The 57671-nt window shown below is 58.2% G+C and carries 54 protein-coding genes and 2 pseudogenes (2 of these 56 only partly in view); 23 read left to right on the forward strand and 33 right to left on the reverse strand.

All coding sequences use genetic code 11. From position 1 onward, the window contains the following. The 9 genes from ACIK7D_RS23455 to ACIK7D_RS23495 form a co-directional block, all read right to left on the reverse strand. Positions 1–239, reverse strand: partial view of a DUF2218 domain-containing protein gene (locus tag ACIK7D_RS23455; protein WP_400157526.1) — the 5' portion only. 109 nt of this gene lie to the left of the window's left edge; the window shows 239 of its 348 coding nt (coding positions 1–239); its start codon is at positions 237–239; the stop codon falls past the left edge of the window. A 21-nt stretch (positions 240–260) separates the two neighbouring features. Further along, on the reverse strand, positions 261–926 hold the full coding sequence (locus ACIK7D_RS23460; protein ID WP_400157527.1) for an acyl-homoserine-lactone synthase: 666 nt from the start codon (positions 924–926) through the stop codon (positions 261–263). A 66-nt stretch (positions 927–992) separates the two neighbouring features. Beyond that, positions 993–1739, reverse strand: coding sequence for an autoinducer binding domain-containing protein (locus tag ACIK7D_RS23465; RefSeq protein ID WP_400157528.1), 747 nt, complete (start codon positions 1737–1739; stop codon positions 993–995). A 342-nt stretch (positions 1740–2081) separates the two neighbouring features. After that, on the reverse strand, positions 2082–4394 hold the full coding sequence (locus ACIK7D_RS23470) for a xanthine dehydrogenase family protein molybdopterin-binding subunit (RefSeq protein ID WP_400157529.1): 2313 nt from the start codon (positions 4392–4394) through the stop codon (positions 2082–2084). Further along, the gene (locus tag ACIK7D_RS23475; RefSeq protein ID WP_400157530.1) at positions 4391–5374 is read right to left on the reverse strand and encodes an FAD binding domain-containing protein; all 984 of its coding nucleotides are present in this window, start codon (positions 5372–5374) and stop codon (positions 4391–4393) included. Before ACIK7D_RS23475 ends, ACIK7D_RS23470 begins: the two co-directional genes overlap by 4 nt. Beyond that, a complete protein-coding gene (locus ACIK7D_RS23480; protein WP_400157531.1) occupies positions 5371–5874 on the reverse strand; it encodes a (2Fe-2S)-binding protein in 504 nt (167 codons plus the stop codon). The genes ACIK7D_RS23475 and ACIK7D_RS23480 overlap by 4 nt, the downstream gene beginning before the upstream one ends. An 82-nt stretch (positions 5875–5956) precedes the next feature. Then, positions 5957–6856: an SDR family oxidoreductase gene (locus tag ACIK7D_RS23485; protein WP_400157532.1), complete on the reverse strand. Its 900-nt coding sequence runs from the start codon at positions 6854–6856 to the stop codon at positions 5957–5959. 99 nt (positions 6857–6955) lie between these two features. Next, positions 6956–7963, reverse strand: a complete 1008-nt coding sequence (locus tag ACIK7D_RS23490) for an aldo/keto reductase (protein ID WP_400157533.1) — start codon at positions 7961–7963, stop codon at positions 6956–6958. Between the two features lie 72 nt (positions 7964–8035). After that, positions 8036–8995, reverse strand: a complete 960-nt coding sequence (locus tag ACIK7D_RS23495; RefSeq protein ID WP_400157534.1) for an alcohol dehydrogenase catalytic domain-containing protein — start codon at positions 8993–8995, stop codon at positions 8036–8038. Between the two features lie 115 nt (positions 8996–9110). Here ACIK7D_RS23495 and ACIK7D_RS23500 point away from each other — a divergent pair, with 115 nt between their 5' ends. Continuing rightward, positions 9111–9845, forward strand: a complete 735-nt coding sequence (locus tag ACIK7D_RS23500) for a CerR family C-terminal domain-containing protein (RefSeq protein WP_400157535.1) — start codon at positions 9111–9113, stop codon at positions 9843–9845. Between the two features lie 368 nt (positions 9846–10213). Next, on the forward strand, positions 10214–10651 hold the full coding sequence (locus ACIK7D_RS23505) for a hypothetical protein (RefSeq protein ID WP_400157536.1): 438 nt from the start codon (positions 10214–10216) through the stop codon (positions 10649–10651). Between the two features lie 279 nt (positions 10652–10930). Here ACIK7D_RS23505 and ACIK7D_RS23510 read toward each other — a convergent pair whose 3' ends face one another. The 3 genes from ACIK7D_RS23510 to ACIK7D_RS23520 form a co-directional block, all read right to left on the reverse strand. After that, on the reverse strand, positions 10931–11707 hold the full coding sequence (locus ACIK7D_RS23510) for a TorF family putative porin (protein WP_400157537.1): 777 nt from the start codon (positions 11705–11707) through the stop codon (positions 10931–10933). A gap of 170 nt (positions 11708–11877) precedes the next feature. Then, complete coding sequence (locus tag ACIK7D_RS23515; protein WP_400157538.1) at positions 11878–13365, reverse strand: N,N-dimethylformamidase beta subunit family domain-containing protein; 1488 nt, start codon at positions 13363–13365, stop codon at positions 11878–11880. Between the two features lie 169 nt (positions 13366–13534). After that, a complete protein-coding gene (locus tag ACIK7D_RS23520) occupies positions 13535–14953 on the reverse strand; it encodes an APC family permease (RefSeq protein WP_400157539.1) in 1419 nt (472 codons plus the stop codon). A 148-nt stretch (positions 14954–15101) separates the two neighbouring features. Between ACIK7D_RS23520 and ACIK7D_RS23525 the strand changes: the two genes are divergently transcribed. After that, positions 15102–15758, forward strand: a complete 657-nt coding sequence (locus ACIK7D_RS23525) for a TetR/AcrR family transcriptional regulator (protein ID WP_400157540.1) — start codon at positions 15102–15104, stop codon at positions 15756–15758. A 184-nt stretch (positions 15759–15942) separates the two neighbouring features. On the opposite strand, the gene ACIK7D_RS23530 is transcribed toward ACIK7D_RS23525, so the two are convergent. After that, positions 15943–18153, reverse strand: a complete 2211-nt coding sequence (locus ACIK7D_RS23530) for a molybdopterin cofactor-binding domain-containing protein (protein WP_400157541.1) — start codon at positions 18151–18153, stop codon at positions 15943–15945. Between the two features lie 3 nt (positions 18154–18156). Further along, a complete protein-coding gene (locus tag ACIK7D_RS23535; RefSeq protein WP_400157696.1) occupies positions 18157–18615 on the reverse strand; it encodes a (2Fe-2S)-binding protein in 459 nt (152 codons plus the stop codon). 348 nt (positions 18616–18963) lie between these two features. Here ACIK7D_RS23535 and ACIK7D_RS23540 point away from each other — a divergent pair, with 348 nt between their 5' ends. Further along, a complete protein-coding gene (locus ACIK7D_RS23540) occupies positions 18964–19335 on the forward strand; it encodes a c-type cytochrome (protein ID WP_400157542.1) in 372 nt (123 codons plus the stop codon). Positions 19336–19461: 126 nt separating this feature from the next. Here the strand turns inward: ACIK7D_RS23540 and ACIK7D_RS23545 are convergent, their stop codons facing one another. The 3 genes from ACIK7D_RS23545 to ACIK7D_RS23555 all read right to left on the reverse strand — a co-directional run bounded on the left by ACIK7D_RS23545 (position 19462) and on the right by ACIK7D_RS23555 (position 21576). Then, entirely contained in the window at positions 19462–20184 is a 723-nt protein-coding gene (locus tag ACIK7D_RS23545; protein ID WP_400157543.1) for a DsbA family oxidoreductase, read from the reverse strand. A 107-nt stretch (positions 20185–20291) separates the two neighbouring features. Beyond that, complete coding sequence (locus tag ACIK7D_RS23550) at positions 20292–20936, reverse strand: SDR family oxidoreductase (protein ID WP_400157544.1); 645 nt, start codon at positions 20934–20936, stop codon at positions 20292–20294. Positions 20937–20958: 22 nt separating this feature from the next. Beyond that, positions 20959–21576 (reverse strand): FMN-dependent NADH-azoreductase, encoded by a 618-nt coding sequence (locus ACIK7D_RS23555; protein WP_400157545.1) that lies wholly within the window; start codon positions 21574–21576, stop codon positions 20959–20961. Positions 21577–21668: 92 nt separating this feature from the next. Here ACIK7D_RS23555 and ACIK7D_RS23560 point away from each other — a divergent pair, with 92 nt between their 5' ends. Further along, positions 21669–22061 carry a winged helix-turn-helix transcriptional regulator gene (locus ACIK7D_RS23560; RefSeq protein ID WP_400157546.1) on the forward strand — a complete coding sequence of 131 codons (393 nt, stop codon included), beginning with the start codon at positions 21669–21671 and terminating at the stop codon, positions 22059–22061. A gap of 60 nt (positions 22062–22121) precedes the next feature. On the opposite strand, the gene ACIK7D_RS23565 is transcribed toward ACIK7D_RS23560, so the two are convergent. Continuing rightward, positions 22122–23003, reverse strand: a complete 882-nt coding sequence (locus tag ACIK7D_RS23565; protein WP_400157547.1) for an AraC family transcriptional regulator N-terminal domain-containing protein — start codon at positions 23001–23003, stop codon at positions 22122–22124. 134 nt (positions 23004–23137) lie between these two features. Between ACIK7D_RS23565 and ACIK7D_RS23570 the strand changes: the two genes are divergently transcribed. Together ACIK7D_RS23570 and ACIK7D_RS23575 are read left to right on the forward strand one after the other, a co-directional pair. Continuing rightward, positions 23138–24082 carry an aldo/keto reductase gene (locus ACIK7D_RS23570; protein ID WP_400157548.1) on the forward strand — a complete coding sequence of 315 codons (945 nt, stop codon included), beginning with the start codon at positions 23138–23140 and terminating at the stop codon, positions 24080–24082. Between the two features lie 202 nt (positions 24083–24284). Continuing rightward, positions 24285–25211: an XdhC family protein gene (locus tag ACIK7D_RS23575; protein WP_400157549.1), complete on the forward strand. Its 927-nt coding sequence runs from the start codon at positions 24285–24287 to the stop codon at positions 25209–25211. A gap of 89 nt (positions 25212–25300) precedes the next feature. Here ACIK7D_RS23575 and ACIK7D_RS23580 read toward each other — a convergent pair. The 7 genes and pseudogenes from ACIK7D_RS23580 to ACIK7D_RS23610 all read right to left on the reverse strand — a co-directional run. Then, positions 25301–26407, reverse strand: a pseudogene (locus tag ACIK7D_RS23580) (IS3 family transposase); the annotation flags it as partial. 17 nt (positions 26408–26424) lie between these two features. Beyond that, positions 26425–26847: pseudogene (locus tag ACIK7D_RS23585) on the reverse strand (IS5 family transposase); the annotation flags it as partial. Then, a complete protein-coding gene (locus ACIK7D_RS23590; RefSeq protein WP_400157550.1) occupies positions 26811–27179 on the reverse strand; it encodes a transposase in 369 nt (122 codons plus the stop codon). The gene ACIK7D_RS23590 and the pseudogene ACIK7D_RS23585, both read right to left, overlap by 37 nt. Positions 27180–27484: 305 nt before the next feature. After that, positions 27485–28960 carry an NAD-dependent succinate-semialdehyde dehydrogenase gene (locus ACIK7D_RS23595; RefSeq protein WP_400157697.1) on the reverse strand — a complete coding sequence of 492 codons (1476 nt, stop codon included), beginning with the start codon at positions 28958–28960 and terminating at the stop codon, positions 27485–27487. Between the two features lie 5 nt (positions 28961–28965). Beyond that, positions 28966–30246, reverse strand: coding sequence for a 4-aminobutyrate--2-oxoglutarate transaminase (locus ACIK7D_RS23600; protein WP_400157551.1), 1281 nt, complete (start codon positions 30244–30246; stop codon positions 28966–28968). Between the two features lie 54 nt (positions 30247–30300). Then, the gene (locus tag ACIK7D_RS23605; RefSeq protein WP_400157552.1) at positions 30301–30705 is read right to left on the reverse strand and encodes a YybH family protein; all 405 of its coding nucleotides are present in this window, start codon (positions 30703–30705) and stop codon (positions 30301–30303) included. A 7-nt stretch (positions 30706–30712) separates the two neighbouring features. Then, positions 30713–31339: a TetR/AcrR family transcriptional regulator gene (locus ACIK7D_RS23610; RefSeq protein ID WP_400157553.1), complete on the reverse strand. Its 627-nt coding sequence runs from the start codon at positions 31337–31339 to the stop codon at positions 30713–30715. Between the two features lie 128 nt (positions 31340–31467). Between ACIK7D_RS23610 and ACIK7D_RS23615 the strand changes: the two genes are divergently transcribed. The 8 genes from ACIK7D_RS23615 to speB all read left to right on the forward strand — a co-directional run bounded on the left by ACIK7D_RS23615 (position 31468) and on the right by speB (position 39116). After that, positions 31468–32547, forward strand: a complete 1080-nt coding sequence (locus ACIK7D_RS23615; RefSeq protein ID WP_400157554.1) for a spermidine/putrescine ABC transporter substrate-binding protein — start codon at positions 31468–31470, stop codon at positions 32545–32547. A gap of 108 nt (positions 32548–32655) precedes the next feature. Then, a complete protein-coding gene (locus ACIK7D_RS23620; protein ID WP_400157555.1) occupies positions 32656–33522 on the forward strand; it encodes an ABC transporter permease in 867 nt (288 codons plus the stop codon). Between the two features lie 2 nt (positions 33523–33524). Next, positions 33525–34313, forward strand: coding sequence for an ABC transporter permease (locus ACIK7D_RS23625; protein ID WP_400157556.1), 789 nt, complete (start codon positions 33525–33527; stop codon positions 34311–34313). Beyond that, complete coding sequence (locus tag ACIK7D_RS23630; protein WP_400157557.1) at positions 34310–35395, forward strand: ABC transporter ATP-binding protein; 1086 nt, start codon at positions 34310–34312, stop codon at positions 35393–35395. Before ACIK7D_RS23625 ends, ACIK7D_RS23630 begins: the two co-directional genes overlap by 4 nt. Positions 35396–35400: 5 nt before the next feature. Further along, positions 35401–36195, forward strand: coding sequence for an MBL fold metallo-hydrolase (locus tag ACIK7D_RS23635; RefSeq protein WP_400157558.1), 795 nt, complete (start codon positions 35401–35403; stop codon positions 36193–36195). Beyond that, the gene (locus ACIK7D_RS23640) at positions 36152–37585 is read left to right on the forward strand and encodes an aldehyde dehydrogenase family protein (RefSeq protein ID WP_400157559.1); all 1434 of its coding nucleotides are present in this window, start codon (positions 36152–36154) and stop codon (positions 37583–37585) included. Before ACIK7D_RS23635 ends, ACIK7D_RS23640 begins: the two co-directional genes overlap by 44 nt. A gap of 148 nt (positions 37586–37733) precedes the next feature. Further along, the gene (locus ACIK7D_RS23645) at positions 37734–38126 is read left to right on the forward strand and encodes a cupin domain-containing protein (protein ID WP_400157560.1); all 393 of its coding nucleotides are present in this window, start codon (positions 37734–37736) and stop codon (positions 38124–38126) included. Between the two features lie 36 nt (positions 38127–38162). Further along, positions 38163–39116 carry an agmatinase gene (gene speB / locus ACIK7D_RS23650; RefSeq protein WP_400157561.1) on the forward strand — a complete coding sequence of 318 codons (954 nt, stop codon included), beginning with the start codon at positions 38163–38165 and terminating at the stop codon, positions 39114–39116. 578 nt (positions 39117–39694) lie between these two features. Here the strand turns inward: speB and ACIK7D_RS23655 are convergent. After that, the gene (locus tag ACIK7D_RS23655; RefSeq protein WP_400157562.1) at positions 39695–40666 is read right to left on the reverse strand and encodes a hypothetical protein; all 972 of its coding nucleotides are present in this window, start codon (positions 40664–40666) and stop codon (positions 39695–39697) included. Positions 40667–40853: 187 nt separating this feature from the next. Between ACIK7D_RS23655 and ACIK7D_RS23660 the strand changes: the two genes are divergently transcribed. Then, complete coding sequence (locus tag ACIK7D_RS23660) at positions 40854–41786, forward strand: LysR family transcriptional regulator (RefSeq protein WP_400157563.1); 933 nt, start codon at positions 40854–40856, stop codon at positions 41784–41786. Between the two features lie 28 nt (positions 41787–41814). Here ACIK7D_RS23660 and ACIK7D_RS23665 read toward each other — a convergent pair whose 3' ends face one another. Beyond that, complete coding sequence (locus ACIK7D_RS23665) at positions 41815–43875, reverse strand: glycosyl hydrolase 115 family protein (protein ID WP_400157564.1); 2061 nt, start codon at positions 43873–43875, stop codon at positions 41815–41817. Between the two features lie 85 nt (positions 43876–43960). Continuing rightward, positions 43961–44776: a FadR/GntR family transcriptional regulator gene (locus tag ACIK7D_RS23670; RefSeq protein ID WP_400157565.1), complete on the reverse strand. Its 816-nt coding sequence runs from the start codon at positions 44774–44776 to the stop codon at positions 43961–43963. A 260-nt stretch (positions 44777–45036) separates the two neighbouring features. On the opposite strand from ACIK7D_RS23670, the gene ACIK7D_RS23675 reads away from it, so the two are divergent. From ACIK7D_RS23675 to ACIK7D_RS23705, 7 genes are read left to right on the forward strand one after another with little or no spacing between them, the layout of a single operon-like run. Continuing rightward, positions 45037–46305 (forward strand): ABC transporter substrate-binding protein, encoded by a 1269-nt coding sequence (locus tag ACIK7D_RS23675; protein WP_400157566.1) that lies wholly within the window; start codon positions 45037–45039, stop codon positions 46303–46305. Positions 46306–46326: 21 nt separating this feature from the next. Then, the gene (locus tag ACIK7D_RS23680; RefSeq protein ID WP_279772798.1) at positions 46327–47325 is read left to right on the forward strand and encodes a sugar ABC transporter permease; all 999 of its coding nucleotides are present in this window, start codon (positions 46327–46329) and stop codon (positions 47323–47325) included. Further along, on the forward strand, positions 47318–48403 hold the full coding sequence (locus ACIK7D_RS23685; protein ID WP_400157567.1) for a carbohydrate ABC transporter permease: 1086 nt from the start codon (positions 47318–47320) through the stop codon (positions 48401–48403). Before ACIK7D_RS23680 ends, ACIK7D_RS23685 begins: the two co-directional genes overlap by 8 nt. 7 nt (positions 48404–48410) lie before the next feature. Further along, positions 48411–49508 (forward strand): ABC transporter ATP-binding protein, encoded by a 1098-nt coding sequence (locus ACIK7D_RS23690; protein ID WP_400157568.1) that lies wholly within the window; start codon positions 48411–48413, stop codon positions 49506–49508. 60 nt (positions 49509–49568) lie between these two features. Continuing rightward, complete coding sequence (gene araD, locus ACIK7D_RS23695; protein WP_400157569.1) at positions 49569–51302, forward strand: L-arabinonate dehydratase; 1734 nt, start codon at positions 49569–49571, stop codon at positions 51300–51302. 8 nt (positions 51303–51310) lie between these two features. Beyond that, positions 51311–52036: a ribonuclease activity regulator RraA gene (locus ACIK7D_RS23700; RefSeq protein ID WP_400157570.1), complete on the forward strand. Its 726-nt coding sequence runs from the start codon at positions 51311–51313 to the stop codon at positions 52034–52036. Positions 52037–52065: 29 nt separating this feature from the next. Further along, positions 52066–52479, forward strand: a complete 414-nt coding sequence (locus ACIK7D_RS23705; protein WP_400157571.1) for an NAD-dependent epimerase/dehydratase family protein — start codon at positions 52066–52068, stop codon at positions 52477–52479. A 336-nt stretch (positions 52480–52815) separates the two neighbouring features. Here ACIK7D_RS23705 and ACIK7D_RS23710 read toward each other — a convergent pair whose 3' ends face one another. From ACIK7D_RS23710 to ACIK7D_RS23730, 5 genes are all read right to left on the reverse strand, one after another. Next, on the reverse strand, positions 52816–53631 hold the full coding sequence (locus tag ACIK7D_RS23710; protein ID WP_400157572.1) for an ABC transporter substrate-binding protein: 816 nt from the start codon (positions 53629–53631) through the stop codon (positions 52816–52818). A gap of 45 nt (positions 53632–53676) precedes the next feature. Beyond that, entirely contained in the window at positions 53677–55317 is a 1641-nt protein-coding gene (ggt, locus tag ACIK7D_RS23715) for a gamma-glutamyltransferase (protein WP_400157573.1), read from the reverse strand. Next, complete coding sequence (locus ACIK7D_RS23720; protein ID WP_400157698.1) at positions 55317–56081, reverse strand: amino acid ABC transporter ATP-binding protein; 765 nt, start codon at positions 56079–56081, stop codon at positions 55317–55319. Before ACIK7D_RS23720 ends, ggt begins: the two co-directional genes overlap by 1 nt. A gap of 11 nt (positions 56082–56092) precedes the next feature. Further along, positions 56093–56857, reverse strand: a complete 765-nt coding sequence (locus ACIK7D_RS23725; RefSeq protein WP_400157574.1) for an amino acid ABC transporter permease — start codon at positions 56855–56857, stop codon at positions 56093–56095. Positions 56858–57109: 252 nt separating this feature from the next. After that, on the reverse strand, positions 57110–57671 hold the 3' portion of the coding sequence (locus ACIK7D_RS23730) for a LysR family transcriptional regulator (RefSeq protein ID WP_400157575.1). The gene runs 413 nt beyond the window's last position; the window shows 562 of its 975 coding nt (coding positions 414–975); its start codon lies beyond the right edge, outside the window; the stop codon is at positions 57110–57112.

The raw sequence follows: 57671 nt of genomic DNA on the forward strand, positions 1-57671 counted from the left end.
GCCACTTGCAACAGGGATCGGATCCCGAGGAATGTTGCGAGATCCTCAGCCTCCACGCGGAGGTAAAGCCCGCAAGTCTTCGGCCTGACGATTGCCCTGCCGTCACCAAAGTTCAGAACGTGGTCGGTGCGATTGGTATCGATCGAAAGGGCGCAGTCGCGGAGCGAGCCGCATAGTATTTCAGCGACCCGGGCCGCATCGGGGACCCAAACAACCGTATCGGAAATGTGTTTGGTCATCAGAATTACCGGGTCGCCTGTTCAAGCAAGTTGCAATGCCGCCGCAGCGGCGACGCGCGATGGAAATTCTGGTCGGTAAAAAAGCGAGTCGTCCACCTGGAGTTTGTCGCGCATGGCAGTCAGAACGCGGTGCGAAACCTCGAAGGCGCCGCAGCAGACCGGGTAACGGCCATAGCCATCGGAACGCCCGAGTTCATCGAGTTCGGCGCCGGCTTTTTGATAAACACGCCGCATGTGCGGCTCGTAGTTCGAGATCATTGTGTTGATGCCATTGGCGAGCGCCGCTTCGCATAAGGCGAGAAGCAGCAAGCAAAATGCCCTATCCGGCCGCATGTCAGGGAAATCTCGATCGATTGCATCCTCATCGATGCACATCCGCGTGCCTTCCCAGATTCCTGGCGCGATCAGGTCGCACGCGTCAGGAAATGTCTCCCGGAAGACGTCATAGAGGAGCGTCGGTCCAGTCGTCGGCATGAGCCGAACCGAGCCATAAAGTTGACTTCGATCTTCGTCGCACCACAGCAGATAAGCTGGGTGAAGGTCGTCATAGCGATCTCGCTCGCGATGACCGGACACGCACACCTCCCAGCCGAGCCGGTCTGCGAACACCCGCTTCCTCAGCCGGAACGACTGATCGAGCAGTTTGCTATGATTGTGATATTCGTGGGCTTGAATAAGTAGGTACATGCTTGCCTCGGCATATTGATCGAGGCCAGCGTGCAACAGGTTCCGCGCGCGCGAAATATTCGGGGACTAGCTCCCCGAATCCTGAGTATTGCCATACGGATTTATCAGGCGCAGCTGAATTGCAAGAGCAGTTGCCGATGTTGTCGACGCAGCACCAAGCTTGTAGCGCGCCGATGTAAGATATCGTTGCGTCGTATGTATCGAGAGGCCAAGGATCTCGGCGACTTCATCGTTCGTTTTCCCAAGGGCGGACCAGTACAGGCACTCCTTCTCGCGCGGACCGAGTTGCGGGATTGGATCATGCTCGCCGTGAAGTTCGAACACCGCTTTTCTATGGATCAGAAACGCAAGATCGAGCCACTCGTGGCTATAGGTCTGGACGAGGTTGCTCCACTCGCCGGCGGGCTTTCTGGAGTTCAACGAGAAGAGCGCGCGACGTTTCTTGTCGACGATGGGGATGGAATATCCATTGGCTCCCACACCGTGTTCCTGGGCGTCGAGCAGAAATTCCTGGGCCGCCTGTGGAACCACGACCTCGCGCCAATCGAACGGCATTTGCCGGACGAAACCTTCGCGGACGATTGGATCGACTTTCACATATCCCCGCAACAGGTAGCGAGCAACCCAGGCATCACGATAAGTCGTGCGGACATACGGTGTGTCAACCACGTCTGCAATCGTCAGAGCCAGATGGTAGGTGGAAAAATCAATCCCGTACGCCACTTCCAGAATGCGCAAGGCATCATCAACACTTTGGGCATTTTGTATTTCGAGGGTAAGGTTCTGAAATCTATCTCGTTCCTGTAATTTCATTCAAATCTCCGCAACCGTATCTGCCGCCATATCGACAGTGGGGGCGGTGGTATTGGCGTAGTAGTATCATGTTATGATATAACATATCGCATAATCTGTCTTATGGAACATCTGGACGGTTTGCTGACTGTTGCGTTCTGGCCAGAAACCGCATTTTTCACGACTGTGGAAAACTAAAGATACTGCGGTTTGACGTGTTGCGGGCGATTTGCGCCAGAAGCGGCCTCATGGTGGCGATCATAAAAAAGAAGCATAATGTGCAGGGATACGCGTGAAGCGCTCATCTACTGGATGGCCCATACTTGCCGACTTCCTCGGACGATTCCAAGTAATGTACCCAAATCATAGCATCTTCTCCAAGGTTATAGGTAGATCGCGAACCCGGGTTCCTGTCGCGTTGAAGACTGCATTCGTGATCGCCGCCGTCGTACCCGTTATCCCGATTTCTCCCACGCCGCGCGCACCGAGCGGCGCGCGGGGATCGGGAATGCCCGTCCAGATGACATCGATAGGAGGAACGTCGAGGTGCGCCGGTATGTGATAGTCGGCAAGCGTCGCGTTCATGATCCGACCGTTGCGTTCATCGAAGAGCGTTTCCTCGGTCAGCGCCAGGCCAAGCCCCATAATCATCCCACCGCGGAACTGGCTGGCGGCTGTCTTGGGATTGAGGATCGTTCCGCAATCGAATGCGCCGAGCATTCGGTCGACCCGAACTTCGCCGGTCGCTTCGCTCACCCGCAGCTCGCAGAAGATGGCAGACGAACTGTGCATCGGATATCTGAGCATTTCGGTAGGCATGCCGCCGGATCCTGTGACGGCAACTTCCTCGCGGGCCGCTCGCGCCAGGATGGAATCATAGCGTTCGTGCCGTGTCGCATCGGCGATGCTGGCGACCCCCTCATTCACAAGCCGCGCGTCGCTGGGCCGGAGCCCCGCCAGCGGCGTGTCGTTACCGGCCAGGCGCAGCAATTCCGCCAGCAACTTGTCGGCTGCCGCGGCCACCGCCTTGATCAGCGACACGGTCTGCGATGATCCGAACGCCGGCGGCCCGGCGGGCAGCGCGGAATCGCCGATCTCGAATGTGATCGCCTTGACGGGCAGCCCTAGGCGGTCGGCGGCATGCTGGACCTGCGCCGTCGCCGTGCCCATTCCCATGTCCTGCGCAGACGATTCGATCCTAACCGAACCATTGCTCCGCAGGGTGAGCCGCACGGTCGCCCCCGGCATGCGGTTGTAGGGATAGCTGCCGCTCGCGCAGCCCATGCCGATCAGCCACTCGCCGTCGCGGCGCATCCGCGGCTGCGCCGTTCTCCGGTGCCACCCGAAGCGGCCCGCGCCTTTTTCGTATGCCTCAAGGAGAGCTCGCTGCGAGAAAGGATCGCCATGAATGGGGTGGCGATCGGGGTCGTTGCGTCGCCGCAGCTCGATCGGATCGATGCCCATCTTATGGGCGAGTTCGTCGATCGCGCATTCAAGTGCGAAGTTGCCAACGGCCTCGCCGGGCGCGCGCATGAAGGTGTAGGGGGCGACATTCAGGTCGAGATGATGCTGGACGATCTCGAAGCTTCTGGCGCGATACTGGGCGCGCGCGCAGAGGCTGAAGGCCTCCGGGCAGGCGCCGTAGGACGGCATGACCGAATACCCGGTGTGCATCAGCGCGGTGAACCGCCCCTCTTCGTCGGCACCGATCGCCACTCGCTGTTCGGTCGGACTTCTTCCCCCGACGATGCGATAAACGCTCTCCCGGCTCAGCACCAGACGGACGGGGCGGCCCGCCAGCCGCGACGCCGCCACCGCGACGATCTGATGATCCCACAAGCCCTTGGCGCCGAAGCCGCCGCCCACGTGAGGCGAGAGTACGCGAACCTGCTCTTTCTTGAGGCCGAACAACTTGGCCAGCGCCTTGGCGCTCGACGCGATCATCTGGGTCGCGTCATGCACGACCAGATTTTCGCCCTCCCACGCCACTGTGCAGGCATGCAGTTCCAGAGCATTGTGGTTCTGGCCCTGGGTCCGGTAGATGTTGTCCACTCGGTACGCCGCTCGCGCCAGCTCTCCCGGTGCATCGCCGATGGAGACATGGTTCTTGTCCATCTGCAGCGAGGCCGGCGTTTTCGCGTGCGCTTTCGCGGCTTCGAAACAGGTGCTGGCTTCCTGGGTGATGTAGTCGACGTGGATCAATGAGGCGGCATGATCCGCCTGCTCCTGGGTCTCGGCCAGGACGGCCGCGACGATCTGGCCGTTGTAGCTGATCTCGGCGTCCTGCAGGACCGGCAGGCTGCTGTTACCGGCGGCCGAAACATTCGACACGCCGATAAGGGCCGGCGTGCTGATGCGCGGCATGTTGCGATGGGTCAGCACGAGGACGACGCCGGGCGCCTTCTCCGCAGCAACAGTGTCGAGCCGTATAATCTCGCCGCGCGCAATCGTGCTGTGCACGAGCACCGCGTATGAAAGGCGCTCCATCGGAACCTCGGCGGCGTAGCGCGCTTCTCCGCTCACCTTGAGCGGCCCGTCGCGACGCGAGTCCTGGCGGCCCACCGCTGCCCGATACTCGATCAAGGGATCGGGCTTGCCGCCGGGTAGCCACTGCTCCGGAACCCAGCCGAGTACGGTGCGGACGGACGAGAATATCCCGTTCTGTATCCTGCTCATCGCGACCTCCCGCAGAGGTCAAAGAGGACCGCTTCAAGCGTTCGGCCGGCAAGTTCGATCTTGAACGCATTGCCGGGCTGCGGCGCCGCGCCGGCCAGGTCTTCGGCGACCGCGGCCAGCACCGCCTCACGCGCAAGCGGTCTGCCTCGAAGCGCCACTTCCGCTCGCAGGGCCCGCCAGGGTCTCGGCGCGATGCCGCCAAAGGCGATGCGGATGTCCTCGATGCAACCGCCCCGCATCGTCAGCCCTGCCGCGACCGAGACCAGGGCGAAGGCATAGCTCGCGCGGTCGCGCACCTTGCGATAAGTAGAGCGTGCGCCGAACGGCGAAGGGGGCAGCCAGATTGCGGTGATAACCTCACCCGGTTCGAGCAGCGTCTCGATGTCCGGCCGCTCGCCGGGCAAGCGATGAAACTCGGCGAACGGAATGGCGCGCGTGCCGGCCCCGCCCGTGACGTGAACAGTTGCCTCCAGCGCAGCAAGCGCCACGCACATGTCTGACGGGTGAGAAGCGATGCACGAGGCCGATGTGCCGATGACTGCGTGGTAGCGCGTGAACCCGCCGATCGCGTCACAGCCGCTTCCCGGCAGACGCTTGTTGCAGCGCGAGCCGGCGGCATCCTGGAAGTAGAGGCACCGCGTCCGCTGCATCAGGTTGCCGGCGACAGTCGCCATGTTGCGGATCTGCGCCGAGGCGCCAGCGAGTATGGCGCGCGCCAGCATCGGATAGCGGGCGCGAACGAGGGGATGCGCCGCGACCGCGCTGTTGCGCGCCGCCGCGCCGATCAAAAGGCCGCCCTCGTCGGTGGCCTCGATTTCCGCCGAAAGACCGGTCACGTCCACGAGCGCTGTCGGCCGCTCTACGCCCTTGCGCATCAGATCGATCAGGTTCGTGCCGCCGCCGAGCAGCCGGTGTCCGGCATTGGGCAGGACGATCGCGTCCTCGACAAAGGTGGCGCGGCGATAGCTCAGCGGGTTCATGCGACCCGCTCCCGCGCTACTGCGAGGATCGCATCGATGATGCCGTTGTGCGCGCCGCAGCGGCACAGATTTCCGCTCATCCGCTCGCGCACCTCCTCGTCCGTCATGACCGGCGTGGTCGCGAGGTCGGCTGTGACATAACTGGGCATGCCCTCGGCGATCTCACGCAGCATCGCCACGGCCGCGCAGATCTGTCCCGGCGTGCAGTATCCGCACTGCAATCCGTCATGCTCGACGAACGCTGCCTGGAGAGGATGCGGGTCTTCCGAGCTCCCGAGCCCTTCGATGGTGGTCACCCTGCGCCCGTCCGTCTGAACCGCCAAGGTGAGGCAGGATAGGACACGCTCGCCGTCGACGAGGACCGTGCACGCGCCGCAGGCGCCCTGATTACAGCCTACTTTTGTGCCGGTGAGGTGGAGCTCCTCGCGCAGGAAGTCGAGCAGGGAAACCCGCGCGTCCCCAGGCGGCTCGACTTCGACATCGTTGACGCGAATGGTCATCGCTAGAGCCCCGCCGCGTTCATGCGCGCGCGCCGAGTACGATATCCAGCCAGGGCGTTCGGACGCTTGCCTCCCGATCGGATCACCATGGAATCGGTCCCTCGAAATTCGTGAATACCCCGGATGGGCCATCGGGCCCGAGCAAAGCGACGCGAACCGGCTCGCGCGCCGCTTCAACAACTGTCTGGGTGCCTGTGAACTTGTTGTTGTCGGTCGAAGTGAACCCTGGGCAGACGGCATTGACCTTGATGTTGGTCTTTTCGAGTTCGATCGCGAATGCCTGCGTGATTGCGTTCAGCGCAGTCTTCGACGAGGAATAAGTTCCGGCGAAAGGACGGTAGACGTGCGAAGGATCGGCGTTCTTGGTCAAAGAGCCGGTCATGCTGGAGACGTTGACGATCCTGCCAGCAGACGCTTCTCGAAGAAGCGGCAACATCGCCTGTGTGACGGCGACGACGCCGAATACATTGACCTCGTACACAGCGCGCAGTTCATTCATATCGACCACCGACAGGTAGGTTTCCGCCATGATCTGCTCGGCCGTTCGGCTTTGCGGGCCCGCATGCGAAATGCCGGCGTTGTTCACCAGAACGTCCAGCCGGCCGTAAGTTTCGCGGATGTGCTTGGCCGCGGCGGCTATGGAGGCGCCGTCAGTGACGTCGAGTTGGATCGCCTCGGCATCGGGACCCACGGTCCCCACCACAGCTTCTCCCGCCTCGAGCTGCCGCGCGCCAACCAGCACAGTGAATCCTTCGCGCGCAAGATCCTTGGCGATCTGCAGTCCGATCCCCTGGCTTGCTCCGGTCACGAGGGCAATGCGCTTGTCATGCATGGTTTTGTCTCCCAAGAGGTTGGTCACCAAGGCCTGTTCCATGATGAGCGCTGGTTCGTCGCCAACACCCGGCAGGATCTGCCTGATCTCAATTCTTCCCGCGTCAGACGAAGATCGACTCCATCGACTTCTCATCGGACGCTTGGCCACGCCCGCCTCATCGGTGAGGCGACCGCCATGTCATCAACCGGGCAGTCACTTGACGGACTACCCGCGCCGTCTCCTCCGCTAGCCCAGGCGGCTGCGCGCTCATGCCCGCAGAGGGCGAGCCAAGATCCAGCCGGGATACTCGGCCGGCAGAGCCGTCACCGCATCCAGTTCCGCCAGATCGCTAGGCTCAAGCACGACGCTCGTCGCGGCGATGTTGTCGGTGAGTTGATCGACGCGCTTCGCGCCGACAATGACGCTGGTCACGACCGGTTGATGAAGGAGCCAGGCGATCGCCACTTGCGCCATGCTGCATCCCTTCGCAGCCGCGATGCGCTTCATCACCGCCAAGGTCGCGGATCCCCTGACGCGGTCGACGGGCGGAAAATCGAAGCTCTCACGTCGTCCGTCTGCCGCTTTGCCGTCCTCATATTTGCCCGAGAGATAGCCGCCGGCGAGCGGGCTCCAAACCATCAGCCCGATCTTCTCGGCGAGCAGCATCGGCACGATCTCGCGCTCCAGATCACGGCCGACCAGCGTGTAGTAGGCCTGCAGCGAAAGAATCGGCGCGAGCCGCCGCAGCTCGGTGATGCCGACACCCCGCGCAACCTGCCAGGCCGCCCAGTTGGACAGGCCGATATAACGGACATGGCCATGGCGAACGAGCGTGTCGAGCGCCTCCAGCGTCTCTTCCATCGGCGTAGCCACGTCGAAGCCGTGGATCTGGTAGAGGTCGATATGATCGAGCCCGAGGCGCTGCAGGCTCTGCTTGCATTGACTGAGGATGTGCCCGCGCGAGGCGCCGCGGGCGTTTTGACCTTCGCCCATCGGACCCAGCACCTTGGTCGCGATCACGACGTCATCTCGCGCGATCCCGAGGGTCTTCAGCGATCGCCCCAGAATCTGCTCGCTTTCGCCGGTGTGGTAGGTGTTTGCGGTATCGATGAAGTTAATGCCTGCATCGAGCGCAGCCTTGACCAGCGCATCGGCATCACCCTGGCCGACCTTGCCCATCTGCCCCCACATGCTGTCGGTGCTGCCGAAGAGCATGGTGCCGAGGCAAAGTTCGGACACGAAAAGGCCGCTGTGGCCAAGTTGGCGAATGCGCATATAAGCGTCCTTCAAAGACAGAGTGTCAGTTTACCCGGTGATCGGCCAACCCGCGCCGAGTAACGTCCGGCTTCACTTCTGAGCATCAGTGTTGATCACGGCCACCAACCGACCATTGACCCCGCCCTGCTCAAGCCGCTTCAGTCCTTCAGGGATCTCATTAAACCTGATGGGCTCGGCGGGAATCTCCAGTTCTCCCCGCTGCATATGCGCCAGCACGGCTTCGGTCGCGCCGGGGTGACCGCCCTGCGAACCGCGCAACGTGACTTCCTTGCGGATCAGATCCGGCGTGGGGATCGTCGCTTCGGTGACAGGCGCCGCTACGAGCACCACCGTGCCACCATATCGCACGGCCGCGATCGCGGCGGCCGTCGTCACGCCGTAGCCGGCGAAATCGATGATCAGATCGAGATCGAACTGCCCAAATTGCTTGGCGTCTTCGACAACTTCCTTGGCGCCGCGCTTGATGGCGGCGTCCCAGACCTCACGCCTGGGTTCTGCGCCATATACTTCTGCCGCGCCATTCGCCAAGGCCAGCTGGACGGCCGTCATACCAAGCCCGCCCAAGCCGATGATGCCGACGCGCTGCCCTTTCTGCAAACCGCCGGAATGCATCACCGCACCGTAGGCAGTCTGCCCAGCGTCAGTCGCGACCGCGCCTTGCTCGAAGCTCACTCCATCGGGAAGCGACCGCAGACTGGTGCTGCGGACGAGAACGTGGGTGGCGTACCCCCCATCGACGGAGAAGCCCGGCACATAGTCCTTATTGCCCGAGACGACCACCCGATCACCGACCCTGAAGCCCGTCACACCTTCACCGACCCCGTCGATGACGCCGGCGGTCTCGTGTCCCAGGATCAAGGGTATCTTGCCCAGCAATTCGGCGTGCTTGCCGCTCATGAGATGCACATCGCTGGCGCAGAGACCGGCGGCGCTGACTTTGACGACCACCTCACCCGGACCAGGATGGGGCATGTCGCGCTCGATCAACTGCAGCGGTTCGCCCGCTCCGGTAAACTGCCAAGCTCTCATCACACCTTCCTAACCTGTACGATACGAATAGGGTCGCAAATTTCTTTCGATTGGATATAATTATCGCATACATGTATGTCAATTGGAATACATTTGTCTAGTTAGAGGAATACGGATGACATCGACGATACGGCGTCGGCCGGCTGCAGGTGGATACGCGCGCGGTAACGAGACGCGGGAGCGCATCATCACTACGGCGCTGCGGCTGTTTGCTGAGCGCGGCTTCGATGCGGTCTCAACGCGAGAGATCGCTGCGGCAGCGGGCGCTAATCCTCCCGCACTGCAATACTATTTCGACGGCAAGGACGGCCTTTATCGCGCTTGCGCAGAATATGTGGCGGAAGGCATTCGAGACTTGGTCGAGCCGATGTTGCGGCGCGCGGAGCAACTTCTCGGGGATGACGCGCCGACCACAGCTCTTGTTGAAGCCTATTGCGCCCTCATTGAACCCTTGATCGACATCGTGTTTGATGAGCAGGGTGCGCACTGGTCGCCGTTCCTGGCTGCGGATAAGGAGGGATGCAGCTCTGGCGCTGCGTTCATGATCCTCCGTGAAAAGGTGGTTGACCGTCTCGACAATGTTTTCGTAGGCTTGATTGGACGCCTTAGCGGGGAGCCCGCCGATGCATCAGAAATACAGCTGCGAGCGATGGCGATCAACGGGCAGTTCTTGATGTTCTATAGCAAGCGTCCACCATTCGAACCTCTCACGCCTGCGCACACACGCGCGGTGAAATCGATGGTCTTGGAGCAGACGCGTATCCTCCTGAACCACCTCGCCGCGCACCGAACCATTCGCTCACGCAGCCCAGACTCGGCTGACCCCCTGTTTTTGAAGAGCCGGGACTGACATCATGACGAGAAAATTCACTCCGGTGGCGGGGTATGAGGGCAGCCTTTGCGGAGCCTGCGCGCCGACAAATACCAGCGAGCAGGTTCAAACCGTCAGGCGCTACTTCAGCGATTTGCCGCCCTCAGGCGGGAAAAGCGGGAGACCGCCCGGCGCGGCCTTCCGCCCCGTGTCAGCTCCGAAGCGCACTCAGATCTGCATCGGCCGCGTTCGCGGTGTGTGCCTGGCGCGATGATCTAACGAAACGGTGATATCCGAGAAGCCGACTAGGTTGATGTGGAGCGAACCGTTCGACGCGTCGCGTGATCTCGAACATCACCCCGAGTTCGTGGTTGTTTGGGTGACGCCGACACTTGGAAGGAGGTGATTTGCGTGAATTCAAGATCGAAGTTCCTCAGGCACGACTCGACGCCATCCGCCACCGGATCACGGCCTTTCCGTGGCAGGCCATGCCTGACGCCGGCAAATGGAAAACGGGTGCGTCGGTCTTTTTTCATGCGCGATCTCGCACCGCCGGGGCGAGCGGCTCGATTGGCGCGCACGGGACGCCCAGTAAAAACGGGCCTCCGATAGCAAAACCATGCGAGGTTGCCCTGATGAGCTTCGGCGCGCGGCCACGGCCTATCACAACAGCGCTTCACCACGTACGGCGACGGATTTCGTGCATCCCGGGCGTGGCAGCAATGGCGAGCGCACATGGTCTTCCCGACATGATGGTGGAGAAAAAATGGTCGTTGGCACTCGACCGCAACGCTCCCGTCGTGGAGTTCGTGGATCGATTACTGCCATCGATCACCGCCTTGTAGTTGGTCCCAGAAGCCATCCGCGAGCTAGAATCATCTGAAATAGCCAGATTACATCGCATGCCGCAAAACGTGTTGAGACATGCGATGATGGTCGCAGAACTAATGTAGGTAGAGTGGCAAGTGATGATCTGCTCATCTCAAGTCGAGGGATCGCTGTTTTGCACCTCTTTGATCGGAGCAAGTTCCGATTTCTCGACCAGCCGGTCTAGTTTACTGGCACCGTCGCCGGCGCAACACAACTGGACCGTACACCGGACCACAAGTGTCGCAATCGTTCTTCTAGTCGACTGCCGCGAGAATTTGACGCGCTGTTGCTGCAATATTAACGCTGAACACTACGCGAGCATGGCAGGCGGAACGCGTGACGCAGTCGGCTGAGCGAATATCTGTGTCGTGATACCTCAGATCAAGCGACACCTGCGGTGTGACGTTGTAGGTGACGCCTGCGTTCCAATACGTCCAGTCCTTCACTGGTGCGCTCATGAACGACTTTCCCAGCGCACCCGAGACGCTCCAGCTATCATCAATCTTGTACTTTGCCGTCGCCTCTACCACATCCTCTCGGACGTCAAGTTGACGCCAGTCGGGTGAATAGAAGTAGTTCAGGCCGACTGTGGTGCCTTCGATGAAGTCTGCTTCGACCCCCGCCTTGTATTCCATGTACTCTGCGTTTTGCTTTGGTAGGTCGATCGCGTAGTTGGCGTTGAAGTCAAAGCGGAGATTGTCGAACGCTGGCCTCACCCCGACCCAAAGATCCCACTCCGCCGACTGGGGATCTGCGCTGCCGTTATCGATGTTAAACCACATAGTTCCCACATAGAACGGTCCGGTATAGGCCTCGGCCAAGGCTGACATACCGGGTTTGGAGTCTGTTCCGGAAACACCGCGAAACGGAGTATCCGACATGAATTTAAGTGCGAAGAGCGCATCTGGTTCCCAAAAGGAGGATGTCGCAGCAGCGGACGCCTCGCCCGTGCCTTCGTTCAGTTTAGCGTCAGCGGCAAGCGGAGCGCCCGCTATTAACAGCATGGGAAATGCAATCAGTGCTCGTTTCATGAGATCCCCTCTCATTGTTTCTCTCTTAGCTTCTGCGCGCCACTTTAAGTAATCTTGGTATTATTTATGCAATTAAAACGTGTATTTGAGCCCGTGCGAGCTGGACGCCGTACTGTTTCCAGCAGTCGGAACGGAACTCTCCCCTATGAGGACGGTTGAGCCGACATCTGCTATGAGTCTGGCGAGTTACCGCCCCCAAACCGACGCAAGACGTTATGGGTGATTTGTTCAGTGAACGGATCAGCGTGAATGAGCCCGTTCACCCATTCGGTCGATCCCGCATTGAAGACGTTGCCCTTCCCCTGCATAAACGTGGCGACCATACCCGAACCATAACACTCACCACGGAAACGCTCCGGCAACTGATCCGCAAAAACAGTCTGCAAAAAGCTCTTAACTTCTGACTCCGGCGCCCCGAGGGGAACCGCACCATTCCATTTGTCGATCTCTCCCACTACGGCAGGAGTCATTGCCAAAATTTCCAGCGTTTCAGGAGCGCCATCCTCGAACGTGGGATACGGCAGGCCGTGCCGGAACGTATAATCGACTCCATCTAGCTCGAAGCCAGCAACGCAAACCGGAGCGGCACCAAACACGTCTCCGTAGTTCAAGTCGGTGTTGTCGAACACCCAGTGGCGTGGTCGATAAACGGTATAACCACCGCTGGAGCGTGGCGCAGCTGTCCCATAGCGGTTATAGCAGCCAGCAGTGCCGGTCAGTCCCATTGTCCAGGCCCCGGGTCTGCTGACACAGGGAGCGTCCCAAGCGGTCGTGGTACGGCTCGGGTTAATCTCATAGAGCGGATCCAACTCAGGTAATTTGTAGCAGACCTGCCGCGTGCCGCCCTCTTCGAGCCGGACCTGCCAGATGAAGTTCCCTCCGAAACGCGCCACGTTGCCGCCATTCTTGACGTAGCGTTCGACGGTATCTCTCATTTCCCAAGTCCAATATTCGTCATGTCCCACGAACGTCACGCAGGCGTACGAGTCGAGACACCCTGGATCTTCATGAAGGTCATGCTGAGTGAGGTATTCCAGCGCGTAACCCTGGCTTTCAGCCCACACGACGAAAGGACGCTCATAGGTCGCCCAGAACGCGTCAGCGGCATGCCGCGAATATCCATGGACATGCGCCCACTCGTAGGACGGGTGCCGCGGCAGCGCGCCGAGCTCCAGCACGCCAGGGAACGAGGCTCGGGGTGCTCCGATCGGCTGCCTCAGCATTCCTCGCGCGACCGGCCTCTGCGTCGACAATCGAGGTGAGGCAATATCCGTGTATGGGTCATTTCCGAGACCACGGTAGTGGTTCGCGCCCCCCCAGTCGTTATAGGCCGTCATGGTCGAGGTAGTCAGAACGAGGACGTGGCTTGGCCGGTGCGGACGATCCTGGCCACGAACGACGAAGAACCCTTCGCGCTCGTATGTTCTGCCTCCCATCTCCATGCTTACGACAATCAGATAGAAGCCGGACAAGCAATTCTCATCTATGTCAAACGATACGCTGACGGGCCAACCACACCCCCGCTCGTAAGCGTCAACAGGCGTTTCGTGCGCCTCCCCGGCTTGTCCGACCCGGCTCCAGACGCGTAGTGGTGAAGCGCCGTCACGTACGATCTCGATGTTGTACTTCTGGGCTGTTGTGTGAACATGGATGCGCACCGTCTCCCCGGGGCGATAACTAAACCTGTCAGCGTAGCACCAAAGCTCCGGGGTATCCGGGTTCCCACTCGGCCGCTCTATCGAGAAGCCTGGAACTGACCACGCGTACCGAGGCCCCAAAGAGGCACTGGTCGGACCTGGATAGACAGATCGATCCATTCCATTCACCTTAGAGTTGGTCATTGAGCAGGACCTCTCGGCCAACGCCGGGCGAACGCAACGCACCGATCAGGAACGCGACGATCAACGGCATGCTGATAAGGATGTTGCCCATGGGGCCCAGCATCGTCAGTAGATGAAGTTGGGTGCAGACGAGAAGCATGACTATGGCAATGGCGATGGCGGAAACGGTCGGGGCAACGATGCGATGCCACACGGATTCTCCCCGATGATCGCGCCTGAAGTAGCCGATGACCGCTAAGCAGGTTAGCACTTGCAGCGCCAGGACACCGAGCAGCGTCGGCGTGTTGGTCCAGACGACCACTTGGGTGTATGGGTCGAGCGCGGACATACCGAACGCGGTAATCGCCCCGAGAACGATGACAGTCTGAACCGTCACGGCAACTGTCGGACTTCCGGTCGATGCTGTTGTGGAGAGACCTTTCGGCAGAATGCCCGAGCGACCTAGAGAGAAGAGATAACGAGCCGAGGCGTTATGCAGTGCCAATACGCCTGCCGTGAAGCTCGTGACGATCAGAACCATCATGACATCGGTTACTGCGCGCCCAACATAAATGGAGCTGATCATGAACACGAAGTTTTGCGGGTCTGTCGATAGCTTAGCCATCAACGCGGATGGCCCAGCCGCCATAAGAATCAGCCAGGAACACACAGTATAGATGGCGGCTAACAGAGCGACCGCAGTGTATGTTGCGCGCGGTACGGTCCGTGCTGGATCGGTTACCTCCTCGCTATAGACAGCGGTTTGTTCGAAGCCGATGAATACAATGAAGGTGACCACAAGAAGTGGTCCTATCGATGAGAAGGACCACGTGCCCGGATCAAATGACGTGAAGGAATAGCCTTCAGGTACGCCCTGGAGAAGTATCGATGCCATCAAGACTAATAGAATCCCCACCTCGGCCAAGAGAAGGACGGCTAGCAGTCGGGCGCCCGCATCGACCCGCAAATAAGAGACGACCGATACAAAGAATCCAATGACCAGAGCAGAGACCGCCCAATGCAGCTCGATCCCGGCCAACAAGCGAAGTGTGGTCGTGGCAAAGAGGCCGGCAACAGCACAAAAGCCAATCTGCCCCATTGTGTATGAGGTGTAGGCGACGAAAGCAGAGCCCGCTCCTACCCGACTTCCCAAACCATGCGTGATGTACGCGAAAAATGCACCCGTGTTTCGAATATGGCGACTCATGGCCGTGAAGCCCACCGCAAAGACCATGTACACTGCGCCTGCCATCAAGAAGCCCGCTGGTACAGTGCGTCCGCCGACCAAGAACTGTAGCGGCGTCAATCCTGTCAGCACGGTGAGTGGTGCCGCTGCCGCGATGACGAAGAAGACGAGATGCGTGGCGCTAACTGAACCCACGCGAAGACCCTCGGGCCGATCGCCCGTCGGAATACGGTTCGTCATATTTGTTCCCCTTTTTTTGTTCGGTCAATCTGCTGGATGTGGCAGCCTATTGATCGATAGGATGAATGTCTATCAAACGATAGGGCGGGTTGTAAAGTGATAGATCCGGCGATAGAGAGGGTTTTTATGACGAAGAGGGATCATAGGAATGCATGAGGTCGACATCAGCCCGGTTGGTGTACTTGAAGACATTGCGGAAGGCTCCACGGCAGAATTGATCCTTCAGGCGGCCGGCCGTCTTTTTGCGGCTAAAGGTTTTCATGGAATTTCGACGAGGGAGATCGCGCAGGCCGTAGGAATTCGCCAGCCCTCACTTTTTCACCACTTCTCGTCGAAGACGCAGATCGCGCAGTATCTTTTGGAATACGGACGACTGCGATCTCCGTTGCTACGGGGCGTTGAATTGCTGCCACAGGCAAGGCCAGCCGTTCGACTCTACGCAACGTTTAGATATGAAATCGAATTGGAGGTCTCCAGTCGTTTCGAAATGCGCGGCTTGTATCTGACGGGGCTGCTAGAGGAGCCCGAGTTCGCTTTCTGGAAGAGTAAGTACGACGCAGCGCGCGCCAGAGGATATGAACTGATAAAGCAGGGAATGAATCGCGGGGATTTCAGCCAAGGCCCGATTGACATTGTTGTCAATTTTTTCGACGCGATCCTTTTGAGCGCTGTGCGATGGAGGCAACAAGATCCCTTGGCCGTAGACGCCGACGCGGTCACGTCACTACTACTCAAATCCGTTCTCAACCAAACACAGGAATTATCTGATATAAGGTCTGAGGCGTTGAGGCTCTTGTCATCATAAAGCCTGGCCGCTGCGAAGTTAACCGGCGACGCCGCAGACATGTTCACAGTTCCTAGCCATGCCGTTGGCAAGCACAACCCGCCCTAAATTCCACGTTGTTCTCACCAAATGGAACCTCCACTAAGCCAATCGCTAGATCGCGGGTGGGGACGGCGGATTTTTTCTGCGTCTGAAGCGGTTTACTTCAGGCATTGATCGATCTGGCGAAAGGCAAAACACGGATTCGCTTTCCGAGCGCATTGTAAATCGCGTTGGCGACAGCAGGGCCGATCGGTGGGACGCCTGGCTCACCAATCCCCGAAGGCGGGTTAGCGGAGGCGAGTATGTGAACCTCCACGACTGGCATCGAGTCGATCCTGAGCGGCAGGTACATATCGTAGTTCCCCTGATCGACTTTGCCGGCGGTCAGAGTGATTTCTTCAGACATTATGGCACCAAGACCGAAGCCTATCCCGCCCTCGACCTGCGCACGGACTTGGTCGGGATTGACTGCCAAGCCGCAATCAACAGCGGCGACCACGCGTTCGACTTTGAAGCTGCCGCTGCCTTCAGTCGAAACCTCGGCGATTTGGGCCACCACCGTACCAAAGCATTCAGCAACGGAGACGCCACGAAACCGGCCTTTCGGCAATTCCTTTGACCACTCGGCTTTTTCTGCCGCAAGCTTCAGGATGGTGGCATGGCGCGATTGCGGATCGAGCATCGACAAGCGGAATTCAATTGGATCGCGGCCCGCCGCCTCGGCGAGTTCATCGATAAAAGTTTCTACGGCGAATGTGTTGTGGGTCGATCCCACCGAACGCCACCAAAGCACTGGGACTCCAACCTCGGTAGTGGACAGGCCTATGGTTTGATTTGGTATCGCGTAAGGCAGATCGGCTACCCCCTCGACCGATGACGGGTCGACGCCGTTCTTGATCGCACCTTGGAAGGCGGTGTTGGCCATGAGTGATTGACCGACCACGTGATCACTCAGAGCGACCAGCTTTCCGTCGCCATCAAGGCCAGCCTTCAGATGATGGACATAGACGGGGCGGTAGCGTCCGCCGCGCATGTCGTCTTCTCGTGTCCATTGTACCTTAACCGGAGCGCGGAACCCGATGGCTTGTGCGATATAGACCGCCTCAACGATGACGTCGCCGTCGAACACGGAGCGTCTGCCGAAGCTGCCACCGGTTTTCATAACATGAAGACGCACCTTGTCGGGCGTGATGCCGACGATCTGGCTGGCGAGCATCTGGTATATATCCGGGTATTGGTGTCCGCCCCACACTTCCAGCGTTCCGTCATCATTCCTGCGCGCAACGGCGTTAAGCGGCTCCATCGCGGCATGAGCCAGATAGGGAAATTCCAGAGTAGCTTCCAAGACCTTGGCCACCCCGGCAAAGGCGGCATCGACGTCCCCGTCTTTGCGTGCGATGGCCGCCGGCGCCTTGAGCGCAAGATCCTTGTACATCGATATGAGCTCCAGTGTACCTCGCTTTTCGGCACCGGTCTCATCCCATTCAACCTTGACGGCTTCGCGCCCCTTGATCGCCGCCCACATATGCTCGGCGACAATCGCAACTCCACGCGGCGTTTCAACGACATCAACGACGCCTTTGATCGAGCGTGCCGCCGTCGCGTAGAAGGACTTGACCTTGGCGCCAAACAGCGGCGGGTGGATCATCACTGCGGTCAGCATGCCGGGCAGTTTGACGTCGATGGTATACTGCTCGGTGCCATTCGTCTTGCGGGCGCTGTCGAAGCGCTTCAGCTCTGCGTTCCCGATCAGCTTCCAATCACCCGGCTCCTTGAGCTTGAGGTCGGTGGGAACAGGCAGAGCCGCCGCTTTGGCGGCAAACTCGCCGATGCCATCCTTCTTGCCGGATGGGTGTGACAGGATGCCGTTCTCGATCGCGACCTCGGAGGCTTGCACGCCCCATTCGGAGGCCGCGGCGGCGATCAGCATGGCACGGGCCGCGGCGCCTGCCTTACGGTAGCGCTCCCAAGACGTGACCATCGAGGTGGAACCACCCGTTCCCTGGAAGGCACCACCAAAGGCGATATTGCCATAGACCTTTGAGTTTCCGGCGACACCCATAACGTCGATCGTCGACCAGTCGGCGTCGAGTTCTTCCGCTACCAGCGTCGCGAGGCCGTTATAGGAGCCCTGCCCCATCTCGAACTGTGACGAAAGAACAGTAACCTTGCCATCGCCGCCGATCGTCAAATACGGGGTTAAGGCCGGTGAACCACTCGCGGGCGTTGTGTCGGCCGCCTCTGCGGGTGAGACCGCCAGAATATGAAAGCCGACCGCCAGCCCGCCAGCCACTGTCATCGAACCGAGCAGGAACTGCCGGCGTGACGCTTGCGCTGCCGGAAGAGCCAGGGATTGCATCAGTTTCGGGATCATCTCTCAACCCTCCAAACGCTTGGCAGCTTCGTGAATACCGGCGCGGATACGGTGATAGGTGGCGCAGCGACAGAGATTGCCTGCCATCGCAGCATCAATGTCTTCGTCAGTGGGCTTGGGATTGTTCGTAAGCAGATCGGTGGCCGAAATGATCTGCCCGGACTGGCAGTAGCCACATTGCGGCACGTCGAGATCGGCCCAGACGGTCTGCACCGTTTTGGCGATCTTGCCGTTCAGTCCCTCGATGGTCGTGACCGTTGCAGTACCAATATCGCCGACAAAAGTCTGGCAGGAACGTACCGGTGCGCCATCCAGCAACACCGTGCAGGCGCCGCACTGCGCCATGCCGCATCCAAACTTTGTCCCGGTCAGTCCGATCAGGTCGCGGATCGCCCAGAGAAGTGGCATGTCCGCGTCAGCATCGATCTCATGCCCGGTGCCGTTGATCGTTAAGGTTACCACGGTGCCCTCCTTCATCTGTGACACGCAGAATACTGCGCGGCCATCCGATCCGAAGTCGGTTGGCCATCATCATACTACCGCTCGAAATTAAAGGAGCGTCGGAATGGCTGCTAGACGCGATCCTGCCGTTTTATTGCTCGATCCTGCCTGTCGAGATCACGGATTGGACGTTCAGAGGCGGCATACCGCGCTAAGCAGGATCGAGCAATAAAACGGCAGGATCGCGCCTATCGCATCTCTCGGAAGGTTCCTACTTTATCCAAAAAAGCGTGACCGAGGACGTGAATCTGGTGTGTCTGATTGACACACCAAGCCGAGACTTATTGCCGAGGAGTACTACTTGCAACCATGAGCAAATTGAAAATGACATTGGCACTTTTTCTCGCCAGCCTGACATTCTGTCCGGTTGCAGCGACTGCGGATGGCGACGCTCGCCGTGGCGAAAAGCTTTTTGCCCGTTGCAGCGCCTGCCACTCCGAAAATGGTCAAAAGAAAATCGGGCCTTCGCTCGCCGGTGTCGTTGGCCGCAAGGCCGGCAGCCTCGATGGTGTGCGCTATTCAAATGCGCTTAAGCAATCGAATCTGGTTTGGACAGATGAGAGCTTGAACGCTTTTCTTACTGCTCCCGCGAGGCTGGTGCCCGGTACGACGATGACCGTTCGAATTTCCAACGAGCAGGACCGCCAAGACCTTATTTCCTATATGAAATCATTAAACTGAGTACGCTTGGCGTCTCTAAATATCCCTCTCAAAGCAGACATCGCCGCAGGGATGGATCGGACCCGGGGGATATTCCTCGCCGACCCGTACCTGCCAAAGCGAACCTGCTGAGACATTTAGCCAGCCTTACGATGGTCGAGTCGTCGGAATGTCACATGTGCCGTCTGTGCAGAAACCCGTATCCATGCCACCGCCCGAAATCGTGACAAGCGGCGGCGACGCCATCCAGGCTTGCTCCAGCGCGTCCAGAAAGGTCTGCGGCGCTTGGGCTCCTGGAAGGCTGAGTTTCTCATCGATCATGAAAAACGGAATGGCGTTGAGGCGCAACCGCCGTGCAGTCTGTGCATCTGTCCGAACCTGGTGGGCGAAAGCTTCACCGGCGAGGACGGCGTGCGTTTCTCCGGCATTGATGCCGACTTCCCTTGCAAGTTCGACCAAGACATCAATATCGCCGAGCGCCTTACCCTCGCTGAAGTGGGCCCTGAAGAGGCGCTCCTCCATCCTCATTTGTACGCCATTGGTGCGGGCGAATTGTATCAGGCGATGCGCATCGAATGAGTTGCCATAGCGCGCTAGATCGAAATTGTAGTCGAGTCCTTCCTGTGCGCCGAGCCGGCGCATCTGATCGTTCATCGCGACAGCCTCGTTAAGACGCAAGCCGTGCTTTTCCGACAAGGTGTCATTGAGGTTTTTGTTCGTAACGGGTGGTGCATCCGGATCGAGTTGATAGCTGCGCCAGATGACGTCCACCTGGTCGCGATGCTCGAACAAGGCCAGCGCCTTGTCGAAACGGTGTTTGGCGATGTAGCACCATGGGCAGGCCACATCGGACCAGACCTCAATTTTCATGGCTTTTCCTCGATTGATCGGATAGCTGCGGGGCAGAGTCCCGTGAGTGGCGAGATGATTATTAAGGTCCATGCACGCTGCCTTACACAAGCAGCTTCCACTTCGGTTTACGAATGGTCAGCAATGCCGGGAGCGGCCCATACAAACTCTCGGCTCGAGACCTGACCGAACAGAAACTTCGCCAGATTGCCTCTGGACAGTTTCATGCCGAGCTTCGCCTTTCCGTAGAAACCGACCGCCGGTCCGCCATTGGCTGGGCCCTCCTTGAGGAAGGGAAGCCGCACCAGGGTCCAGTCGAGGCCTGAGCCTGAAATCAGTTGCCCGGTTGCCTTGATGTCGTCATAGGCACTCCGGGCGATAAGCTTGATCAGCATCACCATGGCTTTCGCCTTCAGATCGAAGCAGTCCTGCGGATCGCGGTGGCTTGCGGTCGAGACCTGAACAAGCCGCCGGACACCCAGTTCGTCCATGGCCGAAATCGCGTTGCGAAGGCCATTCATGATCGGTAGCGTCTCTTGCGTCTTGGCGCCGTTCGGGCCAAGGGCGCTGATCACCGCATCGGAGCCGGCGATGTTTCTGCGGATCGCGTCTCGATCCTTGAGATCGCCGGTGACGATTTCGATCCTACCGGCATATTCCGCCAGCTTGGTGGCATCGCGGGTATAGGCGGAGAGCGCATACCCCCGCCTGAGCCCTTCCTCGATGATGTATTTTCCGGTGGGGCCAGTGGCCCCGAAAAGTGCAATCTTCATCTTATAGCCCTCCGCAAGCCCATCAGGCAGCGCGTTCCAGCGCAGCCCGGATCTGTGCCTCAGTGGAGGCAATGGCGGCCCTGGCTGCGTCCGGGCTTACGAGCGTTCCTTCCACCCGGATCACTTCGATATCCCTCAGTCCGATGAACCCGAGAAGGTGTGTGAGGTAGGTCGTCTGGAAATCAAAGGGGGCATAACTGCCTTCCGAAAAGACGCCGCCAGTTGCCGTCACGAGATAGACCTTCTTGTTCGGCAGCAATCCCATCGGACCAGTTGCGCCGTAGCGGAAGGTGACGCCCGGCCAGGTGATGTGGTCGAACCAGGCCTTGAGTTGCGTGGGCGGGCCGAAGTTGATCATGCCCGAACCAATGACGATCACATCGGCGGCCTGAACCTCATCGACGAGGCTCTGGGCGAGATCGACGGCTTCGGTCTGTTCGGGGGTGCGTGTCTCAGGCGGCGCAATGCGACCATCGATATAGGCTGCCGTGATATGCGGCAGCGATGTCGCCCCGAGATCACGTTCGACAATTGCGCCACCAGAACGTGCGCTAAGGCTATCAGCGATGTCGCGAGCAAATCGGGTGGAATGGCTCTGAGGTCCGCGTGGGCTGGAAGTGACGAGGAGGATGTTGGTCATGGTGTACTCCTGTGAGCAGTATGTTCTACTGACCAGATATGGTATATTGACCAACCATGCCGCAAGAACGCATATTTTCGAGGCCTAGTCACATGCATATGCCTGCCACACCAGATCAGCCCGGCACAAACCCCGATTGTCGAAAGGTCAACGCGATCCTCGGTCGCGTGGGCGATAAGTGGACCATTCTAGCGATCACGATGCTCGCCGAGCAGCCTCGGCGCTTCAACGAGTTGAAACGGCTGATAGGCGGGATTTCTCAGCAAATGCTCACCCGCACGCTCAAGGCTCTGGAAGCGGACGGGATGGTGACGCGTAAGGTCCATCCGACCGTACCGCCTCAAGTCGAGTATAGCCTGACCGATCTGGGCATTTCTCTTGCCGAACCGATCATGCAACTCGCGACGTGGGTGCTTGATCATCTGGGCGAGATTGAAGCCCATCGCGCAATGCACAAGGAAGAGGCAAGACAACAGCGCAAGTAGCTCGACAGCACTCGTCCGCCTTCCCGCACGGGCCGGTTCACGCAAGTGCTGTAGGAAGACCTATGGTCCGGGATCAACGATGTTCTGCAGTTTTCCGGCGTCCTGCCGGGGTGGTGCGCCGAAGAGCCGCTTATACTCGCGGCTGAACTGCGAGACGCTCTCGTAGCCGACCGCGTAGGCCACGGTCGCTGCTTCCGAGTGCTCCGCAATGAGGCGTCGGCGCGCGTCATGCAGGCGGATTTGCTTCTGGTATTGCAGCGGGCTTAGTCCTGTAATCGCCTTGAAACGGCGATGGAACACCGACACGCTCATGCCCGCTACCGTCGCCATGACCTCGATGCTCAAATGCTCTGTGTAGTGCTCGCGAATCCATGCCATCGCCCGCCGGATATGGGACAGGCGGCTGCCGGTACCAGCGATCTGCCGGAGCAGTGCCCCCTGCGGTCCCATGAGGAGGCGGAACATGAGTTCGTGCTCCCTGTGACGCGCCATGATCGGGATTTCGCTGGGACGGTCCAGAAGTTCCGCAAAGCGCCGCCAAGCTTCGGTTAATGCCGGCCCCGCAGGGCTGAATCCAAACCCCTTATCCATCGCCGGTTCGGGCATGCCACCCATCTCCAAGAGGAGCGCCGAGATCACTTCCAGATCGATGTATAGATTGAGAGCAACATAGGGCTGCTCGGGTGAAGCCTCGCTGATCTGTCCCATGGCAGCGAGTTCGGCTGCCACCACCATGCAATGGCCGGCGCCGTATTCCAGCATTTGATTGCCGATGAAAACCTGCTTGGACCCTTGCAGCACAAAGCAGACAACCGGGTCATAAACCAACCAGCCGGGTTCCGAGGGGCGGTCGAAGGTGCTGACGCTAACGCGCGGCAGTTTCAGTTGCGGCTTGCCGGCATGGCGCAAGACGATGGCTTTGAGTTGAGAAAGATCGGTCATGATATCATCTGATAGCGATCACCCGGAAACGTCAAGTGATCGGCAGGATCAGGCAATCAATCGGCAGAATCGAGCATCGCCTAGTCAACGCGTGAGAGCCACATTGGTGACATCGCACACGAAAGGACGTTTAGATGCAGCAACGCAAGCTTGGCCGGCACGGCCTCACTGTTGGCGCTATTGGTTACGGTGCCATGGGCACCGCCATCGGCTACGGCCCCAGCGATGATCAGGAATCGATCACGGCGATCCGCCGCGCCCATGAACTCGGCGTCACCCACTTCGACACCGCCCGCATGTATGGCTGGGGTGAAGGCGAAAAGCTGCTCGGTATTGCCCTGCGGCCAATCCGCGACCAGGTGACGGTCGCAACGAAGTTCGGCCTGACGGAGAGCTATGCCCCCGACTCCCGGCCGGGGACCATCCGCCAAGTTGTAGACTCCAGTCTCAAGAATCTGAACGTCGAGACTATCGATCTGCTCTACCAGCACATTCCCGACCCCAATGTCCCGATCGAAGATGTCGTGGGCGTGATGCAGGAGCTTGTCCAGGCGGGCAAGGTGAAATATCTCGGCCTGTCCAACTCGGACGAAGAAACCATCCGCCGCGCCAGCGCCGTCGCTCCGATTTCTGTGCAGCAATATCAGTATTCCATCTTCGCCAGGGATGTGGAGCCGCTGTTTCCGGTCCTCGAAGAGCTGGGTATCGGGCTGGTTGCCTACTCACCGCTGGCGCGTGGCTTCCTGACCGGCCAGGTCACATCGCGCGATCACTATGCCGCCGACGATTTCCGGCAGAATCTCGGTTGGTGGGCGTCGGGGAATTTCGAGAAGAACGTGGAGATCGCAAAGGAACTTGGTTCACTCGCCGTCGAGAAGGGTGTCAGCCTCTCTCAGCTTTCGTTAGCTTGGCTTCTGGCGCGGAAGGACTACATCGTCCCGATCCCAGGTTCTCGCAACCCGAGACGTGTGGCGGAGAACATTTCGGCTGCTGAACTTGTGCTGTCTGACGCGGACCTCAAGCGTATCGATGAAATCGCCCCTAATGGGGGTATAGGTGGCCTCCTCTGGGGCGAATAGGATTGAGCTCGTCGTTGTGGGTGGGCGATCTCGCCCCATCGACCGGGAGGATTTTGTCGCGACCTCGTCGGTTTTTCTTGGTATCAAAGGCGGTTGATACACTATGTCGCTGAGGTCGAAGAATCCCGCCTCGGTACCGGGCACGCCTTGATGTCGCAAATCGTTGAAGTGCGAAAGGCAGCAACTTTCTCGGAGATATGATTTGGCCAAGATTGTGCATTCGGTAATCCCAGCACCTGTTCGCGCAGATTTGACTGACGATCCTCTGGACGTCCTCCGCTTTGCCGTGAAGGCAGCGCCACAGGGAGCCGCTTTGGCGACGCTCACCGACATAAGGGGGGGTGCTGCGCGAGCCATAGGAAGTCAAATGGCTATTGCCGCTGATGGTCGGTTTTGCGGTTATGTTTCTGGAGGATGTGTCGAAGCTGCGGTCGCCGCCGAGGCACTACTTGCAATGTCGACAGGTCGCGATCGGTGTCTGAGGTTGGGAGAAGGATCCCCTTTTTTTGATATAGTTCTCCCCTGCGGGGGCGGCATTACGGTAACTATTCACCTTCTGCGGAATGTGCTCGGCCTAGAACGGGTAATCCGGGAACTTGAGATGCGACGCTTCGCAGCGCTTGAATATTCTCTAGCCGACCAGACGCTTTCTTTCTCGGACAAAGTGCCAAAACGAGGTCTCTGGTCCGGCAGCAAGTTCATTACCCCATACCGCCCTCGCACACGCTTGATCGTATCAGGCCACCCGGCAGAAGTTAGAGCTGTTTCGGCGCTGGCCAAGAGCTCCGGCTTTGAACTGATCGCCTTCACGCATTCCGGTGCTCGCAATGCGACTTTGGGCTTGATCGACGCCTTCTCAGCAGTTGTTCTCCTTCATCATGACCTGGATTCTGAGGCGCCTCTTCTTGAGCCAGCTCTGCAGTCGGAAGCGTTCTATATCGGTGCCCTTGGGAGCACGCGAACCCACACGTCTCGCATGGAACGTTTAAGGAAAAATGGTATGCCGCAAGAAGCGATTGATCGAGTCAGGGCGCCTATCGGAATGTTTGGACCAACTCGGGACTCGAATTCTCTTGCGATTTCCGTTCTTGCAGACGTCGCTGCTGCACGACTTGTTGCCTATACGTAGACGGCATATTGTCGTTCCCGATGTTGATTGCCACTGAGAACTGACCCGGCGTGGCGTGATAGGGGATGCGGATAAAAACTTGGACTGATTTAGACGCTAAGGCCAAGACTTCTGCGATACTCGATGGGACTGAGTGATCCCAATGATAATTTGATGCGCTTTTCATTGTACCATCGGATGTAGGCATCAACCTCGCGGACAAACTGCTCGATCGTGATGGTTCTCCAGTCGCCAGGATAAAACAGTTCCGTTTTCAACCGACCGAAGAAGCCTTCGCACGCGGCGTTATCCTGTGAACAGCCCTTGCGAGACATCGAACGTAATAGCTTCGCATCGCTAATCCGCGTGAGCCAGCCCGGCCAGCGATAATGCGCTCCACGATCAGAGTGGACGATCGTCCTGCCTTCGCCGTCGGTAACGGTCTCGATGACGGCGTCCAGCATCGTGTTGACCAGCCCCGCATCCGGTTGCGTTCCAATTGACCAACTGATCACCATGCCATCGAAGCAATCTATGATGGGCGACAGGTACACCTTTCCAGCTGGAATTTGGAATTCGGTGATGTCTGTGAGCCATTTCTCGTTCGGTGTTTTCGCTCTGAAGTCCCGGTTGATCAGGTTCTCCGGCGCAGGACTGATTTCTCCCATATACGAGCCAAAACGCCGTCGCGGTCTGGCGACCACCAAACTCTCCTGCTTCATCAATCGCTGCACAACCTTTTCCGAGATTGTTACGCTCTGCCTGGCCAGTGACGCCTGCAGTCTGCGGTAGCCGTAGCAGCGATGGTTGCTTTCGAAGATTTCCGTCAGGCTGCGGCGGATGGCGACATACTTGTCTTCCAGATTCACTCGGGTGCGGTGGTAGAAGTACGAGCTCCGCGCAATCCCCACCTGCAAAAGCAGTTCTGGCAATCGATAGGTATCTTTGAGGGCGTCAATCAGCTGTGTCTTTTCCCGATTACTCAGGAGTTGCAGATCGACGCCCAGGCCTTTTTTTAGCAATTCATTGGCCTTCTTCAGCAGATCATGTTCAAGCTGCAATTGTCGGACATCGCGCTGGAGGGCTTCAAGCTGTCGCTCGAGTTCTTCGCGCTCCGACGCTGGCGCAGAAGTGTTGCGGCGTTTCATGGATGAGGCAGCCTCTTGACCGAGTAACTCATTCCTCCAAGCGTACAACGTCGGCCGGCATACACCTAGGCTCAGGACTCGTTAAATCAAAGCCAGAAGATTACGGCTGCTGCTATGCATATGCTTGAGAAGAAGGTATGCGCGCATCGGTCGTAACGGGTTGCGATGCGCCGCCAGTCCTTGAGTTTGGCGAAGAGGTTCTCGACCTTGTGGCGCTTCTTGTAGAGCGCCTTGTCATATGGATATGGAACTTTCCTGCTTCGGCTCGAAGGGATGCAGGGCTCGATGCCCTTTGCCAGCAAGGCTTCCCGGAACGCCTTGCTGTCATAGCCCCGGTCTCCAATCAGTGTTCTGGCCGGCGGCAGGGCATCCAGAACAAGGCGAGCGCCCTTGTGGTCGCTCATCTGGCCTTCGCTCAGGAGCATGATGATCGGGCGTCCCTCATCATCACAGACAGTGTGCAGTTTGGAATTCAGCCCGCCTTTTGTTCGCCCGATACGACGGGGAACGTCCCCTTTTTGAGCAGACTTGCCGCCGTACGGTGCGCCTTCAGGTGCGTGGCGTCGATCATGATGCGCTCGGGCCCAGGCCCTTCACCGGCCAGCGCCGAGAAGATGCGGTCGAACACGCCAAGGCGGCTCCAGCGGATGAAACGGTTATAGAGCGTCTTGTGCGGGCCATAGTCCTTTGGCGCGTCTTTCCACTGCAAGCCATGCTTGATAACGTAGACAATCCCGCTGACGACACGGCGATCATCAACGCGGGGAACACCATGTGCCAGCGGAAAATGTGGTGCAATACGAACCATCTGACGCTCGCTCAGCAAAAACAAATCACTCATCACGGTCTCCTTCCGGAAACCGTGAATCACATATCAATGCAAATTAATAGGTCCTGAGCCTAGGTCAAAGCACGGGCAAAGCTACCCGAAGTTCAACAGTGCTGGATTCTCCGCTTTCCACACGCGCCAGACAATCTGGATGCGCCAACCGGCACTAAACAGGCCAACAGTTTAAGCCTCGCAGATATGTGGGAGGCTCTGGCTTTCGCCTTCCTCCCCTCCGCATTCGCAAGACAGTGACCACTTCCCGAGGAGTTTGCCGCCAGCTATCACCTCCGTGATACGCACAACAACCGCATCGCCGATCAAACGCTCAAGCAGAGATATTTGATCTCGATATAGTCCTCGATGCCGTATTTCGAGCCTTCGCGCCCTTGGCCCGATTGTTTGATCCCGCCGAAAGGTGCCACTTCGGTGGAGATCAGACCGGTATTGATGCCGACCATGCCGTATTCCAGCGCTTCTGCCACACGGAAGATCTTCGAAATATCCTTGGAGTAGAAGTATGAGGCTAGGCCGAACTCGGTGTTGTTGGCCATTTCGATAACGTCTTCCTCGGTCTCGAACTTAAACAGCGGCGCCACCGGACCAAAAGTTTCCTCGCGCGCCACCTTCATGTTGGTGGTGACGCCGGTGAGGATCGTGGGCTGGAAGAACAGGCCACCCTTTTCGTGAGGTTTGCCGCCGACGGCCACTTTGGCACCCTTTTCGAGTGCGTCGGCAACGTGTTCCTCGACCTTTTCAACCGCCTTTTCGGTGATCAGCGGGCCAGCGTTCACGCCGGCTTCGAAGCCGTCGCCCACCTTCATCGCGCCGACCTTGGCGGCGAGTTTTTTGGCAAAGGCGTCATAGACGCCGGACTGGACATAGAGGCGGTTGGCGCAGACGCAGGTCTGCCCATTGTTGCGATATTTCGACACCATCGCGCCCTCGACGGCCGCATCGAGATCGGCATCGTCGAAGACAATGAAGGGCGCATTGCCTCCGAGTTCGAGGCCGAGCTTCATGATCTGCTCGGCGCCTTGACGCATCAAGATTTTGCCGACGCCGGTGGAGCCGGTGAAGGTCAGCTTGCGGACCTTTTCGTTTTCCGTGAATTCCTTGCCGATCGACGGCGAGTCCTTGGACGTGACGACGTTGAAGACGCCTGCCGGCAGGCCAGCTTGCTCGGCCAACAGTGCCAGCGACAGCGCCGACAAAGGCGTTTCGGCCGCAGGCTTCGAGATCATGGCGCAGCCTGCGGCTACCGCCGGCGCGAACTTGCGGGCCAACATCGCGGTCGGGAAGTTCCACGGCGTGATCGCCGCGACCACGCCCACCGGCTGCTTGATCACGATGATGCGCTTGTCCGGCTGATGGCCCGGAATGGTGTCGCCATAGACGCGTTTTGCCTCTTCGCCGAACCATTCGACATAAGAGGCGCCATAGAGGATTTCGCCCTTGGCTTCCGCCAGAGGCTTGCCCATTTCCATGGTCAGAATAACCGCAAGATCGTCGGCATTTGTGACCATCAGATCGTAGAGCTTGCGCAGCACGGCTGCGCGCTCCTTGCCGGTCTTCTTGGCCCAGGCGTTCTGTGCCTTGTAGGCGGCGTCGATGGCCCGCGCGGTTTCCGCACGGTTCATGTCCGGCAGCGTCGCGATGACCTCGCCGGTTGACGGATTGGTGACATCGAAGGTCTTGCCGGAATCGCTCCCGGCGACCCATTCCCCGGCGATCAGCGCCTTGTCGGTAACGAGTGAAGGATCCTTGAGCTTGGAGATAAGCGCGTCCGAAATCATGGTTCTCAAGCCTCTTTTGCGCATTCGCGCAGCGAATCTTCGAGGATGTCGAGTGCCTCGGCAAAAACATCGTCCTGAATGGTGATCGGGGCTAGGAAGCGGATGACATTGCCATACACGCCACAGGTGAGCAGGATAAGGCCCTTTTCGAGCGCCTTGGCCCGCACTTTGTTGGTGAAATCAGCATTCGGGTTCTTGCTGCCGGGAATGTTGAATTCCACCGCATTCATGAAGCCGGGGCCGCGGATATCAGCGATCTGCGGCACGGCGTCGATCAGCGACTGCAGCCGCTGCTTAAGGCGATTGCCGAGCAGGACGGCGCGCTCGTTCAAATCTTCCTCTTCGATAACGTCGAGGACGGCATTGCCGGCGGCAATACCGATCGGGTTACCGCCATAGGTTCCACCGAGGCCACCCGGTCCCGGTGCATCCATCACCTCGGCACGACCGGTGACTGCGGCAATCGGGAAGCCGCCGCCGAGGCCCTTGGCCATGGTGGTAATATCGACGTTCACGCCATAGTGTTCCATAGCGAAGAGCTTGCCAGTACGAGCAAAGCCAGTCTGCACTTCGTCAGCGATCAGCAGGATGCCGTGCCTGTCGGCAAGCTCGCGCAGTTTGACCATAAAGGCCGTCGGCACCTCGTAAAAACCGCCCTCGCCTTGTACGGGTTCGATGATGAAGGCCGCAACACGGTTCGGATCGACATCGGCCTTGAAAAGTTTATCGAGGATCGAAAGCGAATCTTCGATCGTTGTGCCATGCAGCTCGACCGGGAACGGAACGTGGAACACATCCGGCATCATCGCACCGAAGCCGGCCTTGTAGGGCATAACTTTGCCAGTCAACGTCATGCCCATGAAGGTGCGGCCGTGGAAAGCGCCGGTAAAGGCGATGATCGCGGAGCGATTGGTTGCAGCTCGGGCGATCTTCACGGCATTCTCAACCGCTTCGGCACCGGTCGTTACAAAGATCGTCTTCTTCTTGAAATCCCCCGGCACGGCATTGTTAAGCCGCTCGGCGAGGCGGACATAATTCTCGTAGGGAACGACCTGATGGCAGGTATGGGTGAAATGATCAATCTGGTCCTTGACGGCAGCGATGACCTTGGGATGGCGATGGCCTGTATTAACCACGGCAATGCCTGCGGCGAAGTCGATGTAACGTCGTCCCTCGACATCCCATATTTCCGCATTTTCGGCTCTGTCGGCGTAAATTTGCGTCGTGACACCGACTCCGCGCGAAATCGCATCTGATCTGCGTGAGGAAATTTCTGCGTTCAACATGGAACTGTCCTTCTCAGTGATGTGTGGAGATCTTGTCCCAACCGACCTGCTCTTTCAGGGGAGGTCAGGAGGGATTGCTGAAAGATGTTCATGGATCGCCAGCCAGCAACCGGCTGCATTACGTAAGAAGACGATGGTTTCACGCTCGCTGTTCGTCATCGTCTCGCCGCCAATGGTAAGATCCGTCTCGACGGCATGCGTGAAGATCGCGACATTGCCGGCAAACTGGACCCGGCGATCCGTCGACCGGCAGGCGAGCACGCGAAAGCCGTCGCGCTCTTCCCAGAGCGCCCATTCCGCCTCGTAGGCTGCGCGGTCGTTCAGCCGGCGGTCGAGATTGTAGAAGAGGAACGTCGCTTCCGGCGCAAAGGCATCGAAATAGGCATCGCGGTCATGCCGGGAGAAGGCGCCGACCAGCGCATCGGCGGCGGCGAGGACAGCGGTTTCCTGTTCGGTCATGGATATCTCAGACAATCTTGATGGTGCTGATGAGTGCGGCGATCGGTTCGTGCTGTGCGTTGACGCGGCTCTTCAGATCCTCGAGCGACATCGTGTCCACACGGCAGAACTCCGTGAACATCGTGTTGAGATTGTTGAAGAACACTTCGCCCATCGCCTGTGCGTCGATGCCGGCAAGCACTATGCCGCGCGCTTGCAGCGTCTGGACGAGCTGAACGACCTGCGCGCAGAGCTGGCCGTCGAGTTCGGTATAGCGCCGGGAAAGCGGCGTTTCCGGCTGTTGAATGGAGATGGCCATCGCTGTGCGCCACATCTCCTTGGAAAGATAGAATAGCGAGTGGTCGTAATATTGCTGGATCAGCGCGCGCAGCGCCTCGGAGACGTTGAGCGGAGGGTTGGCGATGATACGCAAGCCTGCTTCCAGCACTTCCGTCACTTCCATCGCGACGGTGGCGACGAGAATATCGCCCTTGTTCTGGTAGTAGTTGTAGAGCGTACCGACGGAGACCTCCGCCATCTCGGCGATATCCTCGATACGGGCGCTGTCATAGCCCTGCTCACGGAACAGCGTCGTCGCGGCTTCGAGGATGCGGCGAATCTTGTCCGCCTTCTGTTTCGCCCGCAATCCAGCCATCAGAGTCTCCGTTGTAATTGCCTCAAAATTGATATTGACTTAAAAAATGAATTCATTCAATCTTTTTTCTCAAGGTGCCGGAACGAGCGCCATTACCGAGGCCACGTGCCTTCAAGCCGGAGGGAAAGATGATGAAGAAAACCGTTTCTGGCGGGCCTGCCCGCCGCATGCTGCTTGCGACCGCCGCCGCTCTTGCCCTGACGCCCGCCGCCGCAAGCGCACAGGATGAGCTGAACGCGCTCGTGTGGTGCGACCATACCGATCCGGCGCTCGTCGAGCCGTTCGAAAAAGCCAATAACGTCAAGGTGAACTTGAAGGAATATGCCGGAACCGGCGCGGCGATATCGATCATCGAGCAGTCTCGCCCTGGCGACTGGGATGTGCTGGTCATCGACGCCGTCGACGTGCCGCGCGCCATCGACATGGACATTCTCGGCGAAATGCCGGCCGACAAGCTGCCCCTGAACGATATCTTCCCGGAATTGCGCATGCCCGAGACGACCACCAGGGATGGGAAGATTTATGCCATCGCTGAAAAGTTCGGTTACAATACGATCGCATTCAACAAATCGAAGGTCGACCCATCCGATATGGACGATCTGTCGGTGATGTGGTCGGATAAATACAAGGGCCGCATTGCACTCTATGACTACTATCTTCCATTGGTTGGATTGACCGGTGTGGCCCTCGGAAAGAAGACAGCCGATCTGACGAAGGACGACCTTCCCGAGATCAAAGAGAAGCTCTTCGAAATGAAGAAGGTGGCAAATCAGGTCAGTGATATCGTTGCCGCACAGACCGCTCTTGCCACCGGCGAGGTGGATATACTGGTGGGCGGCGGCGAGTTCACGACAGCCAAACTGTCCACCGAAAACCCGAACTTCGACTGGACGATCCCGAAGCAGGGCGCGCTGCGCTGGGCGCAGTCGATCGGCGTCTTCAAGGACTCGAAAAAGCAGGATCTCGCGCTGAAATTTGTGCAGTACATCGTCAGCCCCGAGGGACAGGCACGGCTTGCGACCTCCTCTTGCTATTGGGCGATGCCGGCCAACGCCAAGGCGGGCGGGCATCTGACCGACCAGCAAAAGACCGCGCTGCGCTGGGACCAGCAACCCGAATACCTTAAAAACTCGCAGCTCTACCCCGTCGTGGATGCCGGCATGGATGCGGCGATGCAGGACATCTGGACGGAAACGCTTCAGAAGTAAGCGTTTTACGGCATATCTCCCGCTGCGCCGGGAGGTATGCCGGTCATTTCCCGTCTCAAAGGCTGCCATGCGACCCACGCCGACAGGCTGCAGCGCAAGAGGAGTGTCATGCCGATGCCGAATGTCTTCGAACGTGCGGAGCGCCGCAAGGCCTGGGCCTTTGCCCTGCCCGCGCTGCTCTGGACGGGATTCTTCTTCCTCGTGCCGTTCGCCTATATGGCGGCGATCAGCTTCTGGACGCGGCAGGGGCGCGAAATCGTCGCGACCTGGACGCTCGACAATTACGTCGCCTTCTTCGATAAGGCGTATTTCTTCAAGGGTCTCGTCGTCTCGCTGGAGATCACAGCGACCGTGACGATCATCTCCATCCTGCTCGCCTATCCGCTCGCCTGGATCATCGCCGAACGCGTGCCGAAGAAATGGCAGCGTTTTGCCCTCATCATGGCGCTCCTGCCCTTCTGGACCTCCTATGTGGTGCGCTCCTATTCCTGGCTGCTCGTGCTGTCCAAGGGCGGTGTCGTCAACCAGGCATTGCTGTGGCTTGGCGTGATCGCCGAACCGCTGGAGCTCTCGGCCAACCGAACCGGTACGGTGATCGGCTTCGTGCATTTCTTCGTCATGCTACTGACGCTGACGATCTACGCCAATCTCATCCAGCTGTCGCCGAACTACCGGCGCGCCGCAGCCGACCTGGGAGCGAACGCCTTTCAGATCTTCTGGTCCGTCGTGCTGCCGTTGACGCTGCCCGGCATCATGGTCGGGGCGTTTCTCACCTTCGTGCTGTGCATCGGCGATTACATCACGCCTCAGATCCTTGGCGGCAACAACGAACTCGTGTTGCCGCAGGTCATCATGCTGCAGCTCGGCAGGCGCGCGGATTTCCCGATGGCAGCGGCCCTTTCCCTGGTGCTGATGGTCATCGTCACGTTCGCCTATGTCGTCTGCGCGCGCTGGCTCAAGATGGAAAGGACCTGACCATGCGCCACCTTTCCACCGCGCTTGCAGTGCTTTACGCCGGCCTCGTCTATCTCTTCATCTTCCTGCCTGTCGTCGTGCTGGTGCTGTTTTCCTTTCAGGACGGCACGCTGCCGGTGCCGCCGCTGAACGGCCTGACCTTGCGCTGGTACGAGGCGATCCTTGCCGACGGCAAGCTGATGGCCGCGCTCGGCAATTCGCTCGTCGTCGCGTCGATCTCCTCGGCGGTCGCCTGCCTGCTCGGCTTCCTCGCGGCCTATGCCTTCGCGCGCTACACGCTGCCGGCCTCCGGCTTCCTGCGCGGCCTCATCGTCGCGCCCATGACGGTGAGCACGCTGATCATCGGGCTCGGCCTGCTCTCCATGCTCAATGTTACCGGCATGAGGCTGTCACTCCTCACAGTCGGCATCGGCCATGTGGTGATCAACCTGCCGCTTTGCTTTGCCATCATCTATGCCTCCATGGGCGGGCATCAGGTGAATATCGAGCGGGCGGCGCGCGATCTTGGCGCGAAGGACTGGCAGGTCATGCTGCTCGTTACCGCGCCCATGCTGCTGCCGTCGATCCTCGCCGCCTTCTTTCTCTCCGTCACCTTCAGCTGGGACGAGTTCATCGTCGCCTTCCTGCTGTCGCGTTTCGACGTGACGCTGCCCGTCGAGATCTGGAGCATGCTGCGCTCCGGGCTCAATCCCAAGACCAACGCCATCGGCAGCGTCGTCTTCATCATCTCCATCGCGCTCCTCGTCGTCATGGAACTCATCGTCTTCCGCAAAACTGGGAAAGCCTCATGACCGCCGACGTTTCCATCCACAGCGCCAGCAAGGTCTTCGGCACGTTCCGGGCGCTGGACAACGTGTCGCTCGATATCGCCGCCGGCGAGTTCATCGTGCTGCTCGGTCCCTCGGGCTGCGGCAAGACCACGTTGCTCTCCATCCTTGGCGGCTTCATCGAACCGAGCGCGGGAACGATTTCGATCGGTGGCCGCGACATGACGCATATCTCGCCGGCCAAACGCCCGACGACGACGATGTTTCAGGATTATGCCCTGTTCCCGCATATGTGCCTGCGCGATAATGTCGGCTTCGGCCTCAGGATGCGCGGCATGGGCAAGGCCGCGCGTTTCGAGAAGGCCTTCTCCTATCTTGACCTCGTCGGCCTCGAGGCATCGTCGGCCAAGAAGCCGCACGAGCTGTCCGGCGGCCAGCGGCAGCGCGTGGCGCTCGCCCGGGCGCTGGCCGTCGATCCGCATGTGCTTTTGCTCGACGAACCGCTCGGCGCGCTGGACCTCAAGCTGCGGCGGCAGATGCAGGACGAATTGAAGGCAATCCAGAAGCGTGTCGGCACGACCTTCGTGCATGTCACGCACGATCAGGAGGAAGCGATGGCGATTGCCGACCGCATCGTCGTGATGAACAAGGGGCGTATCGAGGATGTCGGCACGCCGGCATCGATCTATATGCGCCCGCGCTCGCTGTTTTCCGCCGGCTTCATGGGCGAGGTCAATTTCCTGCCGGCCAAGATGCGCGGCATGTCTGGCAATGAGGCGCAGGTGGAAACCGCGCTCGGCCGCGTCACCCTTCCCGCCTCCGCCTTCGTCTCCGGCCTGCCCTTGGCCGGGAAAGACGTCACGCTCTGCATTCGTCCGGAGCATTTCCGCAGCGCGCATGCGGATGCGCCGACGGTGTCGCTCGGTCGCGGGCGCATTAACGGCAGCGCCTTCTTCGGCACGCATCACCGCTGCCATGTCGCGGCGGGTGATACGGTGCTGACTGCGCATCTTCCCCAGACGGACAATCCTGAAGTCGGCGCCGAGCTTGACCTTCGACTGAAGGCGGACAGCATCGTCGCGCTTGAGGACGGAACGGGAGTGTAAGGTCCATGCAGCGCATCCGCCCGCAGGATTGGTACAGCGTTCGCCGCCTCGATGAAGGCGTGACGGCGATCTGCGAGCCTTATATCCAGGAGTTCTACCGCTGTAACATCTGGCACATCCGCGGGCGCGACCACGACATGCTGGTGGACAGCGGCATGGGCGTCGTATCGCTCCGGCAATGGGTGCCGCTTGTGACGGAGCGCGGCCTGATCGCGGTCGCAAGCCACACCCACTTCGACCATATCGGCTGCCATCATGAATTCGAATGCCGCGCCGTGCATTCGGCCGAGGCCGACCTGCTCGCCGATCCGACGCGGCAAAACACGCTGGCCGATCCCTATGTCACCGACGGCATCTTCGATGCGCTGCCGCCCGAACCCTATTGCTCGACATGCTACGCGGTCAAAAAGGCGCCCGCGACGCGCATCATCGAAGACGGCGATGTGATCGATCTCGGCGATCGCGTTTTCGAAGTCGTCCACACGCCCGGCCATTCTCCTGGCGGCATCGCGCTCTACGAAAAAGCGACGGGAATCCTGTTTTCCGGCGACATCCTCTACGATGGTCCGCTGATCGAGGATACCTATCATTCGAACGCCGACGACTATCTTGCTTCGATGGAGCGCCTTTTGAAAATTCCCGCCCGCATCGTGCATGGCGGCCATTTTCCAAGCTTCAGCGGCGAACGCTACCGCCAATTGATCACCGATTGGCTCATCGAGAAACAGAAGACGATTGACGGGAAGGAAAAGACGCATGCTCGACAAACGCAAATTCTACATCGACGGCCAGTGGGTTGATCCGCTGAAGCCCAACGATCTCGAAGTCCTCAACCCGGCGACGGAAAAGCCGATCGCGGTGATTTCCATGGGAACGGCCGCCGATATCGACCGCGCCGTCGCCGCCGCCAGGAAGGCGTTTGCGAGCTATAGCCGCACCAGCGTCGAAGAACGGCTGGCGCTGCTTGAAAAGCTGCTCACCATCTACAAGCGCCGTTATGATGAAATGGCTCGGACGATCACGATGGAGCTCGGCGCGCCGATCACCATGAGCACCGAGCAGCAAGCCGATGTCGGCATCGGCCATCTCCAGGGGTTCATCGATGCCCTGAAGCGCGCGCATCTGCGCGAAGTCCTGCCGAACGGCGACGTGCTACTGCGCGAACCGATCGGTGTCTGCGGCCTGATCACGCCCTGGAACTGGCCGATTAACCAGATCGCGCTGAAGGTCGTCCCGGCGCTGGCGACGGGCTCGACCTGTGTTCTGAAACCGTCGGAATTCACGCCGCTCAACGCGCTACTCTATGCGGAAATGGTGCATGAGGCCGGCTTCCCCGCCGGCACGTTCAATCTGGTCAACGGCGATGGCCAGAACGCCGGTGCCGCTCTTTCGAAACACAAGGACGTCGACATGATGTCTTTCACCGGCTCCACCCGCGCCGGCATCGCCGTCAGCAAGGATGCGGCCGACACGGTCAAGCGTGTGACGCTCGAACTTGGCGGCAAGTCACCAACCATCGTCTTCGCCGACGCAGATCTCGATGACCGCGTGTCCGGCTCGATATCGGAGTGCTTCAACAATTCTGGCCAGTCTTGCGATGCGCCAACCCGAATGCTCGTGGAGCGCTCCGTTTATGACAAGGTGCTGGAAATCGCGGAGCGCGTCGGTAAGCAAGCCGCGGTCGGCAATCCGGAAGAGCAGGGTGCTCATATCGGACCCCTTGTCTCACATATTCAGTTCAGCCGGGTACAGGCGCTGATCGAGGCGGGTGTGGCGGAAGGAGCGCGGCTTCTTATTGGCGGCCCCGGCAAGCCCCAAGGGTTCGAAACGGGCTATTTCGTCAAACCGACCATCTTCGCTGACGTCGACAACTCTATGCACATCGCCCGCGAGGAGGTGTTCGGACCAGTGCTTGTGATCATCCCATTCGACACGGAAAAGGAAGCGATCGCTATTGCAAACGATACGCCCTATGGCCTTGCCGCCTATGTCCAAACCGGCAATCCGGAGCGGGCGGAGCGGGTCGCTGCACGCCTTCGCGCCGGCATGGTGCACATCAACGGCGGACCTCACCGCTACGGCAGCCCTTTCGGCGGTTACAAGCAGTCCGGCAACGGCCGCGAGGGTGGCATCTTCGGCCTCGAGGATTTCCTGGAGGTGAAGACGATTCATCGTCCAGATGCGGCGTAGCGCGACAAACGGATCGGCTTTGGGTTTTTCCCGCGCAGGTGAAAACTCCAAGACGCTGCAGAAACGAGGTCCGCCTTGCGAAAAAACAGCAAGAGGATCTTCTGAGACACCGAATACTAGGCAACAAACACACTTTACGAGGTGGAAAATGAGCAATCACGCTGAGGCGAAGGTAAGCACGACAACCGGCATTTCAGCTATCAAAAGAATCGGCCCGGATGACGCAAGTAGGTTCGTCCCGCCATTAAGTGACTATACAACTGCTTCGGCGGGTTGGAGCGAGGCCGAATACCGGTGCCTGGAAATTCCCAGCGCTAACGTCATCGTCGGTTATTGGGAGGGAGAGGTCGGCAGCATTTCGTTCGAACAATGGCCCTATACCGAGGTTTGCTCAATTTTAACCGGGAAGGTGGGCTTAAGGGACAGAGTTGGAGCAGTTGTTGAATTTGGAGCGGGCGAAGGTTTTGTCGTTCCGAAGGATTGGTCAGGCGAATGGCTGACACTCGAAAAGTCGACCAAGTTCTTCATCGCAATTCAGTGATAGTCGCGGCCTTCAATCTGTAGAAAAGTGATCAAAATGAGCTCTTCCGGTTTCAATCAACCTCTTGGCGGCAACGATATGCCGCGTTTCGGCGGACCCGCCACCATGATGCGCTTGCCCGCGCAGCCGACGACGGAGGGTCTCGATGTCTGCTTCGTCGGCATCCCCATGGACATTGGCACATCGAACCGACCAGGCACGCGTTTCGGACCACGGCAGATTCGCGCGGAATCGTGCATGATCCGCCCCTACAACATGGCGACCCGCGCGGCGCCCTTCGATAGCCTGCAGGTGGCTGACATAGGTGACGTAGCCATCGACACGTTCAACCTGCCGAAATGCGTTGACATCATCACCGACTCCTATCGCGAGATCATCAAGAACGGTTGCAAGCCGCTGACACTCGGCGGCGACCACACGCTAAGTTACCCGATCCTGCGCGCCATGGCCGAAAAATACGGCCCTGTCGGCCTCATACACGTCGATGCTCATGCGGACATCAATGAACATATGTTCGGCGAACCCATCGCCCACGGCACGCCCTTTCGCCGGGCTGTCGAAGCCGGCGTCCTGGACACGAAACGTTGCGTCCAGATCGGCGTGCGGGGAACTGGCTACGCCGCCGACGATTTTGACTGGCCGCGCGAACAAGGTTTCCGCGTCGTACAGGTGGAAGAGTGCTGGCACAAATCGTTGACACCGTTGATGGAAGAAGTCCGCGCGCAGATGGGCGATCAACCGGTCTACCTTTCCTTCGATATCGACAGCCTCGACCCGTCGATCGCCCCCGGCACCGGCACGCCGGAGATCGCCGGACTTGATACGATCCAGGCGTTGGAAATCATCCGCGGCTGCTGGGGCCTTAATCTCATTGGTTGCGATCTTGTTGAGGTTTCTCCACCCTATGACCCCTCTGGCAACACAGCAATAACGGCAGCAAACCTCTTGTTTGAAATGCTTTGCGTTCTTCCGGGGGTCGAAAGACGTTAGGTTTCGACGCCGGCGTTCAGCACCAGTCGGTTGGTCGGGAACGCGACCTCATCAATCACACGGTCCCAGCATCACGCCCGGTGTAGCAGCCAATACACCGGGGGTCTCCCATCTACAAGTCGGCGATTAGTCGGATTTGTCCCCAAGTAAAAGGGCACGGATCGCATGCTTCGAGTTCGTCGAACTCTATCCGCTCGCAGACAATGACGGCATTTCAGTGCTGACTGTGTCTCTAGCGTCCAAGCACACGGGGCGATAGCAGGCAAGCGGTTTCATCGTCACCCTGCCTTCCTTGCTTCAGGCGTAGGCCCCTTTCTCTTCTGTCTACGCGGTAGGTGCACATGGCAGTAACGTCAACTAGCTTAAAGGCCGATGAGGTGGCGGGATAATCCCAAACGGCTTATTCCAGATAGCGTCCCCAGCCGGGCATGCTTTTCTCGATCTTCGCAAACAGTCAATTTCACAGGACGTCATATGATGGAATAATAACGGGTACGCTTCGATAAATATGTCAATAAAAGCTGCTGGTATACTGGCGAATGTCGACCTCTCGAGCTAAGCATTAATGCCCGAACATTTCACAGCCACGTTAACCCCTCCGGAAATGATGCCCCGTCAGATGCGAATCCGGGAACCAAAAGATAGGCCGGAAACATTCCGGCATCTGTGTCCGTGATGCGCCACCCACGTTGTCGTCGCAAATCCATATCAGCACGGGACGGACGCGCCCTATGTTCTCGCTCCAAAAAAAGTTGAGCTAGTGTTTGCCTGACGTGAAGAGCGTCGATGCTCGGTCGCGCGCATTCTCTGGTGTGAGCGATATGGTCATTGATTTGTGTCATCGTCCGCGAGGGCTTACAAAACATTTCGTAAAGAAATGATCTCGATTCGTTTACTGAGGGTATTTCCTTACCCTTTGTTCGCGGCCCCTGCTCGCAAATTGCGGGGCCTCTTAGAGGTTGCATCGATGCGTTTTCTGAGTGAAACGCCGCTGCTACCGGTTGCAGTTGTGCGATGTCGGCATTTTTAGGGAGATTTCGGCTAGGAATTGGTGATAAAAACAACCTCTTGTGAAGGGCGATCAAGCTGCCGGTGTCGCGAAGCTCTGATGGCCCTCGTGAAGAATCTCCTTCTACCCCGGAATCAGATGACAGAGGGATGGCAGCGATGTTTGCCCTCATTCCGGCAAGGAAGCTTGCATTGCATGCTAATAGTACGGCGTCCAGAACGGCTCGGTCGATCAGATCGCATGCACGAAAATGGATCCGCGTCGGCCTATCAGTGCACTTCGCCCGCACATGATGCTCATAGGCCGTTCCCCATGACTTGAAACACGCATACTTCGCCGCGAGATCCTGGAGACAGCGTAAAAACATGTGTTGCGTCGCTTCAGGCGATCGCCCAACTTCGATAACATCGGCCGCTCGCCCCGTTGCGATGCGGCCGCCCGAAACCTCGATGTTTACAAATGCGAACACCTCGTCACCGGTGCAGTCCGCAGGTCGGATTCCAAAACCAATCTCCAGAACGCGAAGCCGTGGTGCGGCCATGGCAAAACCCTCCCGTCGCCGCGGCTGAAGGGCTGCGGTCGTACAACTGGCAAAACTTGGTGCTGCCTGCCGCGATCCCCGGTTTTGGCTCCCTCGCGGTCGGCGGAGTGGGTTATAACACTTGCGCTGACATCGGAGAAATACGAAATATCGTACCTATTATAGATTCCATCTATGTGAGGCGATTATGGACAAGGTATTGGTACAATTTCTGGCGGTCGCCGAAGAAGGCAGCATCAGCGGCGCAGCGACATCGCTTCTGGTCACTCAACCCACCCTGACGTTCAACCTCAAGAAACTCGAGCAGACGCTGGGAGTCGCGCTTTTTGAGCGTTCGTCGAGGGGCGTTACGCTCACCCGGTACGGCGAGACGCTCTATGAACATGTCTCGATCATGCGCCGTCTTTACGACAACGCCCTGGATTCCATTGAGCGCCAACGGCTGCAAATAGAAGATGGGCTGAGCATCGGTTCCGGCTACTCATGGTGGACGCTGTTTCTTAAGGAAATAGTTCTGGAACACGGGAAGCGACACCCGAACGCTCCGGTCAACGTCACCCTTGGCAACACGCTGCGATGTATGGACCAGTTGCTTGCTGGGGATATCTCGCTCTTTATCGGCCACAGGATCGATGATCTAGTCCAAGGCGTCCGCGCTGATTTTCTGATGCTCGGAATGATCCGCGACGGCTTTTTCGTACGTGAAGCGCATCCGCTGCTGGAAGCTGCGCGCACGCTACAAGAGGTCTCAAAATACCCATCCACGCTTGCGTTCCCTCCTGAAGCCCGGCAACAGCGTCTGCTGCTTGAGCCGGAACACGGTGACCGCGGACGTCGGCAGCCCGAATATGTCGGTCGGGCTTTTACGTCCAATTCGCTGGACGCGTGTCTACAGTACGTTTCGGCGACGGATGCCGTTCTGCGGCATACCAATCTGATGGCTCCGACATTCTCAACCAAGGGCTTGCGCATGGTATCGATGCTTCCTGGCGAGCAACCACAGTCGCGACCGGTCGGAATTTACGTCTTGCCGGAGCGCCGCATCGACAAGCGTGTCTCGGAACTGATCGCACTGATTCAGGCCCGTGCTGCCCCGATTCTCGACATCGACGCCGGCTAGAGCTCCGCATTGCCTGATGATTTTCTTTTTACATTCCAAAACGGACCAGCAGCCGCTTGGCCAGGTCGTCGTCCGACGGCGGATTCCTGTGGGTGTTTTCGAGATAGATTTTCTTTTCGCTCTCGGGCATCAGATATTCCTTGTGCCACAGGAAATAGTCCGGATTGTCACCGAACATCCTGATGTGCCGGCGAAGTGCTTCGAGCGAATAGAGGGTGCTTTTCACATTGGTCAGCCAATCCGCTCTGAAGAAGTTCTTCCATCTTCCATGTTCCGCGTCCGCCATCGCCTCCAGGGATTCCCGGTAGGCCCACAGCGACTGAGAGGCGCGCACAAAAGCCTCAGGATAGCGTTTTTCACGAAAGGCCACGATACTGTCGCACAGGAGGAGCAATCCGCTGGCCCCCGAATGATGTAGTCTCGCCTGGAAATGAACGAGGTCTCGGAAAAACACCGCCTCTGTGGGATCCATGGTATTGGCGACGACAGAGCTTGCATCCGTGAGATCGGCAAAACGGTTTGATGCCGAAGCGCACTTGTCCGCGAACCAGTGGACCTGCTTGTCGAAGGTGACTTCTCCGGTCGCCCAAATCAGATCAGACGCACATGTATTCGTTTCTCCACGCATGAGATGGCCTACAAGAGAGCGGGCTGGATGATGATAGAATTCGTCACCTGCCATGTCATCTTCATACGGGCCATACTGAATAGCGTCCGAGATTAGCCGACGGAGACACTCCGCCGCTCCGACAGGCGATGAGCTGAAATAGCGTTTTGTGAAACCATCAAATGCTCCGTGCTCAGGAAAGTCCTCGCTTCCCCACATTTTGGCAATCAGATCCAATGTGTAGATGTGCGGTCGCACGTTCCCGCAGTTGACGAGCAGCACTTCGTCAGCCCCTGCATCGAAGGCGGTTTTCAACTCCTCTGACAAAAGGTTCGTCGCGACCGGCAGCATGACTAGGTGGTTCGACGCCTGAAGATCGTGGAATGTCGCATGGTAGTAGAGGCCATGGGGTCCTTCGTCTGAAGAAAGTGGCAAGGATGGCACGCGCAGGCTGTGGTTACCCTGACGCCTGGACACCATTCGACCATAGCCATTATCCGACCAGATTTTGGTTACGTTAGGAGGAAACCGGATATGTCCTTCCCTGTAAAGCTCGGTGATCTCACCGTAGAGGTATGTGATGCAGGCTGGGTTTTCGACCAGTTCATGCAGAAGGTCGTATTGTCTTTGGATCGCCCGGCTGATCAGTTCCCCCCGTTTCTCTGAGGTATCGTAGGAGGGGTCTTGCTCCCAGAAGGGGCAATCTCCCTGGCCGCGGAAGCCGAGTGACCAGACCACGTTGTCGCTCTTCTGACGCAGGATCGCTTCACGCCACAGCTCTTCGAAGAGCTCCGGATTGCGGTCGTAACTTGCGTCGAGGTTGGGATGCACGCGGAAGAACATTTCCGAGCCGAGCGGCTCGGCGTGATGGTGGGTGATGTATAACCCCATTTCCGAAGCCAATTGCCAATGAATACCGGTCCGAGGGAGATCGGTGCCCGGTATGACGAGGTTCCCGCCCAGCCGCAGCAGCGTTTCAAAGACAGGTTCCCATACCTCCGCTGGAGGTGGATAGATATCGGTCCATCCGATCAGGCAGACCTCGTCATTGACAAACCAACCTCGGAATCGCACCCGCGGTTGCGGGGAGACAAAATCGATCGCGGGAACCACTATCTCATGCTGACGCCGCGGTTCGCGGTCCGCCCAAAACCAGAATGGATCCACCCCAAACATATGCCCGGAGAGATGGTAGAGGCCATAAATCACCCCGAGGTCGTCTGCGCCACGCAAGGTGAGTGTCGTGCGACCGCTTCTCTCCTCGAACGTTATCTCGAATGACTCGGGTCGAAGTGCTTGGCCCGCGGGGGCGAAATCGATAATCACCGCTGCTTCTTGGCTGTCTCCTGTCCGTATTTCGACCCCGAAGACCTTGGCGAAGTCTCTGGCGAAAACGCTCAGCGCCTTCTTGACAGGGGTTGTCTGTCGCATCGGAAGTGAGAACACGGTCTCGGCCGTGAGAAAAAGGTGACCCAGGGTCATTCAAACGCTCCAAAATTGACGCACGACATTGAGCGAAGCCCGCTCGAGACGAACCGATCACGCTCAGCTATGCGACATTTGTCTGTTACCGGTTGTTCTCGGATTTCCGTGCGTCCTCAGCGAAACGCTGCCGTTCGAAATGATCGTTTCGAGCGGACGAGGCATTGTCCGGGCTGTCGGCATCATCTGCCGCCTCGAATTCATTGCGCACATTGCGGAAATACCGGGCGACAGCCTTATAGGAAGCCGTCGGCTGGCGCATGCGCAAGGCAAGCAGGATCGCATGATGATCCCCCACCCACATCGACTGGAAGTCGGAGATCGAAACGCGCCGCCACATGGCGTGGATGAGCGCTGAATTATCCCACTCAGTACGCACCTGGCTTATCATAGACAACAACAGGGGGTTTCCTGCCATGCGCCCAATCGTGAAATGGAAAAGACGATCGACGTCCTGCAAATCATAAATGTCCGCCAAGCCTGTCTGCATTTTTGTCAGGCAATCATCCAAAATGGCAAGATCATAAGCGTTCGTCCGTTCCGCAGCTAACAGGGTGGCGTTTGTTTCCACCGCAAACCGCGCGTCAATAAGTTCGCCAATGCCGGCAACCGCATCGGACACACCACGTAAGGCAGGTGCCGGGAGTTCGTTCTGGGGAAGAATGATGATGCCAGCGCGCCCCCGAACCTCCACAAGCCCGCGCACCTCTAGCGCGATAACGGCTTCGCGGATGACTGGCCTGCCAACGCCAAGCATGTCCGCCAAGTCCCGTTCAGTCGGCATTCGCCAATTCGGGTCGGAACGGTGATCCGCTATCATCTGGGTGAGCTTTCGAGCGACGATCATGTACAGGCGCTGCTCTCCCTGAAAATGAGAGCTCTTGTCGACGGGTGCCGTCATCGGCTTTCCTCTTGTTCATCAGGGTCCAAAGTCCTTCAAATGATCGAAGGTTAAAGCACGGTCAACAACCGAAAGCCTTCGAAAATTAAGGCCATTTTAGCGCTTCGTTCTTGGTAAGACCAAACATCAAGTTCTCTATTTTGTCAAGCAAGATAAACCCGAGATTATTGGCGTTGGAAATTATTTTCGAGTGCAGCTTGACAATTCTGGTCTTACCAACGCAATGTTAAACGAAGACAGGATGTGTGGGAGGAGCCGACATGATCAGCAAAAGAAATATAATGAGCGCCGCCGTTTTTGCGTTGCTCGCGAGCACGACGGGAGCAAACGCCGCAGAAATCTCGGTATATTGCCAGAACATTGCCGTGGGCTGCGGCTCGCTGGAGCCGATCGCGAAGGCGTTCGAAAAAGAAAACCCTGGCACGACGGTGAGGCTGGAGGTGGTGAACTACCAGACCATCCTCGAGAGCCTGCCGATCCAGCTTGAATCGGGAAAGGGGCCTGACGCCGCTATCGTCACGGACCTTGGCGGGCTGGCCCGCTACTATCTCGATATGGCGCCGTATGTGGACGCGAACCTCTTGGAGAAAGAGTATGGTTCGCTGCTGGCGTGGCTTCGAGGCGCCGATCCTTCGGGTAAATCGATCAATGGCGTGCCGTTGACGATGACGGTCAACGGCGCTTACGTCAATGCGACCCTTTTCGATCAGGCGGGAATACCGCTGCCGAAGGATGGCGCGACCTGGGAAGACTGGGCGAAAGCGTCGCGCGACGTCGCCAAGGCGACCGGCGTCGATTTCCCGATGGAAATGGATCGCTCCGGGCACCGCTTCTCAAGCCTCGCCATCAGCTATGGAGCCCAACTGGTCGACGACAACGGAAATCCGGTCGTTGACGAAGGTCTGAAAAAGGCAATCGAGCAGTTCGTCGCGTGGCACAAGGATGGCACCATGCCGATGGACCTTTGGGGCGCAGTCGGCGGCGCAACCCATCGTGAACTGTTCTCCGATTTCCTAAATGCGAAGACCGTCTTTTATTTCGGGGGATCCTGGACGATCGGTCAGATGGACCGGGATGTCGGGGGGTTGTTTGACTGGCGCGTGGTCCCGACGCCTTGCGGCCCGTCCTCCTGCACTGCCATGCCGGGCGGCAGCGCGCTTGTGGGGTTCAAATCGTCAGCTCATCCTGAGATCGTCGGCAAGTTCCTGGGCTACGTTGCGAAGCCGGAGAACCTTGCGGCTCTCGTTGTCGCATCCAAGGAGATACCGACGGCGAAGTCGCTGGTTGAGAAAGGAATAAAATACGAGGGCGCTTCCGAGAGAACACAGGCATCGCTCGCGACCTTTACGGCTCAGATCTCCAAAATGGCGCCTGCCGCATATCGTTTCCAGGGATGGCGCTTCCAGCGTGCGATGATGAACGCCATGACCACCCGCGTCAGCCAGGTGCTTAACGATGAGCTCGATGTGGATACGGCCCTCGCCCGCATCAAGCAGGATGTGGAACTGGCCATGAAGGCCGGGAAGTGAATGGCTCGTAGGAGTGAAAATATGACAGCGAAAACTGCGTTTGGTTCGGCGGCCACCATGGTACTCGCGCTGCCCGCGAGGATCGTCGAACCTCTATTCGTGGGCATGCAGAAAGTTCTGGGCATCAAGAAAATGCCCTGGGTATTTCTGCTGCCAAACCTCATCGCATTGATCTTGTTTTCGCTCCTGCCGGTTCTGATCAATGTCTATTATTCGATGACCGGAAGTGATCGACTCTACCTGACCGAACGGCCCTTCGTCGGCAGCGAGAATTTCGACGTTCTGCTTGATTGCCAGAGCTATCTCGATCCTTCAAGCTGCGCGACAGACCTTTTCTGGCGCGCGGTGCGCAACAGTCTGATCTTCGTGCCCATTCAGGTCATTGCGATGGTCGGCGTGTCGATGGCGGCAGCGATCTGCTTGAACCGCAGCCTGCCGGGCCGGGGTTTCTTTCGCAGCGTGTTCTTTTTCCCCGTTATGCTGTCCCCGGTGGTCGTCGCGTTGACCTGGCAATGGATTCTCCAGCGCGAGGGCGCCCTGAATGGGATACTATCTTGGGCCAGCCTTCCGACGGCGAACTGGCTCGCTCAGCCAGATACGGCCTTCTTCTGGTCTGTGTTTGTAACGGTCTGGGCTCACATGGGTTTTTATACGGTTATAATTCTTGCAGGCCTGCAGTCCATCCCACGGGACGTCTATGAAGCTGCCAAGATGGACTCGGCCGGGCATATCAAGACCTTCACTGCGATCACTCTTCCCCTGCTGAAGCCCATCCTTCTCGTCGTTTTCGTGCTTTGCATCATCCGGTCGGTCCAGACCTTCGACGAGCTTTATGTCCTCACCGGCGGAGGCCCAGGATCTGCAACGATGCTGATCGTCCAATACATCTATGAGGTCGGTTTTGCTGTCCAACCCCGCAATTTTGGTCTGGCGGCGTCCGCATCGCTACTGCTCGGGATCGTGCTGTTGATCTTCACCGGTCTTCAGATGGCCCTGTCGAGGAAATCCAACAATGGCTGACATCGGAATGAATTCATTATCTGCACTGACCAACATGTTCAAGGTTCGGCGTGGCAGGAACCGCTTCGACATTACCGACTGGCTGACTTACGGTTTCCTGCTGCTCGGCCTCGTGGTGATGTTCGTACCAATCATCTGGATCGTGCTTTCCTCGTTCAAGAGTCAGACCAATTTGAAGGAGTTCCCGCCTACGGTTCTTCCGTATCAGATTGAGATGGTGACGATTGCCGGCCATCAGGACCCGCTACCGCTCTATGATGTCACGATGCCGGATGGTTCCAAGTCGAGGCTTGCTCAAATCCGGCGGGTCGGCCGCATGGCACAGATGGTGGATCCGAATGTTCCGTCTGCCTCCCCTGTGGCTATCCAGGTCGCCAACGCCGTTCCTGTCAAAAAGGTGCACTTCGCGGTGGAGAATTACTACAACCTCTTGTCGGGGTCGGACAACCGGATCGGTCTCTACGTCTACAACAGCCTGTTCATCACTGTCATCGCTACGCTGATCACTGTGATCATGAACGCCATGGCTGCCTTCGCGCTGTCCAAATACAGGTTCACGGGTCGAAACGTCGCGTTGTTCGCTATCCTCTCCACGTTAATGATTCCGGCGACTGTCGTCCTTGTGCCGGTCTTCCTGATCGTGTCTGAGCTGGGGCTTGTCGGAAACCTCTGGGGTGTCATCCTGCCGACGGTCGCCACTCCCACCGGGGTCTTCCTGCTGCGCCAATACATGCTGACCATTCCCGACGAGCTTCTCGAGGCCGCCAGAATGGACAATGCGAGCGAGTGGCGGATTTTCTGGCGCATCATGCTGCCGCTTTCAACGCCGGCGCTTGCGGTCGTCGCGATCTTCTCGATCCTTTCGCGGTGGAACGACTTCCTGCTGCCGCTCGTGATCCTGAACCGTCGCGAAGTCTACACGCTTCAACTCGCCCTCAACTCATTTCAGACCGAGTTCGAGATCCGCTACGACCTGCTTCTCGCGATGACGACGATGACAGCGCTTCCGCTCGCCTGCGTCTTTATCTTCCTGCAACGCTACATCACCACCGGCATCGCATCGACCGGTATTAAGTGAGTATCCAATGGCCAAACTCCAACTTGAAAATCTGAAGAAGGCGTTCGGACAAGTCGACGTTATTCCCAATGTCAACCTCAAGGTCGAACACGGTGAGTTCGTCGTATTCGTCGGACCCTCGGGATGTGGTAAATCGACCTTGCTGCGCATGATTGCTGGACTTGAAGAGTCCACTTCAGGCGACATTCGCATCGATGGCAAGAGCGTCATCGATACCTCCGCCGCCAAGCGCGGGGTTGCGATGGTCTTCCAGTCCTACGCCCTTTATCCGCATATGAGTGTCCGGCAGAACCTTTCCTTCGGCCTTGAAAATATCGGCATGGCCAAGGAAGAAATTGATCGGCGTGTTCAGGGTGCGGCCCAGATGCTGCAGATCGATGCCATGCTTGATCGGCGTCCCGCTCAGCTTTCGGGCGGTCAGCGGCAGCGCGTCGCAATCGGCCGCGCCATATCCCGCGACCCCAAGATCTTCCTCTTCGACGAACCACTTTCCAACCTCGACGCTGAGCTCCGGGTCCTCATGCGGTTGGAGATTACCAAGCTCCACAAGCGACTCAAGAACACCATGATCTATGTGACCCACGACCAGGTGGAGGCCATGACGATGGCCGACAAAATCGTAGTTCTTAGAAAAGGCGTTATTGAGCAGGTCGGCGCTCCGCTCGACCTCTATAACCGCCCCGCCAATACATTCGTTGCCGGTTTTATCGGCTCACCCCGCATGAACCTGATCGAGGGCAGGATCGAAACCAGAGACCGCGAATCGGTCGTGTTTGCCGTGGGTTCCGATATCAGGCTGACGCTGCCGGGCGACTATCCGCTATCCGTCGGAGACAAAGTTACGCTCGGCGTCCGTCCTGAGGACCTCATTGTTTCTGAGGGCGGCGATTGGCCGATTTCCGTCTCGGTTGCCGAACAGCATGGCGCAAGCAGTTATCTCCACGCTGCCCTTCCAGGAGGAGAGCCTGTCCTCGTTCACGAGCAAGGGCAGAGCGCCGTAGCTGCAGGCGACGTCAGACGCGTCAGTCCCAAGAGCGGCAGCCTTCACCTCTTCGATGCAAAGGGTTTGCGCGTGGATCCCGTCGGGGCCGTCCGCCTACACTAACCGCCCTCAAACTTATGCGCTGCCTCCTGCGACGCATCACAACGATTTTGGGAAGATAAAATGGCACGCAAGACTTACGAGCAGTTGCGCTCAGCACGATGGATGGTGCCCGACGACCAACGTTCGTTCGGACATCGCTCACGCACGATGCAGATGGGTTACGATCTCGCCGATTGGGAAGGACGGCCGATCATCGCGATCATCAATACCTGGTCCGACGCCCAACCCTGCCATATGCACTTCAAGGATCGTGTGCAGTGGGTCAAGCGGGGGGTGCTTCAGTCGGGCGGCTTCCCGATGGAACTGCCGGCGCTGTCACTGTCGGAGAATTTCGTCAAGCCGACGACTATGCTTTACCGCAATATGCTGGCAATGGAGACTGAGGAACTGTTGCGCTCTCACCCGGTCGACGGCACTGTACTGATGGGCGGCTGCGACAAGACAACGCCTGGCCTTATCATGGGCGCTGTCAGCATGGGGCTGCCCTTCGTTTATCTGCCGGCAGGACCGATGCTACGCGGTAACTATGCAGGCAAATACCTTGGATCCGGCACGGACGGCTTCAAGTTCTGGGACGAGCGCCGCGCCGGTACAATCTCGAAGGAGGAATGGCAAGGGATCGAAGGCGGTATCGCCCGCTCCTATGGTCACTGCATGACAATGGGGACCGCGTCGACCATGACGGCGATCGCCGAAGGCTTGGGCCTGACATTGCCGGGTGCATCCTCCATTCCGGCCGCCGACGCTGGTCATCAACGAATGTCCACGCAATGTGGCCGGCGCATCGTCGAGATGGTCTGGGATGACCTGACGCCCGACAAGATCATCACGCCGGCCGCCGTGAACAACGCCGTGACCGTCGCGATGGCCACCGGCTGTTCCACCAACGCGATTGTCCACCTGATCGCCATGGCACGTCGCGCGGGTGTGCCGCTGGAATTGGATGATCTGGACCGGATCGGCCGCACAACGCCCGTGATTGCCAATGTTCGCCCGTCCGGGACGGCGTATCTGATGGAAGACTTCTATTATGCCGGCGGGCTGCGTGCGCTGATGAAGCAGTTGGGAGATAAGCTCGACAGTACGGCGATCACAGTCACTGGTAAGCCACTGACAGATGGACTGAATCAGGTAAAAATCTGGAACGAGGACGTGATCCGGCCGCTGAGCAATCCCGTATACCATGAAGGCTCGCTTGCCGTTCTCAAAGGTAACCTTTGTCCCGATGGCGCGGTCATCAAGCCGGCCGCCTGCGATCCCAAATTCCACCGACATCGCGGCCCAGCACTTGTCGCCGACAGTTACCCGGAGATGAAGAAGATCATCGACGATCCAGACTATCCGATTACGCCCGATACCGTACTGGTCCTGCGCAACGCCGGGCCACAGGGTGGGCCGGGAATGCCGGAGTGGGGCATGGTCCCAATGCCTAAGGCACTTTTGAAGCTGGGCCTGCGCGACATGGTCCGGATTTCCGATGCGCGCATGTCAGGTACATCGTTCGGAGCCTGCGTCCTGCATGTCGCGCCCGAGTCCTTCATTGGGGGACCGCTCGCGCTGTTGAAGACAGGCGATATGGTTGAACTGGACGTGCCCGCCAGGACACTCAACATGCTGGTATCCGACGAAGAGCTACAGCGGCGGCGCGACGAGTGGTCTGCGCCTGAGCCAAGATATGAGCGCGGCTACGGCTTCGTCTTTTCCAAACACATCCAGCAGGCCGACAAAGGCTGCGACTTCGACTTCCTGACCACAGAGTTCGGCCGTCCGGTAGACGAGCCGGTCATCAATTAGGAGCCAATATGACCGATGTCATTCTGACCGATGAGACGAGGACAAAGTTGAAGAAGGTATCGACAGCCTCGATCGCGACAGCTTTGTATAAACGGGGTCTTCGCAATCAGTTCATTCAGAACGTCCGCCCGGTTTCCTGGAAAGGCGCCAACATGGTCGGGCAGGCCTTCACGCTGCGATATATCCCGGCCCGCGAGGACCGCAATCCGATCACCGTCTTCCGCAACGCCGACCATCCCCAGCGCGTCGCCGTTGAAACATGCCCGCCCGGTTGGGTGCTCGTGATGGACGCCCGGAAAGACGCTCGCGCGGCGTCTGCGGGATCGATCCTCGTAACACGGCTCGCAAAAAGAGGATGTGCCGGCGTGGTATCCGATGGCGGCTTCCGTGACGCGGAGGGCGTCGCCAGGCTCGATATGCCGGCCTACCACCAGGCGCCGTCGGCGCCCACTAACCTCACCCTTCACGAGGCGCTTGATATCAATGTGCCGATCTCTTGCGGCGACGCGGCCGTGTTCCCGGGTGATGTCCTCGTCGGTGACGGAGACGGCGTCATGGTCATTCCTGCCCATCTCGTCGAGGAACTCGCGGATGAGTGCACCGGAATGGAGACGTTCGAGGACTTCGTGCTGGAGCAGGTAAACGATGGCGCGGCCGTGATCGGGCTCTATCCACCTACCACCGAGAAAGCTGAAGCCGACTATCGTGCATGGCGTGAGCGTACCGGTCGCTGAGCGTCCTGCCCTCATTTCGGGAGAAAGATGTGAAGCGTATCGCCATGACCGGCGGCTCCGGCCATATTGCCTCGCGGATCAGGAATTTTCTGAGACCGGAAGTCGATTTCTTGCGGCTGATCGACGTGCGACCACCCGAAGCCCTCCATGATCACGAGGAATACGTGGAGGCGGATCTTGCCGATGCGAGTTCGATGTTTGCCGCATTGCGCGGGGTTGATGCCGTCATTCATTTTGGCGGCATTTCCACCGAAGCGGAATTCGACGACATTTTGAGCGCCAATATCTGCGGGGTCTACAACCTCTATGAAGCTGCGCGAGGCAACGACGTTCGACGTATCGTACTCGCCTCGAGCAACCATACCGTTGGCTTTTATCCGCGCACGGAAACAGTCAGTCCCCTCGACGTTCCCCGTCGGCTACACGTCTTTCCGGACGAATAAGGGCGGCCGGACGGAGCAGCGGATAATGCCGATTCTTTCTACTGGATTGCAGGTGGCATATCGACCGGAATCAACAGCTTGTCCTCTTCTGGCGAAGTGATAGAGATTTTATCGATTGCCGGCAAGTTGGCCTACCGTGCCGTGTTTCGGCGGCACAAATCTCAATACTTTGTTCGTAACGACCCATGGCACGCAACGACGAGCCGAGCCGAACCGGAGACACTACTCTCTTTCGAAAGCGGTGTTCCCGGTAGCTCAACTTTCCGTTTTCCACTCTGACAGAGCGGCGGATTTGCGAAAATGGGCGGCCCGCAAAATTGCGCCCGACCCTCTACATTAAAGTGCAAGATCCTCGAACGACCAGATCTTTAAGATACGGACGTACTCGCCATTTGCCCTGATTTCGGTGATCGCGGCTTCAAAGGCATCGTGGAGTTCACGATTTCCCGGAAGCGTTGCGATGCCTGTCGGAAACTGGTTGACAGCCGGACCTGCCAGCTTCACGGAGCCGGGGTTCCGCTTGTTGTAGTAGGCCGCTTGGTCACTGGATCCGAGATAGCCCTCAACAAGACCGGCAGCGAGTTGTTGAAAGGCCTCTGCGCTCGTCGGCAGAGCAACAGCCTTGATTTCCGGCCGTCCTCCCGCTTTCAGTGCGCTGTTGGTCTCCTGCATAAGACCTTCACCTGCGGTGCCGATACCAACCGCGATCTTTCGACCTGAAAGATCGGCGAGCGTTTTCAGAGTGAGATTGCTGTTCGCTTTTACGATAAGCGCTGTCCCGGTGATGGCGTAATTCGCGAAATCGACAACCTTGCGACGGTCTGGCTTGTCATAGAATCCGGAAATGATGGCATCACACTGGCCGGCCTGGAGCGCCGGCACAAGACCATCAAACGAGATGTTCTTATGCGTGCTTGTGACCCCAAGGACCTTTGCCACCGCCGCAGCGATATCGATATCGAAGCCTTCGGGCTTCTGTGTTGCGGGGCTCAACATTTCCCATGGCGGAAAACCGACATCGGTGCAAAAAATGATCTGCTTCGACTTCTGAATTTTTTCTGGAAGCTTGATATCGGCACCCTGTGTCGGGATCACTGACTGGATCAATATAGCGGCTGCAGCCGCCAACAAAACAGTAACTCGTTTCTTCATTGTCATTCCCCTTTTGTTGAGCAGTTTAAATCTTCAGGTGGCCTCTTAGAGTGCGGCGACCTGGCCGTCGGAGCGCGGGTCAGCCCCGCCAACCATGACCTTGTCCGTCGTGATCGCAATTGCCTGAGCGTGGCCCATGATTTCTTCCCAGCGGGTCAAAAGACCAATCTTGTGGCCTTTACGTTCAAGCGCCTCCCTTGTCGCGAGTTCAAAACCCTCTTCCATCAGCAACTTGCATTCGCCTTCACCCGAACGGTCGAGATACCAACGAGGCTTTGAGATTGCTTGCTGGACATCAAGCTGGTCATCCACGAGGTCTATCAGCAACTGAAGCTGCGTTTGGACTTGCCCATCTCCGCCCATGCAACCGAACACCAGACTGGGCATGTTCCCACGCATTAGGATACTTGGCATTAGGGTGCTAGGCGGCCTCATACCGCCTTCGAGTACGCCTGGCTCGCCTTCATCGAGATGAAAGGCTGCGCCCCGGTTTTGAAGCGTGAAGCCATGAGTGTTGACAGGTATCGCCGATCCAAAGTCGAAGAACAGACTTTGGATGAGGGAAACAGCCATGCCATTGCAATCAACGACAGCGAGATGGGCTGTGTCGCCCTTGGTGGTGCGGTTCCCTGGCTGTGCGGAAAACGCACTACGCCTTTGGGGATCAAATTGATCAGAAAAGTCGCTTATCCAATCGTTGGACCACAGGCTTTCCAACGCCGGGCCTACCCGTCTCCGATCGTCGTTGAACGCATCACGATCCTGAAGGGAAGCTCCAACCGCTTCTACGAGAAGATGAATGTTATCGGCAGAAAAATTGGAAAGCGGCAGTTCTGACACCGAAGAAACGCGTGCAAGGGCGGCAAGTAGGGCAAAGCCTTGCGTGGATGCCGGCGTTGTGAAAACGTCGTACCCACGGAAGTTGGTGCTTATCGGGGTCACCCATTCCGCCGTATGGTCGGCCAGATCCCCCTCGGTCAGCCATCCTCCAGAGTTGCGCACGGTTTCGGTGATCGAGCGAGCGATTTCGCCACGATAAAATTCCTCCCCCTTGCTTCTACCGATCGAGTCTAAGGTTCTAGCCAGTGAAACCTGCCGGATTCGCTGGTATAGGTTGGGCAACTCGCCGCGACTGCTCCATATCCCCAAAGCGCCTTTTTCCCGCAAATCACGCTCCGCGACACGGAAGCTGGCTACCCCATGTCGGCTGAGAAAGTATCCCTGCTCAGCAATCTCGATGGCTGGCCGAAGGAGTTCGGAAAGTTTGATCGATCCTAGAGCTGCATGTGCCTCCATCCAGCCGCTGACCGCCCCAGGGACGGTCACGGCGTAGGCCGATCTGGATGGTACTGCGCTATACCCTGATGAACGCAGTTGCTCGGCACTCGCTGTGCGGGGAGCACGACCGGAGGCATCGAGCGCCTCTATTCCTCTGGGTGATGCGATGAGCCAGAATGCGTCGCCGCCCAGTCCGCACTGCATTGGCAGCAAGACCATAAGTGCAGCGCTGGTTGCGATCGCGGCATCGACAGCGTTGCCCCCCTTTCGAAGAACCTCCACGCCGACGGCAGACGCCTTTGCATGAGGCGATGAAACCATTCCATCTTCGCCGAGAATAGGTCGGAAACCGGAGAGTTTTGGATAGCGCTCAACCCCGGAGAGCCACGGCCACATCATCGCGTTCATTATTTGATGCCTTTCAGGAAACTTCTCGTGCGCTCATGCACCGGGGCACGGAAAAACTGAGCGGCCGTTGCTACTTCGACGATGCGCCCCGCGTCCATCATCACCACCCGATCTCCCACTTCACGGGCGAAGCCCATCTCATGGGTGACGACAATCATGGTCATGCCCGCTGCGGCGACCTCCGCCATTACCTTGAGAACATCACCGACTGTTTCCGGATCTAAAGCACTTGTGGGTTCGTCGAAGAGAAGTACGGAAGGTTTCAAGGCAAGCGCTCGCGCTATGGCAACGCGCTGCTGTTGACCCCCGGACAACTGACCGGGGTAGTTCTTGAACTTATCCTCAAGACCAACTTTTCTCAAAAGCGCCAGGGCCTCCGCTTCCACCTCGGCCTGCGGCCGGCGCTGCACCCGAATAGGGCCTATCGTGATGTTCTCTAGGGCGGTCAGGTGGGGGAAGAGGTTGAAGCGCTGAAAGACCATCCCTGTCTTGAGTCGCTGTTTGGCAACAACCGCAACTCTCTCTTCTATCAAGCGGTCGCCGGAAAGACGGTAACCGATCATCTCGCCGTCCACGAGGATACGGCCTGAATTGATCTTCTCGAGGTGGTTGATCGTGCGGACGAGCGTTGTCTTTCCGGACCCTGAAGGGCCGATCAAGCAGACGACTTCTCCTTTTTGAACGTCCAGGGAAACGTTATGAAGCACCTGATGGTGACCGTAAGACTTACAGACGTCGATGACTTGCACCAAAGGCTTCTGGATATGTGAATTGCTCACCTGCGGTTCTCCGATGCGATGCTGGTTACGTTCACCTCAACCGGCCATTCCTGACGTGCTAGGCGGTGTTCGATAAATCTCTGAAGAAGCGCGGTTATACTGGTGAGGAGAAGGTACCAGATTGCCGCTATCGCAAAGAGTTCGAAGGTACGGAAGGTTGCAGCGTTCAACGACTGCAGCGTTCCAAACAGCTCTCGTACTCCGATCACCGCCAGGAGCGAGGTGCTCTTGATCATCAACGTGATCTCATTTCCAAGAGGCGGCATCACGATCCTTGCCGCTTGTGGCAAAATGATCCATCGCATTGCGGCCGATGGGCGCATTCCGATTGCTTGTGCCGCTTCGCCCTGCCCCTTTTCGATCGCTCCAATCGCCGCTCGAAAAATTTCAGCCATATATGCCGACTCATTGAGCGAAAGTGCCAAGATGGCTGCTTGCAGCGCGCCGGAGATATGAATGGGACCGAGGTCGAAGTCGGGGTAAAGGTAAAGACCCGAGGCCGCGACGCCAGTGTAAATAAGAACAAGCTGGACGAGTACGGGGGTTCCCCGCCAAAACCAGATGTATGCTCGTGCCGGCTTGCTGAGCCACCAATGTTGAGACATTCGCGCGAGAGCCACGAACAGACCAAGGACGACGCCGAAGACCATCGACACCACAGAAACCCAGATCGTGATCCAAACTCCCGCCAAGATGATCTCTGGCGGATTAAACAAATAGCGAATGAAAAACTCTGGATCGAGATTGAGGTTTCCAAACATAACGGTCCCATCTGGTGTACTTGCATGCCGTATGGCGGGACTCAACGATGGTAAAATCTCGACCGAATGTCCATGAACAAATAATATGCCGCGCCCCGTCGGCACTGGTTTTTTCCTATAACAGCAAGCAGAGGGCCGCAGTATTATATTATTGAAATTGCAGAAAAATATTATGATGAATCGAACCGACGCGCGCCTTTTTAAGAGGTGGAATGCGCATTCATCATGAAATTGATTCATGATGATGGTCGTCTAGGAGTCATGATGCAACGTGCTCTGTGGAAAGATAATCGTTTCCCGGAGCCACGGGGAGCGTGCTGTGAGATCCGGCAAAAGACGCGTTTTTATGATGTCACGAACCATGGCTGCACAACGTTCAGCCATCCAGCCGAACTGACCTGGCTTGTGAGCGGCGACCAGACTGTGCTGAAACACGGCTCCCGGAAATGGATGTAGCCTTATATTCGTCGAATGCTGCCAGACATCATAGGCACTCAAAGGCGTAATAACAGCCCAGCCGAGGCCCGCGTCGATAGTGTTCATGACCGCATTGCGGTCATCCAATGCAAATCGCTCCGGTGGATATATCCGCAAGCGCTTCAGGTGGGCTTCGATATCCCGGCCCATATATCCTCCAATCCAACGAATGAAAGGTAGGCGCTTCGAAATCTCGAGAAGGTCAGAAAGAGATCCAATTTCGCCAAAGCTCGAAGGGGCTGCGAGAATGTAAGGTTCAGTCAGGGCGCTATATGTGACGAGGTGTGCATCCAATTGGCGGTTGATCATTACCGCCGCGTCGATTTCACCGGACATC

The organism is Agrobacterium sp. P15N1-A, from assembly GCF_044626815.1.
Lineage (GTDB): Bacteria > Pseudomonadota > Alphaproteobacteria > Rhizobiales > Rhizobiaceae > Agrobacterium > Agrobacterium leguminum.

Excerpts from the sequence above, each read along its gene's own strand:
- ACIK7D_RS23460 (WP_400157527.1), bottom strand. The coding sequence starts at position 926 with ATGTACCTACTTATTCAAGCCCACGAATATCACAATCATAGCAAACTG.
- ACIK7D_RS23465 (WP_400157528.1), bottom strand. The coding sequence starts at position 1,739 with ATGAAATTACAGGAACGAGATAGATTTCAGAACCTTACCCTCGAAATA.
- ACIK7D_RS23470 (WP_400157529.1), bottom strand. The coding sequence starts at position 4,394 with ATGAGCAGGATACAGAACGGGATATTCTCGTCCGTCCGCACCGTACTC.
- ACIK7D_RS23475 (WP_400157530.1), bottom strand. The coding sequence starts at position 5,374 with ATGAACCCGCTGAGCTATCGCCGCGCCACCTTTGTCGAGGACGCGATC.
- ACIK7D_RS23480 (WP_400157531.1), bottom strand. The coding sequence starts at position 5,874 with ATGACCATTCGCGTCAACGATGTCGAAGTCGAGCCGCCTGGGGACGCG.
- ACIK7D_RS23490 (WP_400157533.1), bottom strand. The coding sequence starts at position 7,963 with ATGCGCATTCGCCAACTTGGCCACAGCGGCCTTTTCGTGTCCGAACTT.
- ACIK7D_RS23495 (WP_400157534.1), bottom strand. The coding sequence starts at position 8,995 with ATGAGAGCTTGGCAGTTTACCGGAGCGGGCGAACCGCTGCAGTTGATC.
- ACIK7D_RS23500 (WP_400157535.1), top strand. The coding sequence starts at position 9,111 with ATGACATCGACGATACGGCGTCGGCCGGCTGCAGGTGGATACGCGCGC.
- ACIK7D_RS23510 (WP_400157537.1), bottom strand. The coding sequence starts at position 11,707 with ATGAAACGAGCACTGATTGCATTTCCCATGCTGTTAATAGCGGGCGCT.
- ACIK7D_RS23520 (WP_400157539.1), bottom strand. The coding sequence starts at position 14,953 with ATGACGAACCGTATTCCGACGGGCGATCGGCCCGAGGGTCTTCGCGTG.
- ACIK7D_RS23525 (WP_400157540.1), top strand. The coding sequence starts at position 15,102 with ATGCATGAGGTCGACATCAGCCCGGTTGGTGTACTTGAAGACATTGCG.
- ACIK7D_RS23530 (WP_400157541.1), bottom strand. The coding sequence starts at position 18,153 with ATGATCCCGAAACTGATGCAATCCCTGGCTCTTCCGGCAGCGCAAGCG.
- ACIK7D_RS23540 (WP_400157542.1), top strand. The coding sequence starts at position 18,964 with ATGAGCAAATTGAAAATGACATTGGCACTTTTTCTCGCCAGCCTGACA.
- ACIK7D_RS23545 (WP_400157543.1), bottom strand. The coding sequence starts at position 20,184 with ATGAAAATTGAGGTCTGGTCCGATGTGGCCTGCCCATGGTGCTACATC.
- ACIK7D_RS23550 (WP_400157544.1), bottom strand. The coding sequence starts at position 20,936 with ATGAAGATTGCACTTTTCGGGGCCACTGGCCCCACCGGAAAATACATC.
- ACIK7D_RS23555 (WP_400157545.1), bottom strand. The coding sequence starts at position 21,576 with ATGACCAACATCCTCCTCGTCACTTCCAGCCCACGCGGACCTCAGAGC.
- ACIK7D_RS23560 (WP_400157546.1), top strand. The coding sequence starts at position 21,669 with ATGCATATGCCTGCCACACCAGATCAGCCCGGCACAAACCCCGATTGT.
- ACIK7D_RS23565 (WP_400157547.1), bottom strand. The coding sequence starts at position 23,003 with ATGACCGATCTTTCTCAACTCAAAGCCATCGTCTTGCGCCATGCCGGC.
- ACIK7D_RS23570 (WP_400157548.1), top strand. The coding sequence starts at position 23,138 with ATGCAGCAACGCAAGCTTGGCCGGCACGGCCTCACTGTTGGCGCTATT.
- ACIK7D_RS23590 (WP_400157550.1), bottom strand. The coding sequence starts at position 27,179 with ATGAGTGATTTGTTTTTGCTGAGCGAGCGTCAGATGGTTCGTATTGCA.
- ACIK7D_RS23595 (WP_400157697.1), bottom strand. The coding sequence starts at position 28,960 with ATGATTTCGGACGCGCTTATCTCCAAGCTCAAGGATCCTTCACTCGTT.
- ACIK7D_RS23600 (WP_400157551.1), bottom strand. The coding sequence starts at position 30,246 with ATGTTGAACGCAGAAATTTCCTCACGCAGATCAGATGCGATTTCGCGC.
- ACIK7D_RS23605 (WP_400157552.1), bottom strand. The coding sequence starts at position 30,705 with ATGACCGAACAGGAAACCGCTGTCCTCGCCGCCGCCGATGCGCTGGTC.
- ACIK7D_RS23610 (WP_400157553.1), bottom strand. The coding sequence starts at position 31,339 with ATGGCTGGATTGCGGGCGAAACAGAAGGCGGACAAGATTCGCCGCATC.
- ACIK7D_RS23615 (WP_400157554.1), top strand. The coding sequence starts at position 31,468 with ATGATGAAGAAAACCGTTTCTGGCGGGCCTGCCCGCCGCATGCTGCTT.
- ACIK7D_RS23620 (WP_400157555.1), top strand. The coding sequence starts at position 32,656 with ATGCCGATGCCGAATGTCTTCGAACGTGCGGAGCGCCGCAAGGCCTGG.
- ACIK7D_RS23625 (WP_400157556.1), top strand. The coding sequence starts at position 33,525 with ATGCGCCACCTTTCCACCGCGCTTGCAGTGCTTTACGCCGGCCTCGTC.
- ACIK7D_RS23630 (WP_400157557.1), top strand. The coding sequence starts at position 34,310 with ATGACCGCCGACGTTTCCATCCACAGCGCCAGCAAGGTCTTCGGCACG.
- ACIK7D_RS23635 (WP_400157558.1), top strand. The coding sequence starts at position 35,401 with ATGCAGCGCATCCGCCCGCAGGATTGGTACAGCGTTCGCCGCCTCGAT.
- ACIK7D_RS23640 (WP_400157559.1), top strand. The coding sequence starts at position 36,152 with ATGCTCGACAAACGCAAATTCTACATCGACGGCCAGTGGGTTGATCCG.
- ACIK7D_RS23645 (WP_400157560.1), top strand. The coding sequence starts at position 37,734 with ATGAGCAATCACGCTGAGGCGAAGGTAAGCACGACAACCGGCATTTCA.
- speB (WP_400157561.1), top strand. The coding sequence starts at position 38,163 with ATGAGCTCTTCCGGTTTCAATCAACCTCTTGGCGGCAACGATATGCCG.
- ACIK7D_RS23655 (WP_400157562.1), bottom strand. The coding sequence starts at position 40,666 with ATGGCCGCACCACGGCTTCGCGTTCTGGAGATTGGTTTTGGAATCCGA.
- ACIK7D_RS23660 (WP_400157563.1), top strand. The coding sequence starts at position 40,854 with ATGGACAAGGTATTGGTACAATTTCTGGCGGTCGCCGAAGAAGGCAGC.
- ACIK7D_RS23665 (WP_400157564.1), bottom strand. The coding sequence starts at position 43,875 with ATGACCCTGGGTCACCTTTTTCTCACGGCCGAGACCGTGTTCTCACTT.
- ACIK7D_RS23670 (WP_400157565.1), bottom strand. The coding sequence starts at position 44,776 with ATGACGGCACCCGTCGACAAGAGCTCTCATTTTCAGGGAGAGCAGCGC.
- ACIK7D_RS23675 (WP_400157566.1), top strand. The coding sequence starts at position 45,037 with ATGATCAGCAAAAGAAATATAATGAGCGCCGCCGTTTTTGCGTTGCTC.
- ACIK7D_RS23680 (WP_279772798.1), top strand. The coding sequence starts at position 46,327 with ATGACAGCGAAAACTGCGTTTGGTTCGGCGGCCACCATGGTACTCGCG.
- ACIK7D_RS23685 (WP_400157567.1), top strand. The coding sequence starts at position 47,318 with ATGGCTGACATCGGAATGAATTCATTATCTGCACTGACCAACATGTTC.
- ACIK7D_RS23690 (WP_400157568.1), top strand. The coding sequence starts at position 48,411 with ATGGCCAAACTCCAACTTGAAAATCTGAAGAAGGCGTTCGGACAAGTC.
- araD (WP_400157569.1), top strand. The coding sequence starts at position 49,569 with ATGGCACGCAAGACTTACGAGCAGTTGCGCTCAGCACGATGGATGGTG.
- ACIK7D_RS23700 (WP_400157570.1), top strand. The coding sequence starts at position 51,311 with ATGACCGATGTCATTCTGACCGATGAGACGAGGACAAAGTTGAAGAAG.
- ACIK7D_RS23710 (WP_400157572.1), bottom strand. The coding sequence starts at position 53,631 with ATGAAGAAACGAGTTACTGTTTTGTTGGCGGCTGCAGCCGCTATATTG.
- ggt (WP_400157573.1), bottom strand. The coding sequence starts at position 55,317 with ATGAACGCGATGATGTGGCCGTGGCTCTCCGGGGTTGAGCGCTATCCA.
- ACIK7D_RS23725 (WP_400157574.1), bottom strand. The coding sequence starts at position 56,857 with ATGTTTGGAAACCTCAATCTCGATCCAGAGTTTTTCATTCGCTATTTG.